The sequence below is a fragment of the Streptomyces sp. DH10 genome, from assembly GCF_029813805.1.
Classification (GTDB): Bacteria; Actinomycetota; Actinomycetes; order Streptomycetales; family Streptomycetaceae; genus Streptomyces; species Streptomyces coeruleofuscus.
In genome coordinates this window covers 283947-341617 of record NZ_JARVKU010000004.1, presented here as the reverse complement: position 1 = coordinate 341617, position 57671 = coordinate 283947, and the positions used below count along the sequence as shown (strand labels likewise).

Below are 57671 nucleotides of genomic sequence, written 5' to 3'. Positions count from 1 at the left end.
GTCGTCCGGCCGCACTCCCTGTCACCCGTCACGGCAACAGGTGCCCGGTCCGCCCTCCACTCAGGCAATCGGAGGACTACGCTCGACGTCTGTACGTCGTTCGGGCGACTTGGGGAGGTAACGGGATGACGGAGGTACGGCCCACGGCCGGCGCCTCGGCTTCCCTGTGGGAGCGCGACGAGGAAGTCGCCGCCGTCGCGCGGGCGGTCGACCGCCTCTGCGCGGACCGCTCCTCGGCCGGCGGACTGCTGGTCTTCCGCGGCGAGGCAGGACTCGGCAAGACCGCGCTGCTGGCCGAAACCCGCCGCATCGCCGAAGCGCGCGACTGCACGGTCTGGTCGGCACGCGGCGGCGAGACCCTCAAGTCCGTCCCCTTCAACGTCGTACGGCAGTTACTGCAACCGGCACTGGTGTCGATGCTGCCGGAGGAGGCACGCGAGTACCTCGGCGACTGGTACGACATCGCCGGCCCCGCCCTCGGCATAGCGGACCCCGGCGACCGGCAGGCCGACCCGCAGGGCGTGTGCGACGGCCTGGTCGCCGCCGTGCGCCGGCTCTCCCGCCGGGAGTGGCCGCTGGTGCTGCTCATCGACGACGCCCACTGGGCCGACCAGGAGACCCTGCACTGGCTCGCCGCGCTGGCCGAACGCCGCGACGAGGTGTGCGTCCTGATTGTGGTCACCCGCCGCCCGGGCGAGGTCTCCGGCACGAGCGCCTGGCTCCTCGACACCGTCGCCGCCGCCGCGGACGGCCCCGTCACGCCCCTGAGCGCCCTCACCCCCGACGCCACGGCCGGGCTCACCCGCGCCACCCTGGGCGAGCACGCCGACGCCGCGTTCTGCCGCGAGGTCTGGGCCGTCACCGCCGGCAACCCCTACGACACCGTCGAACTCCTCGCCAAGGTGCGGGACAGCGAACTCGAACCGGTCGAGGCCCGGGCCGGGGAACTGCGCGAGCTGAACCGCTCGGCCCGCGGCGGCGGCCTCGTCGCCCGCCTGGAGGAACTCGGCATCGACGCCACCAGGTTCGCCTGGGCCGCCGCCATCCTGGGCACCGGCATCTCCATCGACCTGGTGGCCAAGCTCGCCACCCTGAAGCACGACGACGCCGTCCGCTGCGGCGAACTGCTGCGCGGCGCCCGCATCCTCACCACTCCCGACCCCGCGACCGGCCGCACCGCCGAAGGCGACCTGGAGTTCGTCCACCCGCTGATCGCCACCGCCGTCTACAACTCGATCCCGGACGCCCTGCGCACGGCCATGCACGGCATCGCCGCCCGCCTCGTCACCGACGAGGGACACGGGGCCGCGGTCGCCGCCCGCCACCTCCTGGAGGTCCACCCGGACGACGACGAGGAACTCGTCGAGCAGCTGCGCGAGGCCGCCCGCGAACACCTCGCGGTCGGCGCCCCCGATGCCGCCCGGCGCTGCCTGGAACGCGCGCTGGAGGAACCGCCCCGGCCCGACATCCACGCACACGTCCTGTACGAACTGGGCTGCGCCACACTCCTGACCGTGCCCGCCAGGACGATAGGCCATCTGCGGACCGCGCTCGGCATGCCCGGCCTCGTCGGCGACGACCGGGTGGGCGCCGTCATCCGCCTGTCCCAGGCACTGGTCCACAACGACCAGCTGCAGGAGGCCGTCCGCATGGTCGAGTCGGAGACGGTCCGGCTGGAACCCGGACCGGCCCGGATGCGGCTGGAGGCGGTGCGGATCATGTGGGAGGGGATCCACGCCGGTGAGGTGTCCTCACCGGGCCGCTCCGAGCGCCTGGCCGAGCTGGCGCGGACCTGCACCGGCCGGGACAACTCCGAACGTGCGCTGCTCATCCTACGCGGATTCGACGCCCTGATGCACGGGGAGAACGCCGAGGAGATCGTCGAACTGTGCGACCGCGCCCTCGTCAACGGCCGCCTGGCCCCCGGACTCGGGTGGACCGGCAGCGAGTGGGGGATCGAACTGCTGCTGATGCTGGCCAACGCCTACGCCTTCACCGACCGCATCGACCGTGCCGAAAGCCTCTTCAACGAGGCCGTGCGCACCTACGAGATCGCCGGCTGGACCGGCGGGCACCTCGCCCTGGCGCACGCCTACGTCGGCGTCGCGCACCGCAGGCGCGGCCGTCTCGAGGACGCGGAGCAGTCCCTGCGCGAGGCGCTGCCCCTCGCCGAGCGGGTCGGTCGAGGACTGCCCCTGTACTGGACCGTGACCTGCAATCTCGTCGACACGCTGCTCGCCCGCGGTCATGTCGACGAGGCCTGGGACGTCGCCGAACGGTACGGCTTCGCCCCGCCCTACCCGTCGACCATAGTGCTGCCGGATCCGCGGGCGGTGCGCGGCCGGCTGCTGCTCGCCGTCGGCCGCCTCAAGGACGGCGTCAACGAACTGGAGGCCGCCGAGAAGGCGGCGGCGGCGCGCGGGCACCACAACCCCGTGCTCGTCCCCTGGGCGGCCGACCTCGCCCGGGCCCTGGCCACCGAGGACCCGGCCCGTGCCGCCCGGCTCGCCGTGGACGTCCGCCGCCAGGCCGAGCGCTTCGGCACGGACACCGCCATAGGGGAGGCCCTGCGCTGCGCCGCCGCCCTGGAGACCGGCCAGCGCGCGGTCCGCCTCGCCGCCCAGGCCGTCGCCTACCTGGAGTCCTCGCCCTGTCAGTACGAGCACGCGGCGGCCCGCATCGAGTACGGCATCGCCGCCCGCTCGGCGACCGACCTCCGACGCGGCCTGGACCTGGCGGTCTCCTGCGGCGCCGACGGACTGGCCGAGCGGGCGCGGACGGCGCTGAAGGCGGACGCCGGACCCGGGTAGTTCAGGCGGCGAGCAACTGGTCGGTCACCGCGGCGAGCCGCTTGCGCACCCCGGGGTCGTACGCCGCCGCATGGGCCCGCGCCGGTCTCGTCCCGTCGAAGTACCGGCCGCTGCCCAGGTCGCGCGTGGCCAGGGCCAGCACACCGGCCGCCCCGTCGGCGACCGTGCTCCACGGCGTGACGTCCGCCTCGCGGACCATCGCCGTGTCCATGTAGGTCGCCGGGTGCAGCACGTTCACCGAGACGCCGGTGGCGTCCAGTTCCCCGGCGAGCGCGAAGGTGTGCGCGGCGAGCGCGAACTTGCTGCGGCAGTACGCCGACACGCCGTCGTAGCCGCGGGTGAACTCGGGGTCCTCGAAGACGAGGGGTTCCTGACCGGCCGAACCGACGTTGACGATCCGCGCCGGCGCGTTCGCCCGCAGCACCGGCAGCAGGGCCCGGGTCAACACGACCGGCGCCAGATAGTTCACCGCCAGCCGCAACTCGTGCCCGTCGGCGCTCACCTCCCGGCCGGCACCGGGCGTCCCGAACCCCACGCCCGCGTTGTTGACCAGCACGTCCAGCTCGGGATGCGCGTCGGCGACGTGCCCGGCCAGCTCGCGCACCCGCGCCAGCGAGGCCAGGTCGGCGACGAACGCCTCGGCGTCCCCCTCGGCACGCAGTTCCCCGGCCAGCCGCTCGGTGCGGTCCGCGTCCCGGCCGTGGACGAGGACGACATGCCCGGAGCGGACGAGCTCGAAGGCGACGTACCGGCCGAGCCCCGAGGTGGCGCCGGTGATCAGGATGGTGGACATGCCCCCACCGTAGGCACGCCGGGCGGGCCGGAGCGAGCTGCCGTCGAGCCTACGACCAGCAGCATCACCCTGCCGCGCCGTCCTCCTCCGCCAGCACCCGCTGGGCCGTCGCGAACGCCGAGTTCGCCGCCGGCACCCCGCAGTACACCGCCGTCTGGAGCAGCACCGCGCCGATCTCCTCCGGCGTGAGCCCGTTGCGGCGGGCCGCCCGGACGTGCATGGCCAGTTCGTCGTAGTGGCCGTGCGCCACCAGGGCGGTGAGGGTGATCATGCTGCGTTCGCGGCGCGACAGTGTCGGGTCGGTCCAGATCTCGCCCCAGGCGTAGCGCGAGATGAAGTCCTGGAAGCGTGCCGTGAAGGGGGCCTGCCGGGCCTGCGCCCGGTCGACGTGCGCGTCGCCCAGGACCTCGCGCCGCACCTCCATACCGCGCCCGGCGGGCCCGCCGAAGTGCGCGCGCAACGCGGTCAGCACCGCCTCCGGACACTGCGCGGGCGCCAGGTGCGAGGCGCCCGGGATCTCCACGAGCGCCGCACCCGGCACGGCGTCGGCGATCTCCCGCAGATGCGCGGGCGGTGTCGCCGGATCGTCCCGTCCGGCCACCAGCAGGGTCGGCACGGCGATCTCGGGCAGCCGGTCCCGCAGGTCGAACGCGGCGAGCGCGTCACAGCAGGCGGCGTACGCGTCCGGGTCGGCGCGACGGTGGTCGTCCACCAGCTCCGGCACGGTGAAACCGGACGTGAACCAGCGCGCGTCCGCGCTCTCCGCCAGCCCGGCCAGCCCCTCCCGCCGCACCAGCGCGGCCCGCTCCTCCCAGGGCTTCGACCCGTTGAAGTGCGCGGAGGAACAGATCACGGCCAGGGACGACAGCCGCTGCGGACGGTGCACGGCGAGGTGCAGCCCCACGGCCCCGCCCAGCGACACCCCCGCGTACGCGAACCGCTCGATCCCGAGCGAGTCGGCGAGCGCCAGCACCAGGTCGGCGAGGTCACCGACCGTCGCGCCCGCGCTGATGAGACCGGCGGCCGAGCCGCCGTGTCCCGGCAGGTCCCAGCGGACCACCCGATGGACGGCCGACAGCTCGGGGGCCACCTTGTCCCACAGGGCGTTCGACGTGCCGAGGGAGGGCCCGAGCAGCAGCGGGGGTGCGGAAGCGGGTCCTTCGGCACGGTGGTCGAGGAGTGTCAACGTCGCTCCAGAGCACGGTCGGTGAGGGCTCCGGCGGAGCCGGTGTAGTGGGTGGGGTCGAGGTCGGCGTCCGCCAGCTCCGGTGCCTGATCCAGCGGACGCCCCTCGGAGGCCAGCCGGGTCAGGAGTTCCTTGGCGCGGGCACGGCCCAGCACCGGGGCCAGCTCGGCGGAGAGCCGCTCGGAGATGATCAACCCATCGGTGAGCTCCAGGTGTTCGCGCATCACCTCGGGCCTGACCCGCAGTCCCCCCGCCAGCTCGACGGCGTCCCGGGCGGCCCCGCCGACCAGCCGCAGCAGGTCGCGCAGTGGCTCCCACTCCGCGTGCCAGGCGCCGGCCGGCCGCTCGTCCTCCGCCGCCATCGACCCGTACAGCGTGGCCGCGAGCTGCGGTGCCCGTCGCGCGGCGGAGGCGATGAGGGTGGACCGTACGGGATTGGACTTGTGTGGCATGGCGGACGAACCCCCGCCACCGCTCTCCGCGACCTCGGCGATCTCGGTGCGCGACAGGGTGAGGACGTCCACGGCGAGTTTGCCGAGGGCGCCCGCCGTGAAGGCGAGGCAGCCGGCGAGATCGGCGACGGGCGTCCGCAGGGTGTGCCAGGGCAGCTCGGGTGCCCGGAGGCCGAGTTCACGGGCGTAGGCCACCGGCAGCGCGGCCGGATCGCTCGCGCCGTACGCCCCGAAGGCCGCCAACGTGCCCGCCGCGCCACCGAGTTGGGCGGGCAGCGAGTCCCTCACGGCCTTCACCCGGTCCCGCGCGTCGAGGACGAGCGCCCGCCATCCGGCCGCCTTCAGCCCGAACGTCGTCGGTACGGCGTGCTGGGTGAGCGTCCGCCCCGGCAGCGCGGTGTCACGGTGCTCGGCGGCCAGCCGCGCCAGCGCCCGTTCCGTGCGGCCGAGATCGGCGACGACCAGGTCCAGGGTGCGCACCGCGACCAGCATCGTCGCCGTGTCCATGATGTCCTGGCTGGTCGCGCCCCGGTGGACGTAGGGGCCGTACTCCTCGCCGACGGCCTTCGTCAGCTCCGCGACCAGGGGGATGACGGGATTGCCGCCCGCGCGGGCCCCCTCGGCGAGGGACCGGACGTCGAAGGCGCCGGCGCCGGCCGCCTCGGTCACCGCCGTCGCCGCCTCGGCGGGGGCCAGCCCCAGCGCCGCCTGGGCCCGGGTCAGCGCGGCCTCCGCGTCGAGCAGCGCCCGCAGATAGGCGTGGTCGCTCGTGGCGGACGCCGCCGCCGAGTCGGCCCACCCGGGGGCGAGCAGGCCGGTGTCACCTTGAGCAGCTGTCACTGGAACTCCAGGAAGACCGTCTCGCCTTCGCCCTGAAGGCGGATGTCGAAACGGTACGTGCCGCCGGCCTCCGCCACGGCGATCAGCGTGTCGCGCCGCCCGTCCTCCAGCGCGGACAGCAGCGGGTCTGCGGCGAGCACCGCCTCGTCGCCCGGCAGGTAGATGCGGGTGTACAGGTGCACGAGAAGCCCCCGCGCGAAGACGCACACGCTGATGTACGGCGCGCTCCGCCCGCGCGCACCGGGCCGCAGCGTGCGCGCGTACCAGTGGCCGTTCGCGTCGGTCTGGATCCGTCCCCAGCCCGTGAACTCCACGCCGTTGCGCCCGAGGAAGCCGCCCGACGCCGGGTCGCGGCGCATCGACCCGTCCGCCGTCGGCACGTTGCCGTCCGGGTCCGCGCCCCACAGCTCGATCAGGGCGTCCGGCAGCGGAACGCCCGCGCCGTCGGTGACGTACCCGTGCACGGTGACCGTGTCCGGATGCCCCAGGGGCGCGATGTCCTCGCCGCCGCGGAACGGCAGGGCGTGGCCGTAGAACGGGCCGACGGTGTGCGACGGAGTGGGCAGCACGTTCTCCGGCCTGCTGGTGTCGATCTTCGTCATGGCAGGTCAGCGCCCTTCTTCGATCCAGGTGGCGTTCGGGCCGTCCAGCACGATGTCCCAGTGGTAGCCCATCGAGAACTCCGGCACCGACAGGGCGTGGTCGTACGTCGCGACCAGCCGCTGCCGGGCCGCGTCGTCGGTCACCGACTGGATGATCGGGTCGTAGGGGAACAGCGGGTCGCTCGGGAAGTACATCTGCGTCACGAGCCGCTGGGTGAACGCCGTGCCGAAGAGCGAGAAGTGGATGTGCGCCGGCCGCCAGGCGTTGAGGTGCTGGCGCCACGGGTACGGGCCCGGCTGGACGGTGGTGAAGCGGTAGCGGCCCTCGTCGTCGGTGAGCGTGCGGCCCACACCCGTGAAGTTCGGGTCCAGCGGGGCGTCGTGCTGCTCGCGCTGGTGGGCGTAGCGGCCCGCCGAGTTGGCCTGCCAGATCTCCACGAGCTGGCCGCGGACGGGGCGGCCGTCGCGGTCGAGCAGCCGTCCGGAGACGGTGATGCGCTCGCCGATCGGCTCGCCGTGGTGCTGCCGGGTGAGGTCGTTGTCGATCTCGGTGATGTCCCGCTCCCCGAAGGCCGGCGAGGCCAGCTCCACCAGCTCCGGGTCCTTGCTGACGTCGATCGTGACCGGCGGCTGCTTCGGGTGGCGGAGCACCGAGGAGCGGTACGGGGCGTAGTCGCGACGCGGCTGGTGCTCGACGGGCCCGCCGTCGGCGAGCCGCTTCTCGTACGCGGCACGCTCGGCCGCGATCTCCTGGTCGATGTCGTGCTGGGTGAGAGTCATCGTGATCCTGCGTTTCGTCAACGTTCGAGGACGAGGGCGAGGCCTTGGCCCACCCCGATACAAAGCGTGGCGACACCGACACCGCCGCCACGCCGGGCCAGCTGATGGGCGACCGTGCCGGCGAGCCGGGCCCCCGACGCACCGAGCGGATGCCCCAGCGCGATCGCCCCACCCTGCGGATTGAGGATCGCGGGATCGAACTCGGGCCACTCGGCCACACACCCCAGCACCTGCGCGGCGAACGCCTCGTTCAGCTCCAGCACGGACAGGTTGTCGAAGCCCTTGCCGGCCTTGGCCAAAGCCCGGTTGACCGCCTCCACGGGCGCCAGCCCGAAGTAGTGCGGGTCGATCGCGGAGACGCCGGTGGCGGACACCCGGGCCAGTGGCTCGCGCCCCGTAGCCCTCAACCCCTCCTCATCCACCAGCAGCAGCGCCGCCGCACCGTCGTTCAACGGCGACGCGTTGCCCGCCGTCACCGTCCCGCCCTCCTTGCGGAACGACGGCTTCAGCTTGGCCATCGCCGCCAGTGAGGCATCCGGACGGACACTCTCGTCGGCGGCGAAGACGACCGGGTCGCCCTTGCGCTGCGGAATCGCCACAGGTGCCAGCTCGGCGTCGAACAGACCGGCCCGCTGAGCCTGTGCGGCCTTCTCGTGACTGCGCAACGCGAACTCGTCCTGCTGATCGCGGCCGATCTTGTGCTTGTCGGCGATGAGTTCCGCGCTCTCGCCCAGCGGGATCGTCCACTGGGGCTCCATGCGCGGGTTGACCATGCGCCAGCCGAGGGTGGTGGAGTACAGCTCGGTGTGCCCGGCCGGGAAGGGCCTGTCGCTCTTCGGCAGCACGTACGGCGCCCGGGTCATCGACTCGACCCCGCCGGCCAGCGCGATCGAGGCGTCGCCGAGCGCGATGGCACGGGCCGCCTGGATCACGGCCTCCAGGCCGGAAGCGCACAGCCGGTTGACGGTCACGCCCGGCACGGAGGTGGGCAGGCCCGCGAGCAGGGCGGCCATCCGGCCGACGTTGCGGTTCTCCTCACCGGCGCCGTTGGCGTTGCCGAAGTACACGTCCTCGATCCGCGCCGGATCCAACTCCGGTGTGCGGGCGAGGAGTTCGCGGATGGCGTGCGCGGCCAGGTCGTCCGGGCGCACGCCGGCCAGTGCGCCGTTGTAGCGGCCGATCGGCGTGCGGACCGCGTCGACGATGTAGACGTCCTTCATTTCACGCCCTCCGGCACGGTCAGTTCGGCGTCGGTCCTGGCGACGATCTCGGCGGCGGTCACGCCGGGAGCGGTCTCCACCAGGACGAGCCCGTCGTCGGTGACGTCCAGGACGCCGAGGTCGGTGATGACCCGGTTCACGCACCCCTTGCCGGTCAGCGGCAGGGCGCACTCGGTGAGGATCTTCGGGGAGCCGTCCTTGGCGGTGTGCGTCATGACGACGATGACCGTACGGGCGCCGTGGACCAGGTCCATCGCCCCGCCGATCCCGGTGATCAGCTTGCCGGGGACCGCCCAGTTGGCCAGGTCGCCCCGCGCGGACACCTGCATGGCACCGAGCACGGCCACGTCGATGTGCCCGCCCCGGATCATCGAGAACGACAGCGCCGAGTCGAAGAAGGACGCGCCCGGCAGGACCGTCACCGTCTCCTTCCCGGCGTTGATCAGATCCGGGTCGACCTGGTCCTCGGTGGGGTAGGGGCCCGTGCCCAGGATGCCGTTCTCCGATTCGAGGACGACCTCGACATCCTCGGGGAGGTAGTTGGGGATCAGGGTGGGCAGGCCGATGCCCAGATTGACGTACTGGCCGTCCCGCAGCTCCAGCGCCGCCCGCGCGGCCATCTCCTCGCGACTCCAGGCCATCAGGACCTCACCGTCCGCTGCTCGATCTTCTTGTCGGCCGCCTGCTCGGCGGTGAGCGCGAGCACCCGCTGTACGAAGATCCCCGGCAGGTGCACCGCGTCCGGGTCGATCTCGCCCGGCTCCACCAGCTCCTCCACCTCGGCGATCGTGACCTGCCCGGCCATCGCGGCCAGCGGGTTGAAGTTCCGGGCGGACTTGCCGAAGACCAGGTTGCCGTGCCGGTCGCCCTTCGCGGCCCGGACCAGCGCGAAGTCGGTCCGGATGCCCCGCTCCAGCACGTACTCGGTCCCGTCGAACTCCCGGACCTCCTTCGCCGGCGAGGCCACCGCGACACCCCCGGAGCCGTCGTAGCGCCACGGCAGCCCGCCCTCGGCGACCTGCGTGCCCACCCCGGCCGGGGTGTAGAAGGCGGGGATCCCGGCGCCGCCGGCCCGCAGCCGCTCGGCCAGCGTGCCCTGCGGGATCAGCTCGACCTCCAGCTCACCGGCCAGGTACTGCCGGGCGAACTCCTTGTTGGCGCCGATGTAGGAACCCGTCACCCGGGCGATCCGGCCGGCGGCCAGCAGGACCGCCAGGCCCGACTCCATCGCCCCGCAGTTGTTGGAGACCACCGACAGCCCGGCCACTCCGCGCTCGTACAGCGCCCCGATCAGCACGTTCGGCACACCGCTCAGCCCGAAACCGCCCACCGCGAGCGACGCGCCGTCCGGGACGTCGGCCACCGCCTCCAGGGCTGTGGCGACCACCTTGTCCATCCGAGAAGCCCCATCTCTTCCGAGCGTCCCGACCCAGATTTAGTCAGGGCACTGAGTATTTCCTCGAAGCTCCCCTCACGCTGCCACCGGGACGGCAGGGCGTCAAGACCTGGGAGTTTCGGCCGCCGTCGCCTCGCGTGGACGGCAGACAGTCCAGAAGCGGCCGGGTATTGTTCAGTGCACCAACGAAAACAAGCGAGGGGTGCACATGGCGGCGGCGGACCTCACCACCCACCCCGGGCACCTGGCCCGGCGGCTCCAGCAGGCGCACTACCTGCTGTGGAACACGATGGTCTCCGAGGAGATCACCTCCCCCCAGTACGCCGTCCTCAACACACTCGTCGCCGAGCCCGGGCTGGACCAGCGCACGGTGGGGGAGCGGGTCGGCCTGGACCGGTCGACCATCGCCGAGGTGATCAGCCGGCTCGGCCGGCGCGGACTCCTCGACAAGGTCCGCGACCCGGAGGACGGCCGCCGTTTCCTGCTGCGCCTCACGGAGGAGGGCGTGCGTACCCACCGCAAGCTGACGGTGCGCACCGCCCGGATGAACCAGGTGTTCCTCGCCCCGCTCACCGCCGAGGAGCGGACGGTGTTCTTCGACCTCATCCGGCGGGTCGCGGACGCGGCCGAGGGGCTGCGCAACCCGGGGGAGTCCCTGGTGGCGCCCGGCTGACCGGAGCGGCCCGCCGGTCAGGACGCCTTGGCGTACACCACCCACACCTGGCCCCTCGCGAAGTTCACCGGTGTGCCGTCGCCGGTGGTGAACGCCGTGCCGTCCGCGGCGTCCGCGCGCTCCCAGTTCACGTCGTGGGCCCGCCCGTCGCGCAGCACCTTGGCCTTCCCGGAGCCCACCGTCTCGGTGTACGGCGTGTTGTTGCCGAGGAAGTCATGGAAGCCGGATTCGCGCACCTTCACGTACTGCACGACGACCGTCGCGGCCGCCACCCGCTTCCCGTCGGCTGTCGTGGCGGGCGCGCCGTCCATGCCGACCAGCCAGCCGTTCCGGGAGTCCGACCAGGTGAAGGTGAAACGGGCCGCCGGGTAGCGCACCGTCTGCGAGGCCGTCGCCGTGCCGCCGGCCGGGGCGGAGCCGTAGCGGAAGCCGGTGGTCAGGGCGGACTGTCCCGGTTCTTCGGGCACGAGCCGCTCGGGTCGCAGGAAGAGGTTGTGCGGGGCGGGCTTGCCGGAGCCGCGGAAGTAGGCCTCGGGGGCGCTGCCCGGCGTCTGCGCCCGCAGCGGTGCCCCGTCGATCAGCGGCAGGAGCTTCTTCTGCGCGCCGGAGAAGGCGAGGACGGGCTGGTCGAACTGGCGCAGCAGCTCCAGATCCGACTCGCGTGCGCTGCGCACCGGTCCCACCGTCTTCGGCAACTGCGTCGCGTACACCGCCATCAGCCGGCTCAGCCCGCCCTCGACCTGCTCCGCGTACACCACGTCCGCGGCGTCGAGGCCGGTGTGAGGCCGGGCCGCGGTGGCGTTGTCGAGCTTGACGGCGAGCACGGAGGAGCCGGTAGCCGAGGGCGATGTGCCCCGCTCCGACTCGCGGGCGGAGCCCCGTCCGTCGTCGCCGGGGCCGCTGCCGCCGGTGCAGCCCGCCGCCAGGGCGGCCGTCACCGTGGCGGCCAGCAGCGCCGTCGTCGTCGCCGCGCGCCGACCGCGCGCCCCTCGTTCCCTGCCCACCGTCGCCACCGGCCTCATGTCATCGATTTGCCTTGATTGTGCACTTATATGTCCACAGGTGGCTATACCCGATCGTTTTTGACGGAGGGTCTCCGCTTCGTCCGCCGATCGGCTCAAGGTTGCAGGGCGAGGCGCACGGGTACTCGGGTGTCGCCGAACCACCGACGCGCACGCTGACGGAGGGAGCGCGAGGCGATGAGGGCAGTGACCTGGCAGGGCAAGCGGGACGTACGCGTGGAGAACGTGCCCGATCCGGGGATCCAGGAACCGACGGACGCGGTCATCCGCGTCACCTCCACCGGGCTGTGCGGCTCCGACCTGCACCTGTACGAGGTGCTCACGCCGTTCATGACCCCCGGGGACATCCTCGGCCACGAGCCCATCGGCATCGTCGAGGAGGTCGGCGCCGGCGTCCCGGACCTCCAGGTGGGGGACCGGGTCGTGGTGCCGTTCCAGATCGCCTGCGGCAACTGCTGGATGTGCCTCACCGGCCTGCCCACCCAGTGCGAGACCACCCAGGTCCACGGCGAGGGCATGGGCGCCGCCCTGTTCGGTTACACCCGCCTGTACGGCGCGGTGCCGGGCGCCCAGGCCGAGTACCTGCGCGTCCCGCAGGCGCAGTACGGCCCGATCAAGGTGCCGGAAGGCCCGCCCGACGACCGTTTCGTCTACCTCTCCGACGTCCTGCCCACCGCCTGGCAGGCGGTCGCCTACGCCGACGTCCCGCAGGGCGGCAGCATCGCCGTGCTCGGCCTCGGCCCCATCGGCGACATGGCCTGCCGGGTGGCCCAGGTCAAGGGTGCCGGGCGGGTGTTCGGCGTGGACCTGGTCCCGGAGCGGCTGGACCGGGCGCGCTCGCGCGGCGTGGAGACGTACGACCTCAGGTCCTTCGACAGCGAGAAGGAACTCGTCGAGGCCATCCGCGACGAGACCGACGGCCGCGGCCCCGACGCCGTGATCGACGCGGTCGGCACCGAGGCCCACGGCAGCGCGGCGGCCAAGCTCGCCCAGCAGGCCACGGCGATCATGCCCCGCAAACTGAGCGGCCCGCTCGCCGAACGCTTCAGCATCGACCGCCTCGCCGCCCTCTACACCGCCATCGACCTGGTCCGGCGCGGCGGCACCATCTCGCTGTCCGGCGTCTACGGCGGCATGGCGGACCCGCTGCCGATGCTCACCCTGTTCGACAAGCAGATACAGATGCGGATGGGCCAGGCCAACGTCCGCCGCTGGAGCGACGACATCATCCCGTACCTGACCGACGAGGACCCGCTCGGCGTCGAGGACTTCGCCACCCACCGCGTGCCGCTGTCGGAGGCCCCGCACGCGTACGAGATGTTCCAGCGCAAGCAGGACGGCGCGGTCAAGGTGCTGATGCAGCCCTGACGCCCCGCGCCGCCTCCTCGCGTGCGCGCAGGTCTCCGTGGAGACGGGCGGACACCGCGCACACCAGCGGCATGATCACCGGGGGCAGCAGGAGCAGGGCCACGGCTGTCGGAAGGATCTTCACCAGCACACCGGTGATCCACACGTTGTCGTCGCTGAGCCCCAGCATGCCGAGACCGGCGAGGTGGGCGAGGGGAGCGGCCGCGTAGCGGGCCGCCCCGAAGACGAGCACGGCGGCCGCGGTGACCAGCGTGCCCACGCCCAGGGTGTGCCACCGTGCGTGGCGGGTCAGCACCCAGGAGCGGTGCAACGCCGTGAACGGGGAGCGGCGCTCCAGCACCGTCTCGGCAGTGGCCACCGAGAGGCGGAAGTACAGCAGCGGGCCGAGGCACCCGATCGCGATCGGCAGCACCCAGCCCACGAGCGTGTACTGCGGGGTCGCGGTCTCGTGCGGGGGAGTGGGCTCGACACCGGGCACCTCGCCGCTGTCGACGAGGCCCCACAGCATCAGGGCCGCCACCTCGATGGCGCACACGGCCAGTCCGGTCAGCGCGTTGACCACGAGGGCGGCGGGCAAGCGCGGACGGGTGCGCCGCCACACCTCGCGGGTGGTCAGCGGTCCGCCGTCGCGCGTCGCGTGGGAGTCGACGACGGCGTACGCGGTGTGCAGGACGGAGACGACGAGCAGGGCCAGGAAGAGCAGCAGCAGCGACACCACGGCACCGGCCCGCACCAACGGGGGCATGCCGCCGTCGGCGTACGCCACGTAGGAGTCCTCGTTGGCGATGTTGGCGTCCGCGTAGTCGCGGACGCCCTCGAAGGTGTCCCAGGTCGCCGCGAACCCGCCGGCCAGGATCGCGCAGCCGGCCACGGCTGTCAGGACGGACACGTGGAGGGTGAGGCCGTACAGCGCGCGGCGGTGGCCTCGGACGACGCCGAGCGCCCCGATGCCGACGGCCGCCCGGTCGGTCGACCTGTTTCCGTCGGGTGCCATCGGCCGGCCTGACCTCCATGCGGTTCTGGGGTGACGTGGGCCAAGACGCCGGAAGAGGCTCGTGGGGTTCCCGGGGGCCTGGATCCGCCGATAGACCGTGATGCCCCCTAGACGCCGAAGATCTCCGCCAGGTCATAGCGGACCGGCTCCTGAAGCTGCGCGTACGTGCAGCTCTCCGCGGTCCGGTCCGGGCGCCAGCGGCGGAAGCGGGCGGTGTGGCGGAAGCGCTGTCCGTTCTCCATGTGGTCGTACGCCACCTCGGCCACCCGCTCCGGCCGCAGTGGTACCCACGACAGGTCCTTCTTGGCCGACCAGCGGCTGGGTGCGCCGGGCAGCCGTGCCGTCTCGTGTGCAGCCTCCTCGGACCAGGCCGCCCACGGATGCCCCTGGACATCGTCCATGCGCAGCGGCTCCAGCTCCTCCACCAGCTCGGCGCGCCGCTTCATCGGGAACGCGGCGGACACGCCCACGTGCTGGAGGGTGCCCCGGTCGTCGTACAGGCCGAGCAGCAGCGAGCCCACCACGGGGCCGCTCTTGTGCAGGCGGTAGCCGGCGACGACCACGTCGGCCGTACGCTCGTGCTTGATCTTGAACATGGCGCGCTCGTCCGGCCGGTAGCGCACGGTCAGCGGCTTGGCGATGACCCCGTCCAGGCCCGCCCCCTCGTACTGCTCGAACCAGCTGCGCGCCACCTCGATGTCGGTGGTCGCCGGAGCCAGGTGCACCGGCGCCGTCACTCCCGACAGCTCCCGTTCCAGCAGTTCCCGCCGGTCGGTCAGCGGGACGTCCATCACCGACTCGTCTCCCAGCGCCAGCAGATCGAAGGCGACGAACGAGGCCGGTGTCCGCTCGGCCAGCATCCGCACGCGCGAGTCCGCCGGGTGGATCCGCTCCGTCAGCGCGTCGAAGTCCAGATGCCCCTCCCGCGCGATCACGATCTCCCCGTCCACCACCGAGCGCTTGGGCAACCGCTCCCGCACGGCCGTCACCAGCTCGGGAAAATACCTGGTCAGAGGCTTCCCGGTACGGCTGCCGAGCTCGACCTCGTCCCCGTCGCGGAAGACGATCGCCCGGAATCCGTCCCACTTCGCCTCGTACTGCATGCCCGCCGGGATCGCCGCCACGGACTTGGCGAGCATCGGCAGCACAGGGGGCATCACCGGCAGATCCATGGTCCGATTCTGCGCCTTTACAGCCTGGTACGCCCGATGTGCGAGGTGTGCGGGGTACGCCTACCGTGGCTCGCATGGGTGACGCGGTGCAACTGGAGGTCGGCGGCCGGACCGTACGGCTGTCCAGCCCGGACAAGGTCTTCTTCCCCGAGCGCGGTTTCACCAAGCTGGACCTCGCCCGCTACTACCTGGCCGTCGGCCCCGGCATCCTGCGCGCCCTGCGCGACCGGCCCACCACCCTGGAGCGCTATCCCGAGGGCGTCACCGGCGAGAACTTCTTCCAGAAGCGGGCCCCGAAGAACATGCCCGACTGGATCCCGACCGCGCACATCACCTTCCCCAGCGGCCGCAGCGCCGACGAGATGTGCCCCACCGAGGTCGGTGCCGTGGTGTGGGCCGCCCAGTTCGGCACCCTCACCTTCCACCCCTGGCCGGTCCGCCGCGACGACGTCGACCGCCCGGACGAACTCCGCATCGACCTCGACCCGCAGCCCGGCACCGACTACGAGGACGCCGTCCGCGCCGCTCACGAACTACGGGCCGTACTCGACGAGTTCGGCGGACTGCGCGGCTTCCCCAAGACCTCCGGCGGCCGCGGCCTGCACGTCTTCGTGCCCATCGAACCCCGCTGGACCTTCACCCAGGTCCGGCGCGCCGCCATCGCCGTCGGCCGGGAGATGGAGCGGCGGATGCCGGAGCAGGTCACCATCAAGTGGTGGAAGGAGGAGCGGGGCAAGCGCATCTTCATCGACTACAACCAGACGGCACGCGACCGCACGATCGCCTCCGCCTACTCCGTACGGCCCCGCCCGCACGCCCCCGTCTCCGCGCCCCTGCGCTGGGACGAGGTGGGAGTCGCGCACCCCCAGGACTTCGACCTCGCGACCATGCCCGCGCGCTTCGCCGAACTCGGCGACGTGCACGCGGACATGGACGACCACCGCTACTCCCTGGAGGCCCTGCTCGACCTCGCCCGCCGAGACGAACACGACCACGGGCTGGGAGACCTGCCGTACCCGCCCGAGTATCCCAAGATGCCGGGGGAACCGAGGCGGGTACAGCCGAGCAGGGCCAGGAAGACGCCCGGCGGGCCTACAACTCCTTGATCCGGATGTCGCGGTACGAGACCACGTCCGTCGTGCCGTGCACCTGGAGCCCGATGTAGCCGGAGGCGAACCGCCGCCCGTCCGTGCCCGGGTCGTCCGAGCGGGGCGGGGTGAACTGCTGGCCGCCGGTGTTGTCGAACTCGTTGATCAGCACGCCGTTGCGGAACACCGAGTAGTGCTGGCCCTCCACGCGGATCTCGTAGTCGTTCCAGGTGCCCTTCTGCGTCACGCCCGCGCCGGCCAGGCCCACGCGGTCGAAACCGTAGACCGACCCCGTCTTGTACATGTCGCCGTCGGGCCGGTCGAGCACCTGCACCTCGTGCCCGTACTTGATGGCGACCCACTCGGGCCGGGACTCCTCCGGGTGGTCGTGGACCCACGGGAAGCGCACGAAGACGCCCGAGTTGGCGTTGCCCGTGCCGGGAGCGTCGTCACGCCACTGGAGCTTCAGCGAGAAGTCGCCGTACTTGCGCTGCGGGAACCACAGCATGCCCATGCCCGGTGTGGTCGTGCTGGAGGTGATCGTCCCGTCCGGGTTCAGCCCGAACGAACCGCCGCCCACCTGCTGCCACTTGGCCAGGGACTCCGCGCTGCCGTCGAAGATGGCCCGGTAGCCCTCGGTCTGCCCCGGCTTGCCGATGCCGGACTGGCGCGCGGCCTTGCGGATGGCGTTGTACTCCCGCTGGTCGATGACCCCTTCCTTCAGCAGGCGGTCGAGGACGGACGTCACGTGCTTGAGGAACAGCGCGTGGGACGTCCACTCCTTCTCGTCCTCGATCAGCTCGCCGATCCGGCAGCGGTTGTCGGTGACGCGGTTGCGCACCCCGGAGTCGACCGTGCCGACGATCACCGTCAACCGCTCGTCGTACTCGGGACAGTCGGGCGCCGGGACCTGGCCGGAGACGACCGTGAAGGTCACCGTCAGGGCCGCCGAGGTGTTGCCCGCCTTGTCGGTCGCGCGGTACGCCACGGTGTGCGCGCCCGCCCGGTCGACCACGACCGGAGCCGTGTACGCCAGGTACGGCCCGCCGTCCAGCGAGTACTCGATCCTCTCGACGCCCGAGCCGTGCGCGTCGGTCGCCGTGACGGTCACCCGGGCGCTGTTGACGTAGGTCCCGTCGGAGTTCTTCGTGCCCTCCACGGTCACACCCGTCACCGGCGGGGTGGTGTCCTGCGGCGGCGCCGCCACGACCGTGAACCGCACGCTCTTCTCGGCCGCCACGTTGCCCGCCTTGTCGGTGGCGCGGTAGCGGACGGTGTGCGCGCCCACCTCGTGCACCATCACGGGCGCGGTGTACGGCTGCCAGGCGCCGGAACCGACCGCGTACTCGATCGTGTTGACCCCGGAGCCCGTGTCGGACGCGGAGACGGTGACCGTCGCCATGTCGATGTACGCCCCGTCGGTGTCGCGCTCGCCGCTCACCGTCGCCGAGGTCTCCGGCGCGGTCGTGTCGTCCGACTGCGGCGCCACGACCGTGAACTCGGCGCTCTTCTCGGCGGAGACGTTCCCCGCCTTGTCGAAGGCGCGGTAGCGGACCTTGTGGGCGCCGACCTGGTCGACGACGACCGGCGCGGTGTACGGCTGCCAGGCGCCCGCGTCGCCGATCGCGTACTCGATCCTCTCGACGCCGGAGCCGCCCTCGTCGGTGGCGTGGATCGCCACGCTCGCCGAACCGACGTACGCGCCCTGCGTATTCTGCGTGCCGCTCACGTGCGCCGACGCCTCTGGCGCGGTGGTGTCCTCGCCGGTGCCCTCGGTCACCACCAGGATGCCCTGCATCTGGCCGTGGCCGGGGATGGTGCAGTGGTAGAAGTACCGGCCGGGCGTGAGCGTGACCTGGGCGGTGTGCTTGCCGCCCTGGGCGTCGTTCGGATTGGCCAGGATGTTGAGCTGCACGTCGTTGTTGAACTCGGGGTCACTGGTCACGAACGTCAGCGTGTGCGGCATGCCCGTGGTGTTGCCGGTGGCCACGCTGTTCTCGAACACGATCGTCGCGCTGCCCGCGACCGCCGTCTTCGGCGCCGAGAGGTACTTGTCGATGTCGTTGCCGGCCGTCCAGGTGAGGACCTGTTCGGCGGCCGGCGCCTGCGTCTGCCCGGCGGCGGGCATGGCCTGCACGCCGAGCATCACGAGCAGGGCGGCCAGCAGGGCGGCCCAGATTCTTCGTTGCCGGATCACTCGGTCCCCCTCGCCAGCTGACCGGCGGCCGGGGTCGGCCCGCCGCCCTTGTAGGTGACCCGCCACAGGGCCGACTTGGAGTCCGAGGTGAAGAAGCCGCGGCCGTAGTCGAGGACGTACAGCGCACCGTCCGGACCGAACTTCCAGTCCATGAGGTTCTTGATGCCGTCGTTGCCGATCGGCACGATCTTCTTCAGCGACTCCGAGTGCACCGGCAGACCGCCGTCGCCTTGCGTCTTCGGGTCCATGAGCACCGCGTTGCGCGGCTGGTCGGCGTCGTAGAAGTCACCGACGAACCACTTGCCGTCCCAGTACGCCGGCCACTTGACGGCACTGTCCGACGCGACCGTGTCGTACCGGTAGACCGGCCCGTTCATCGCGGCCTGCCCGCCGCCCTTCAGCCAGGGCAGCCGGTACGTGGCCTCCTCCGGCTTGTACGACGGGACGCCGTTCGCGTCCCGCGGGTAGTCCGGCGCGCCGCCCTGCGGCGAGTACCAGATGTTGTTGCCGGTGACCGGCGGCAGATTGACCAGACCGTCGTTGTTCGGCGACTCGTTCTTCGGGTGGTCGCAGTCGTACCAGCCGAGCGGCTGGGACGGGTCCGGCAGATTGCGGTCCCGGTAGGGCTGCTTGTTGCCCATGCAGTACGGCCAGCCCCGGTTGCTCGCCTTGGTGATGGCGGCGAACGTGTCGTACTTGGCCGGACCCCAGGTCGTCGAGGGGGCGCTCGCGTCCGGGCCGACCCAGCCCGCGTAGAGCACGTCGGTCGACTTGTCGACGAAGATACGGGCGGGGTTCCTGACCCCCATCACATAGATCTCGCCGCGCGTCTTGCCGCCGCCCTCGTCGGTCTCCTTCCCGGTGAAGAGGTTGCCCTCGGGGAGCGTGTACGTCCCGTCCGGCTCCGGGTGGATGCGCAGGATCTTGCCGTTGAGGTTGTTGGTGTTGCCGGCCGTGCGGCGCGCGTCCGCGAAGGAGACGCCCTTGTAGTTCGGCTGCGGGTTGTTGCCGGAGTAACCGCCGCTGAACCCGCTGGAGTTGTTGTCCCCGGTGGCGATGTACAGGTTGCCCTTGGAGTCCCAGGCCATCCCACCGCCCGAGTGGCAGCAACTGTGGATCTGCACCGGCCACTTCAGCAGCACCTTCTCGCTGCCCAGGTCCAGCTTGTTCGTCGCCTGGTCGAGGGTGAAGCGGGAGACCCGCCGCTCGGCCATCCGCGTCTCGCGGTTGATCTGGGAGTGCGGCGTGTAGTGCAGGTACACCCAGCCGTTCTGCTCGAACCTCGGGTCCAGCTCGATCCCGAGCAGCCCCTCCTCGACCTTGACCAGTTCGTCGCCGCCGCCCTTGTTGCCGAAGACGGTGAGCGCTCCGGCGAGCGTGACCTGCTTGGTCTTCGGGTCGTAGACGTGGATCTCGCCCTTGCCCTTGCCGATGTCGGGGTTGTTCCAGTCGGTGACCACGGGCTGCGAGGAGTCGGCGCCGCCCCGGCCGATGTAGAACACCCGGCCGTCGGGCGCGGTCACCAGCCCGTGCGGCTCGCCGATCTGGTCGTTCCGCCCCGGCTGGTTGGGCTTGGTCAGCCGCTCCGCCGCGTAGTTGGCGTTGATGGTCGCCTTGCAGTCGGCCTGCTCCAGCCGGGTCGTCCACATCAGCGCGCCGCGCAGATGGGCACGGAAGTCGGCCTCGTCATACGACGACACCGTGCCGCCCATGCCGGTGTAGAAGGAGCGTCCGCCGTCATAGTCACGGCACCAACTCACCGGATGGTCCCAGCCGTTGGCACCCGCCCCTGGCTGATAGGTCGACTCCCGGACCCGGGCCACCGTATGGACGTCGCCCGAGGGGTTCTTCACCCAGTTCAGCCACTTGTCGGGGCGCTTCCACTGCACCGGAAGGTCCTTGGTGGCCGGATGCCTGCGGTCGCCGACCTCCACGGTCGCCCGCTGGGCGGACGCCGGGTTCGACGCGGCCGGTCGGGCACCCACCAGTCCGGTGAACCAGTCCGAGTACGGCTCAGCGCGCGCCGCGTCATGGATGCCGACGAACCCGCCGCCGGCCTCCATGTAGGCCTCCAGGCCCGCCTCCTGCTCCGCGTCGAGGACGTCGCCCCCGCCGGTCAGGAACACGACCGCGTTGAAGCGGCCGAGTTTCGTCTCGTCGGTGAACACCGAGGCGTCGTCGGTGGCCTGGACCTTGAAACGGCGGTTCGCCGGTCCCGACAGCCCGATGTCCTCGATGGCCTCGATCCCGGCGTTCACCACCGGCGACTCGTCCCCGGCCGCCGCGGAACCGTGGAAGATCAGCACCCGTACATTCGCGCCGCCCGGCGGCGACTTGATCGACATCGTTGTCAGCGGGGGGTCTGGGTACGGGCCCGCGTTGGCGGGCCCCGCCAGCAGTCCGGCGGTCACGACCCCGGCGGCCACGGAGGCCGCCCAGACACGTCTTCCCTTGCTCAACCCTCGTAAGTGCATGGGCACCTCCACGGTCACAGCAACACCGCCAAGGAAGCTAAACCCCTTTGCCCGGCTCGCCAATACCTATGACCGTGATGGCCCCAACTTTGTCTTGAGTGTGGATAAACGGGAGTGCGGCCGGTACCGTCTCACGGGTTCATCACAGGTACGTCTCCGTAAAGGCCTTACCAGGGTGGGGAGTTCCGCATGGACAGACGCAGCTTCAACCGGCGGGTCCTGCTGGGGAGCGCGGCCGTCGCGACATCGTTGTCCGTGGCGCCGGAGGCCGTCAGCGCGGCCGGACCGGCGAAGACGGCACCGGCCGGGGGCGAGGTGAGACGCATCAAGCTGTACGCGGAGAAGCTCGCCGACGGGCAGATGGGCTACGGCCTGGAGAAGGGCAAGGCGACCGTCCCCGGCCCGCTGATCGAGCTCAACGAGGGCGACACGCTGCACATCGAGTTCGAGAACACCATGGACGTGGCGGTGAGCCTGCACGTCCACGGCCTGGACTACGAGATCACCAGCGACGGCACCAAGCTGAACCACAGTCATGTCGAGCCGGGCGGGACCCGCACCTACACCTGGCGCACCCACGCCCCCGGCCGCCGCAAGGACGGCACCTGGCGGGCGGGCAGCGCGGGTTACTGGCATTACCACGACCACGTCGTCGGCACGGACCACGGCACCCAGGGGCTCCAGAAGGGTCTCTACGGCCCGGTCATCGTCCGCCGCAAGGGCGACGTCCTGCCCGACCGGACGCACACGGTCGTCTTCAACGACATGCTCATCAACAACAGGCCGCCGCACTCCGGGCCCGACTTCGAGGCCACGGTGGGGGATCGCGTCGAGTTCGTCGTGATCACGCACGGCGAGTTCTACCACACCTTCCACATGCACGGTCACCGCTGGGCGGACAACCGCACGGGCATGCTGACCGGCCCCGACGACCCCAGCCAGGTCATCGACAACAAGATCACGGGACCGGCCGACTCGTTCGGCTTCCAGGTCATCGCGGGGGAGGGGGTCGGCGCCGGCGCCTGGATGTACCACTGCCATGTGCAGAGCCACTCCGACATGGGGATGGTCGGACTGTTCCTGGTGAAGAAGCCGGACGGGACGATTCCCGGCTACGACCCGCACGAGCATGGGGAGAAGCCGCCGGGGGGTGGCCACGACCACTGACGGGCGCGTGGGCCCGGAGGCTTTCCGGTCAGCTGGAGAGCGCTCTCACCACACTCCGCCACCGGGGCTATCCTGATCCGCAGCCGCAGGTGAGGAGCCCCGAAGTGACCGACACAGCGCCGCGTCCCACCCTGGAGGCCGTGGCCGCCCGGGCCGGTGTCTCGCGGGCGACCGTCTCACGCGTGGTCAACGGCGGTGACGGGGTCAGGGACATCCTCGTCGAGCGGGTCCGCAAGGCGGTGGAGGAGCTCGGCTACGTACCCAACCAGGCGGCCCGCAGCCTGGTCACCCGGCGGCACGACGCGATCGCGGTCGTCGTCGCCGAACCGGAGACCCGCGTGTTCGCCGACCCGTTCTTCGCGCACCAGCTGCGCGGCATCAGCAAGGAACTCACGGCCCACGACAACCAGCTCGTGCTGCTGCTCACGGAGGGCCGGGACGACCACGCCCGGGTCGGCCGTTACCTCGCCGGCGGGCATGTCGACGGCGCCCTCGTCTTCTCCCTGCACCTCGATGACCCGCTGCCGGAGCTGATCCAGCGGGCGGGCGTCCCCACCGTCTTCGGCGGGCGGCCCGGCTGGAGCGGAGACCGGCGCGGCGTGGTCTACGTCGACAGCGACAACCGCGGCGGCGCCCGCGACGCCGTCCGCCACCTGGCCGGCCTCGGCCGCACCCGCATCGCGCACATCACCGGCGCCCTCGACCAGACGTCGGCCGTCGACCGGCTCGACGGCTACCGGGACGTCATGGTGGACGCCGACCCGCGGCTGATCGCCGAGGCCGACTTCACCCCGGCCGGCGGCGAGCGGGCGATGCGCGAGCTCCTCGGCCGCTGCCCGGATCTCGACGCGGTGTTCGCCGCCAACGACCTCACGGCCTCGGGGGCGCTGCGCGTCCTGCGCGAGGCCGGACGGCGTGTCCCCGACGACGTCGCGCTGATCGGCTTCGACGACATGCTGCCCGTCGCGGAACAGACCGACCCGCCCCTCACCACGGTCCGTCAGGACATCGAGGAGATGGGCCGCCTGATGGCCCGCCTGCTGCTGCGGGGGCTCGACCGGGGCACTCCGCGCGAGGGCGTGGGCGGCACGCCCTCCAGTGTGGTCCTGCCGACGACGCTGGTGCGGCGGGCGTCGGCGTAGTCCGGTGGGTGTCCGCGTAGTCCGGTGGGCGCCCGGGTGATGCGGTGGGTGTCCGCGTACTCCGGTGGGGGCCCACGTGATCCGGCGGGTGTCCGGGTAGCCCGGCGGTGGGCATCCGCGTGATCCGGTGGGCACCCGCGTGATGCGGCGGGTGTCCGCGTAGTCCGGGGGCGCCCGGGTGATCCGGCGGGTGTCCGCGTACTCCGGTGGGGGCCCGCGTGATCCGGCGGACGGGCCTCAGCCCGGCTGGGGCCCGCTGCGGATCACCGCGAAACGCGCCCCGTACGGATCCGTGAGCTTGGCGACGCGGCCCACGTCCGGCAGGTCCGTGGCGGGCATGCGGACCGTGCCGCCCAGTTCCCGGGCCCGGGCGACGGTGGCGTCCGCGTCGGTGACCTCGAAGTACGGCAGCCAGTGCGCCTCCTCCTCGGCCGGGTCGTCGGCCAGCGGGACGACGCCTCCGAACATGGCGTCCTCGCCCTCTCCGGCCGGGGCGAAGGTGGTGTAGGTGCCGCCGGAGAAGTCGACGCCGAAGGTCTCCAGGCCGAGCACGGAGTGGTAGAAGGCGGCAGCGGCCGGGACGTCCGCCGTGTACAGCTCCAGCCAGCACAGCGAGCCGGGCTCCCGGACGACGTCCAGGCCCGTGTTCCGGCCCGGCTGCCACAGGCCGAAGGGCACCCCGGCCTGGTCGGCGAGGATCGCCATGCGGCCTAGGTCCTGCACGTCCATGGGCTGCATCCGCACCGATCCGTGCGCCTGCCCGGCCGCCCGCGCCGTGGCGTCCGCGTCCGGGGCCTGGAAGTACACCGTCCAGGAGGGCGGGCCCTGCTCCGGGGTGGTCTGCATGCCACCCGCGGTGGTTCTGCCGCCCAGCTGGAAGAGGCCGTAGCCCCCCACCTCGGGGCCGCCGGGCCGGAACTCCCAGCCGAACAGGTCGCCGTAGAAGGAGGCGGCGCCGTCGATGTCGGGGGTGCCGAGATCGATCCAGTTCGGAGCGCCGGTCACATAACGGGTGGTGAGCATCGTCGCCCTCCTCGCACAGGGGCCCGTTCGTCCACTCTGCCGAGTCTCGCACCGCCCACTGACAAGCGCCGCCGGAGCGCCGCCGGGGCGTGATGCCGGGTTTCCGCGCGCCGCCGTGCGTCGGCCCGTCCGGCGGGCGACCATCAAGGTGGCCGGAGGCCCGTCAATGCGGTGTTGATCCCGCGTTGATCGAACGTTTTTCACCGTCCGGAACGCTTCTGGCCATGCACATCGACACCATGATCTCGCCCGAACTCGCCTGGCAGCAGGAGGCGTTGTGCGCACAGACCGGGGCGGACTTCTTCTTCCCCGAGCCCGGCAGCTCGGTGCGGGAGGCGAAGCGGATCTGCGGCATGTGCCCGATCCGTGACGCCTGCCTCGAGTACGCGATGGACCACGACGAGCGCTTTGGTGTCTGGGGCGGTCTGTCGGAGAAGGAGCGGCTGGAACTGCGGCGCACGTCGCGGTAGCCGTGTGCCGTGCCGTGCCGTGCCGTGCCGGGCCGTGCCGTGCCGCGCCGTGCCGGGCCGCGCCGCGGCCGCGTGGAAGTCCGCAAACCTCGCGCGTCGCGCGTGTGGCGGCCCGCCGGGGGCCCGGGCGCCGACACACCGGGGCCCCGGCCGCTCGTGGCGGTCGGGGCCCCGCAGTCGTGGAACCGGATGCGCCGGCTCGGGCGTCAGGCGCCGGCTGCCCGGGCCGCCATGCGGGCCTTGCGCGCGGCCAGCTTCTCGTCGAACTTCGTCGCCTCGCTGTCCAGGCCGTCCATGTACAGGCCGAGTTCCTCCTGCGCCTTCTTGCCCTCGGCGCCCAGGCCGTCGATCTCCATGACCTTCAGGAAGCGCAGCACGGGCTGGAGCACGTCGTCGTGGTGGATGCGCAGGTTGTAGACCTCGCCGATCGCCATCTGCGCGGCGGCGCGCTCGAAGCCGGGGATGCCGTGGCCGGGCATCCGGAAGTTCACGACCACGTCCCGCACGGCCTGCATGGTCAGGTCGGGGGCGAGCTCGAACGCCGACTTGAGGAGGTTGCGGTAGAAGACCATGTGCAGGTTCTCGTCGGTCGCGATGCGGGCCAGCATGCGGTCGCAGACCGGGTCGCCGGACTGGTGCCCGGTGTTGCGGTGCGAGATGCGGGTGGCCAGCTCCTGGAAGGCGACGTAGGCGATCGAGTGGAGCATCGAGTGCCGGTTGTCCGACTCGAAGCCCTCGCTCATGTGCGACATGCGGAACTGCTCCAGCTTGTCCGGGTCGACCGCGCGCGAGGTGAGCAGGTAGTCGCGCATCACGATGCCGTGCCGGCCCTCCTCGGCCGTCCAGCGGTGCACCCAGGTCCCCCAGGCGCCGTCGCGGCCGAACAGCGAGGCGATCTCGTGGTGGTAGCTGGGCAGGTTGTCCTCGGTCAGCAGGTTCACGACGAGCGCGATGCGGCCGATCTCGGTGACCTTGGACTGCTCCTTGTCCCAGGCCTCGCCGTCCTCGAAGAGGCCGGGGAAGTTGCGCCCGTCGCTCCAGGGCACGTACTCGTGCGGCATCCAGTCCTTGACGACCTGCAGATGCCGGTTGAGCTCCTTCTCGACCACTTCCTCCAGTGCGTACAGCAGCTGAGCGTCGGTCCAGGCGCCGGCGGGGCTACCGAGGTGGGGAGTGGTGATCGTCATGGACTCTCCAGGGGGACATGCGTACGAGCGGTGAGCGGTAACTTACGGAATCGTAGGCTACGTTTCCGTAGGTTACGTTGCCGTAAGTTAAGAGCGCTGTAAAGGCCGCTGATCAGCGGTGTCGCCCGAAGGCACAGAACCGCTCCCCGGACCCGCAGGTGAGGGGTCGCACGGGCGGCGTGCCCGTCCTCTCAGGCGTACAGCCCCCGCAGCCGTACCGAGAGGCATGTCACACATCCCTCGAGCTTCTCGAACTCGCTGATGTCCACGACGACCGGTTCGTAACCCAGGTCGGCGAACAGCTCCGCGGTCTTCGGCGCGCTCGCCGCCATCAGCAGTTTGGCTCCGCCGAGCAGCACGACGTGCGACCCGGCCTCCTCCGGCACCGGCAGGAAGCGCGCGAACAGCGACGGCGCGTCCATCCTCGGGATGTGCCCGATGACCGTTCCGTCCGGCAGCGCCGTGACCGCGGACTTCAGGTGCAGCACCTTGCTCACCGGTACGGCGACGACCCGCGCGCCCAGTGGCTCGAACGCGGCCCGCAACTGCTGGACGCCGGCGGCGTTGGTGCGCCCGCCCCGGCCCACGTACACGGTGTCGCCGATCTTCAGTACGTCGCCGCCCTCCAGCGTGCCCGGCTCCCAGATCCAGTTCACCGAGCAGCCCAGACCGGCCACGGCCTCCTCGACCCCGGCGGTCTCGTCACGCCGGGACTCGGCACCCGGGCGGGCGATCAGCGCGACGTTCTTGTACATCACGACCGTGTCTTCGACGAACACCGAGTCCGGGCAGTCGTCGACCGGGTCCACCTCGATGGTCTCCCAGCCGTGCGTGCGCAGGGCCTGCACGTACGCCTCCCACTGCTCGACCGCGAGGTCGGTGTCGACCCTCTCGCGTTCGATGTGTGTCACCAGTCCTTCGGCGAGACGCGGGCTGGGGCGGCGGACGAGGGCCTTCTTGCTGGGCACGAGCGTGACTCCGTATCGGATGGGACGTGTCTGGACAGCGCCGACGGAGCCTCCGGGATCGGCCGGAACCCATCGGGCGTCAGCCGACCATCATGCAGGGCGAACCCGGGGGGCGACACCCCCGGGGCGGGGCGGGCAGCCCCGTGCCTCGCCAGGCAGCAGGGTGCCAGCCGGCCTCCCGGCCCGACCGGCTGGCACCCCGCCCCGCCCCGGCGTCTTGGCGGCCATCCGGCCGGGTTCCGCAGGGCCCGGCCGTCGCCGCCCCGGACTCACCCCACCGGCTCGGCGCCCTCCGGGGCGCTTCGCTGTGCTGGTGTCGTCGTGGCGTCGGCATGATCGGGGTCCGGGCGGAGGCATTCGATCAGGTAGTCGCCGGTGTCGGGGGCGCGGACCACTCCGTGCGTCTCACTGCGGAAGCCGGGGAAGCGGCGGTCGAAGGACTCCAGCGCGGTCAGGTACCGCAGCAGGGGGCCGTCCGCGGCGCCGACGCTCTCGCCCGGCATGAGGACGGGGATGCCGGGCGGTGTGACGGTGACCATGGCGGCGGCGACCCGGCCGGGCGCGTCGGTCAGACGGATCCGTTCCGTGCCGCGCGGATCAGGCGCTGGTAACACAGCTGGGGCCTCGCCAGCTGCCCGGCGGCCGCGCCCCCGTCCTCCGGACGCTCCGTCACCGCCACCAGAACCGTGCTGTCGGCCGTGTCTCCCCCCTCCCGGCGGCCCCGCGCCACCCCCGCGCCCCAGTCCTCCCGGGCCCGCACGCGTGATCGGCCGGCGGAGCGCCAAACCACCCCATCGGTCCACGGCGCGGACCGCACTTTGCCGTGTCAACGCCCGCGGCCCCGGCATCCCGTCGGAGTTACTGATCAACGGTCTTGCAGGTGATTCACCTGGTCGCGGCCCACGCCGATCTTCCGAGGCGTCGTTCGCAGTGGCAGCACGGCCCGGGCGGCCCGCGCCTCGCCGTCGTCAGCGACACGGCGCTCCCGGACGTCCCGCTCACCGGGGAGCTCACACCGGCGTGGTGACGGCCGATGCCGCCACGGCCCGCCGCAGGTGCTCCCCGGTGAACGAGCCCGGCGCGTCCAGGAGCTGTCGAGGCGTCCCCTCGAAGACGATCTCGCCACCGTCCCTGCCGCCGTCCGGGCCGAGGTCGATCACCCAGTCGGCCCGGGCGATCACGTCCAGGTTGTGCTCCACGACGACGACCGTGTTGCCCGTGTCGACCAGCCGGTCCAGCAGGGCGACGAGCCCCTCCACGTCCGCCATGTGCAGCCCGGTCGTCGGCTCGTCGAGCACGTAGACCGCGCCCGTCCGGTGCAGCCGCGTGGCCAGCTTGATGCGCTGGCGCTCGCCGCCGGAGAGCGTGGAGAGGGGCTGGCCGAGCGTCAGATACGTCAGTCCGACGTCCCGCAGGGCGCGCAGCCGGCGCCTTACGCCCGGGTCGTCGAAGAAGCCGAGCGCCTGCTCGGCCGTCATCTCCAGGACGTCGGCGATGGAGCTGCCCCTGACGGTCAGCCGCAGCACCTCCTCCTTGAAGCGCCGCCCTTCGCAGTCGTGGCAGGTCGTCGTCACCGGGTCCATGAAGGCGAGGTCGGTGTAGATGATGCCCCGGCCCTCGCAGGTGCCACAGGCGCCGCTGGAGTTGAAGCTGAAGAAGCCCGCCTCGGCTCCCGTCTCGCGGGCGAAGACCTTCCGTACGGTGTCCATGATCCCCAGGTAGGTCGCCGGGGTGGACCGGCCGGAGATCCCGATCGACGACTGGTCGACGACCACGGCCTCGGGGTGCGCGGCGGTGAACTCCCCGACCAGAGTGCTCTTCCCCGACCCGGCCACCCCGGTCACGGCCGTGAGCACACCGGCCGGGAACCGCACGGTCACGTCGCGCAGGTTGTGCCGGTCGGCGCCCTTGACCCACAGCTCGCCGTCGGCCTGCCGCACCTGTTCCCTGACCGCGGTGCGGCGGCGCAGACAGCGCCCGGTGAGCGTGTCCGACGCGGCGAGTTCGCCGGGCGTGCCCTCGAACACCACGCGGCCGCCCCCGGTGCCGGCGCCGGGGCCCATGTCGACGACGTGGTCGGCCAGCGCGATGACGTCGGGGTCGTGTTCGACGACCAGCACGGTGTTGCCCTTGTCGCGCAGCCGCAGCAGCAGATCGCCGAGGCGGCCCACGTCGCGCGGGTGCAGGCCGACGCTAGGCTCGTCGAAGATGTACGTCATCCCGCTCAGGCTGGAGCCGAGGTGCCGCACCGTCTTCAGCCGCTGCCCCTCCCCGCCGCTGAGAGTCGCCGTCTCCCGGTCGAGGCTGAGGTAGCCGAGGCCGATCGCCTCGACGCGCTCCAGCGCGGCCACGGCCGCCCCCGCGATCGGCCCGGCCACCGGGTCGTCGATCTCCTTCAGTACGGCGATCAGGTCCGTGATCTGCATCCGTGTGCAGTCGGCGATGTTCCGCCCGCCGATCCGGGTGGCGAGCGCCGCCGCGTTGAGCCGGGCCCCGTGACAGACCGGACAGGTGCCCTCCACCAGGAACTCCCGGACCAGGTCGCGGGTCTTCTGGCTCATGGCCGACAGGTCCCGCTTCAGGTACAGCCGCTCGAAACGGTCGGCCAGCCCCTCGTAGTCGGTGGTCCACGTGCCGCCGCTGCCGTTGACGGTGACCTTGCTGCCGGGCCGTCCGCGCATCAGGAACTCGCGCTCGGCGGCGGTGAACCGCCCCACCGGCTTGTCCGGGTCCAGGTCGGCACTGTTCGTGTAGGCCTGGCCCTGCCAGGTGCCCGCGGCGAACGGCGGGAAGCGGACCGCCCCGCCCGCGAGGGAGCGTTCCGGATCCAGGATGCGGTCCCAGTCGGGCCGTACGGTCCGGCCGAGGCCGTCGCACTCGGGGCACATGCCCGACGGGTCGTTGAACGAGTACGCGGTCGCCGGCCCGGCGCTCGGGACGCCGTGCCGGGAGAACAGCACACGGATCACCGAGTAGATGTCCGTCATGGTGCCGACGGTCGACCGCGAGTGGCCGCCGACCTGCCGCTGGTCGACGACGATCGCGGGGGAGAGGTTCTCCATGCCGTCCGCGTACGGCCGCTCGTACTTGGGCAGCCGGTTGCGGACGAACCACGGGTACGTCTCGTTCAGCTGGCGCTGCGACTCCACCGCGATCGTGTCGAAGACGACGGACGACTTCCCCGACCCCGAAACGCCGGTGAACACGGTCAGCCGGCCTTTCGGGATGCGCAGGGTGACGTCCTTGAGGTTGTTCTCGCGGGCTCCGGTCAGGGTGATGACATCGTGTGTGAAGTCGGTCATGCCATCGACGCTAGGCGGGAAACCCGACAGCCTCTGGCGTGATTTCCTTCAGTTCTCCGTCCTCCAGCAGCAGCCAGCGCGTGATGCCGATCGACTCCAGGAACGGCAGGTCGTGACTGGCCACGATCAGCGCCCCCTCGTACGACTCCAGCGCCGTGGTGAGCTGCCGCACGCTCGCCATGTCGAGGTTGTTGGTCGGCTCGTCCAGCATGAGCAGCTGCGGCGCGGGCTCGGCCAGCATCAGCGCGGCCAGCGCCGCCCGGAAGCGTTCGCCGCCGGAGAGCGTCGCCGCCTTCTGGTCGGCCCGGGCGCCCCGGAACAGGAAGCGGGCCAGCCGCGCCCGGACCCGGTTGTTGGTGGCGCCCGGTGCGAACCGGGCCACGTTCTCGGCGACGGTCAGCTCCCCGTCGAGGACGTCGAGCCGCTGCGGCAGGAACCGCAGCGGGACGTGCGCCGTCACCTCGCCCGACTCGGGAGCGAGCTCCCCGGTGATCGTGCGCAGCAGCGTCGTCTTGCCCGCGCCGTTGCGCCCGATCAACGCGACCCGCTCGGGACCGCGCAGCTCGAAACCGCCGGCCACGCGGGCGCCGTACCGGAGCCCGAGATCCTGGAGGGTCAGGACCGTGCGCCCCGGCGGCACGGCCGTGTACGGCAGGTCGACGCGGATCTCGTCGTCGTCCCGCACGGCCTCCACCGCCTCGTCCAGCCGCTCCCTGGCCTCGGCGAGCTTCTCCTCGTGCATGATCCGGTGCTTGCCCGCGGACTCCTGCGCCGCGCGCTTGCGAGCCCCCATGACGATCTTCGGCTCGCGCTTCTGGTCCCACATCTTCTGCCCGTACCGCTTGCGCCGGGCCAGCTTGACCTGGGCGTCGGTCAGTTCGCGCTTCTGCTTGCGGAAGTCGGCCTCGGCGACGCGCACCATGCGCTCGGCCGCCTCCTGTTCGATCGCGAGGGCCTCCTCGTAGTCGGAGTAGTTGCCGCCGTACCACGTGATCCCGCCGGAGCGCAGGTCCGCGATCTGGTCGACGAGGTCCAGCAGTTCCCGGTCGTGGCTGACCACGACCATCACGCCCGGCCAGGACTCGACGGCCGCGTACAGCCGCCTGCGGGCGTACAGGTCGAGGTTGTTGGTGGGCTCGTCGAGCAGCAGCACGTCGGGCCGGCGCAGCAGCAGCGCGGCCAGCCGCAGCAGTACCGACTCGCCGCCCGACACCTCACCGATGGTGCGGTCCAACTCGACGTGTCCGAGGCCGAGTTCGCCGAGGGTCGCCAGGGCGCGCTCCTCCACGTCCCAGTCGTCGCCGACCGTCTCGAAGTGCGCCTCGGACACATCGCCCGCCTCGATGGCGTGCAGGGCTGCCCGCTTGTCGGCGATGCCGAGCGCCTCGTCGACGCGCAGGGTGGTGTCGAGCGTGACGTTCTGCGGGAGGTACCCGACCTCGCCGGCCACGCGGACGGTGCCGTCGGCCGGGGCGAGCTCACGGGCGATCAGCTTCAACAGGGTTGACTTGCCCGACCCGTTGACGCCGACCAGGCCGGTCCGGCCGGGACCGAAGGAGACGTCGAGGTCCTCGAAGACGGAGGTGCCGTCGGGCCAGGTGAAGGCGAGGGAGGTGACGGTGATGGAAGTAGGCATGCGGGCCTCTTTCGCGGTTGCTTGATGCGGTCAGGGGCAAACGCGTGTCGAGACACCTGCGACCAGGGAGGAGGCTCCAGGGGGCATGAGAAAAGCCCTGCACCGGAGGACGGCTCGAACGCCGAGGTCGCACGCAGCGCACCCATCGGATGTGGGTGACGCGGTGTCTCAGGACCTCAGACGAGCAACGTCCTTCTCCAATCGGCGGCAACAGGACGCTGTACAACGTACGAGGGGGCGTCGGGCCTGTCAACGCATTAACGTGTGTCCCGATCTTCCCTCCCCGAGGAGGCCCCGTGCCCAACGGCCCGCTTTCGCTGCCTGCCCGGCTCTGCCTGCTGGCCTGGCACCCCGCGTGGCCGGCGGACACCGGCACCGCCCACCTGCTCGGCCCGGTGCGGGCCGGTGCCCTGACCGAGCTGTCCCGGCGCGGCCTGCTCGTCGACGAGGACGGCATCGCCACGCCGGTCGACCTGGACTCCGGCACGGGTGACGCGGTCCTCGACGGGCTGCTGGAACTCGTCCGCGAGTCGTGCCCGCACCCCTGGCGGACCTGGGTGACGCTGCGCTCGCGGGTGACCCTCGACGCGGTGCGGGAGCAACTGGTGGCCGAGGGGTTTCTGCGGGCGGAGAAGAAGCGGGTCCTCGGGGTGTTCCCGTCCGTGGAGTACGCGCTGGAGCGCGTCGCGGCCGTGGAGGCGCTGCGGGAGGAGACGCGTCAGGTCCTGCGGGGGCCGCAGCCGGTCGCCGGGATCTGCGAGCGGGACGCGGCGCTCGTGACGCTGGCCGCCTCGGCGGAACTGCTCCCCGAAGAGGACGTCCGCGCCCACGAGCAGCGCGTGCGGGAGCTGGCGGCCCGTGCCGTGGCGTCGGTGCCCGGGCTCGGGGAGATCGTCCGCGGGATCCGCACGGAACTCGCCGCGACGGCGACAACTCCGCCCTGACCCGCGTCCACGTCCGATTCCTGAGGCTGGGACGCGGTGGGTGCCCCCCATGCGGCCGAGGCGGCAGGCGTGCGCTGTTCCTCAACGTCCGGACCGACGCCTTCACCAGCGGAGCCGGGGGAGTGGACCTCACCCGGGGGTCTTCGTCCCCGGGGCCGTCGACCCGGGGATCGCCAAGGACCTGGTGAGCGGCGTCGACGGGCCGCTGAACGTCATGGCCGGACCCGGCGCACCGACGGTCGCCGCACTGGCCGCCGCCCTGCTCCGCCGGGCCGCGCGGGAGCTGCTGGACACCGGGAAATCCCGGTCACTGGCGGACGGTCTCGACTACGGCGAGGTCAACGCCCTGCTGGAGCGGGCCCGTCAGCCCGCGCGCCGGCTCAGCACGCGTCCCGCATCAGCTCCGCCAGGCCGTGGTCCAGATCCAGCTGGAGATGCTCCAGCCCGACCGGCACCAGCTCGCTCGTGGCCTCCAGGAAGCGGCGCACCTCCCCGGAGCGGACGTGTACGACGGCGGTGCCCTCGGGAGCGTGGAACTCCAGCACCGTGCGGTCGTACCCGTACGGCCGCACCCGCACGTCGCCGTGGCCCTCGGCGTTCCGCAGGCCCGCGGCGAGCAGCTCGCGGGAGAAGGTCCAGCAGACCTCGACGCCCTCCAGCGTGGCCGGGGCGGGGAAGGTCATACGGACGGCGAACGGATCACGTCGGTCGTAGTGGAGCGTCGCGGGAATGCTCGGCATACGCGGCGCGGCGGCGACGAGGCGGGCCTCCACGGGCTGCTCGATGACGATGGACAACGCCTTGCTCCCTTGTGACGGCTGGACGGGACACTTCCGGGCGGATGAGGCCGGGCACTGGAAGAGACGACGGAATCAGCCAATCCGTGCACACGAAGTGCGAGTGACCTCTGTCACCGCGTTCATGCACCAGAGTGACGTGGCTCTCCCCGTGTTCCTCGCAGGGCACTTGTGGCGCCCTCCGGACCTCCCCGTGGCACGGGCGAGGCCATCTGGACGGCACCCCGGGGGTGGGCTAGCTTCGCCGGCCATGAGGCGCTTGGGGAGCACGCGACGGACGGGACGGACACGGAGCAGGGCGACCGGAGCGGTGGCGGGCGCTGCGGCGGTGATCGCACTCGCCGCCCTGACGGCCATACCGGCGCGGGCGCACGAACCGGAACGCCCGGTGCCGCACTGGGAACTCAAGGACACCGGCACCCCGGAGGCACGGTTCCGGGGCCTGGCCGCCGTCAGCCGGAACACCGCCTGGCTCGCCGGGACCGGCGGCACCGTCCTTCGCACCACCGACGGCGGCGCGACCTGGCGGAACGTCTCGCCCCCGGGCGCGGCGGAGTTGCAGTTCCGGGACGTCGAGGCGTTCGACGCGCGGCGGGCCGTGGTCCTGGCCATCGGCGAGGGCGAGGCGTCCCGCGTGTACCGCACCGACGACGGCGGGGCGACCTGGACGGAGTCCTTCCGCAACACCGACCCGAAGGCCTTCTACGACTGCCTCGCCTTCTTCGACCACCGTCACGGCCTCGCGATGAGCGACCCGGTGGACGGGAAGTTCCGCATCCTGTCGACCCGCGACGGCGGCCGCACCTGGGCGGTGCTGCCGGACGAGGGCATGCCGGCGGCGCAGGAGGGCGAGGCCGGATTCGCCGCGAGCGGCCAGTGCCTGGTGACCTCCGGGCCGAAGGACGTCTGGCTCGCCACCGGCGGGGCCGCTCACGCGCGCGTGCTGCACTCCGCCGACCGGGGGCGGAACTGGACGGCCACCGACACACCGCTCCCGGCGGGCGACCCGGCCCGGGGCGTCTTCGCGCTGGCCTTCCGCGACCGCACCCACGGTCTCGCCGTCGGCGGCGACTTCACCCCCGGCCGGCCCTCACCGAACGCCGCCGCGCGCACCGGCGACGGCGGCCGCACCTGGCGCCTGGCCGCAGCGCCCCCGCCCGCCTACCGCTCCGGCGTCGCCTGGCTCCCGCACAGCCGCACCGCCGCCCTCGCCGTCGGCCCCACCGGCACCGACCTCACCACGGACGGCGGCCGCACCTGGCGCACGGTCGACACCGGTTCCTACGACACCGTCGACTGCACCCTCGACCAAGGATGCTGGGCGGCCGGCGAGAAGGGGCGGGTTGCCCGCCTGGAGCATTGAGCGCGCGCTATGCCCTGATTGTTGGCAATGTGGGTACCCGTTCACTGAAGCTGAAAGGAAGTGAGCGGTCATGCCACGCGGTTCGAGCTCCAAGCGGGAGCGCCAGTACGAGCACATCAAGAAGAGTGCGCAGGACCGGGGCGAGAGCACCGGCCGCGCCAAGGAGATCGCCTCGCGGACGGTGAACAAGGAACGCGCCCGCTCCGGCGAGTCGAAGACGGCCAGCCGCACCTCCACCAAGGACATGTCGTCCGGCAAGCGCGGCGGTCAGCGCTCCGGCCAGGGCTCCCAGGGGCCCACTTACGACCAGCTGTACCAGGAGGCCAAGCGCCGCGGCGTCGAAGGCCGTTCCAGCATGAACAAGAGCCAGCTCCAGCGCGCGCTGGGCAAGTGAGTCGCACACCCCCAGGCCGGCGGGCCCCCCCGGGTCCCGCCGGCCTTCGCGCGGCCCACGGGCTCAGCAGCTCGTAGGGTCGGCAGCCCTTAGGCTCGGGGGCACCATGACGACCGTACGCATCCCCGAAGACTGGCCCGCCACCGAGGAACAGGCCCGCGCAGTCCAGGACGAACTCCGCGAGCGCGTGATCCTCGACGAACCGGGGCCGCCGCCCGGGACGGGCCATGTGACAGGGGTCGACGTCGCCTACGACGACGAACGGGACGTCGTGGCCGCGGCCGCGGTCGTCCTGGACGCGTCGAGTCTCGACGTCGTCGCCGAGGCCACGGCCGTGGGCCGGGTCTCCTTCCCCTACGTACCCGGGCTGCTCGCCTTCCGCGAGATCCCCACGGTCCTCGCCGCCCTCGACGCCCTGCCGTGCCCGCCCGGCCTGGTGGTCTGCGACGGCTACGGCCTCGCCCATCCCCGCCGCTTCGGCCTCGCCGGCCACCTCGGCGTCCTCACCGGCCTGCCCACGATCGGCGTCGCCAAGAACCCCTTCACCTTCACCTACGACGACCCGGACACCCGCCGCGGCAGCACCGCGGCGCTGCTCGCCGGCTCCGAGGAGGTCGGCCGCGCCCTGCGCACGCGCGACGGCGTCAAGCCGGTCTTCGTCTCCGTCGGGCACCGCGTGACCCTGGCGAACGCCTGCGCCCACACGCTCGCGCTGACCCCCGAGTACCGCTTGCCGGAGACCACGCGCAGGGCGGACGCGCTCTGCCGGAAGGCGCTGCGGGAGACCTACTCGGCCTGATCGGCGACACTCCAGCGGCCCACCTCGCGGTACTCCGAGTCGTAGATGACCGACCCGTCCCCGGGCCGGAGCGCGAAGTGGCGCAGATTGCCGCCCCAGTACCTGAGGATCCGGCCCAGCTCGCCCGCCGGGTCCTCGGTCAACGCCGCGTCGTCCATGGTGACTTCGAGAAGGAACTTCATGCCTTCAATGGTTTCATTGAACTCCTTTTTGGCACTTTTCGAGCTGTCACCAGGAGCTGAAGGCGGAAAGTCTCAAACCGGGGGAGGGGCCGGGGGACGGGCTCGCCCACGGCGGGGCGGCGGATCTGAGTACCGGCTCTGAGTACCTGTACGGATACCCGGCCCCCGCCCCCGTCGGCAGGCTGGGGCCATGACAACGCACCGCGCCCCCAAGCCCGTTACCGGCCCGACCCAGACCGTCGAGCGGGCCGTCACCATAGGGCTGATCCTCGCCGTGCTGGCGGGGCTCGGCTGGATCGCCGGGATGATCTACACCATCGCCGAGTGGCCGCTCTAGGCCGGAACCCCCGGGGTCCCTTCAGCGGGTCGACACGACGCGGAAGCGGATGCCCGCCGCGCGCAGCCGGCCGATCAGCGCGTCGCCCATCGCCACCGCCGTGGTGACCTGACCCGACGTCTTCGGAAGATCGTCGAAGGCCAGGCACAGCGCCGACTCGGCGAGCATCTTCGCCGTCTCGTCGTAGCCGGGATCGCCGCCCGAGACCTCCGTGTACACACGCCGGCCGCCGCCCTCGCCGACGAAGCGCACGGAGAACCAGCTCTTCGCTCGCTTCTGTGGGCTCGGCCCGTCCCCCGGCTTCAGCCGGTCCGACAACCAGCGCCGCGCGGGCGGCACCTGAGCCACCGCGACCAGCGCCCCGACCGTCGCGACCCCGCCCACAGCGACCGGCAGATGCCGGACGGCCGCGTACTGCCGGTAGCGGAAGTCGGGTCCGTACCGGTCCAGCGCCGACGCGGAGCGCCGTACGATCTGCGGGTCGATCGTCGGCATCGGCAGCGCCCACGCGCCGACCTCCTTGGCGAACCGCGGCCCGCCCAGCGGCGCCGACGCCCGCCGGCCCACCAGCCGCGGCTCGTGCCGCCGCCGGTCCCGCGCGGCCGCCGCCATCTCCCGCTGCCGCGCGAACTGGTTGAGAGCGGAGGCGAAGGTCCCGCCCGAGAACGCCGCGTCGGCGGTCACGAAGCCCTCCACGGTCAGGGGCACGTCCTCCGGCAGTTGCCCCACGGTGAAGTACACGCCGAGGTCGTGCGGGATCGAGTCGAACCCGGCGGCGTGCACCAGCCGTGCCCCGGTCTCACGCGCGCGTGCGTCGTGCCGCACGTACATCAGGTCCACGAACTCGGGCTCGCCGCAGAGGTCGAGGTAGTCGGTCCCGGTGTCCGCGCACGCGGCGACGAGTTCCTCGCCGTACGTGATGTACGGGCCGACCGTCGTGGCCACCACGCGCGCGTGCTCGGTGAGCGCGCGCACCGAGGCCGGGTCGGAGACGTCCGCCCGCAGCACCCCGACCTCCGCGCCGCCGGGCAGCCGCTCCCGCAGCCGCTCCAGTTTCTCCGCGTTGCGGCCCGCGATCGCCCACCGCAGCCCCTCGGGCGCATGGGCCGCGAGGTACTCCGCGGTGAGCGCTCCGGCGAAACTCGTCGCTCCGAAGAGCACGATGTCGTACGGACGGTCCGTCCTGTTCAGCCTGCTCATGACACCCCTCGGTCGTGCAGCCCGTGCCGCTGTCGGTGGCCGAGGCTAGCGTGAGGAGTGCGGAGCCCGACGACGAGCCCGGAGGACGACGATGGCCGTGCCCAGGAATGCCCTGAAGAAGTGGGAGAAAGTGCGCGCGTTCGCACTGGGACTGCCGGGCGCCGCCGAGGAGTTCCCCTGGGGCGAGTCCGTCGCGAAGGTCAACAAGAAGGTGTTCGTCTTCCTCGGTGTCGAGGACGGCAGTTACCCCCTGGGTGTGACGGTGAAGCTCAAGGACGAGACGGCGCACGCGCACGCGCTGGCGTGTCCCGGAGCCGAGCCCGCCGGCTACGGCCTGGGCAAGGCGGGCTGGGTGAGCATCCCCCTGGAGCAGCAGGACGCCCCGGCCGCGGAGGTGCTCTGCGACTGGGTGGAGGAGAGCTACCGGGTGATCGCGCCGAAGCGGCTGATAGCGGAGCTGGACGGGAGCTGACCCGTCGGGCAGATTGCTAAGCGCTTGCTCGTTCGGGTCTTGTGCGGAGTGAAACCCGTTCTTAGCATCACTGGTGTTACATCAGTTGTGTCACAGCACTGGGGGCTGGATGACCACGGCAAGGACGCCCGGGCACGGCCCGCTCACCGGCGTGCGCGTCGTCGAGCTGGCCGGCATCGGACCCGGTCCGTTCGCCGCCATGCTCCTGGCCGACCTCGGCGCCGACGTCGTGCGCGTGGACCGCCCGGGCGGCCCCGGCCTCGCGATCGACCCGGCGTACGACGTCACCAACCGCAACAAGCGCTCGGTGGTCGTCGACCTGAAGGCACCGGACGGCCCGGACCAGGTGCTCGGGCTGGCCGCCCGCGCCGACATCCTGGTCGAGGGCTACCGACCCGGCGTCGCCGAGCGCCTCGGCGTGGGTCCCGAGCCCTGCCACGCCCGCAACCCGGCCCTCGTCTACGGGCGGATGACCGGCTGGGGCCAGGCCGGCCCGCTCGCCGACCGCGCCGGGCACGACATCGCGTACATCGCTCCCACCGGCACCCTGGGCATGATCGGCCGGCCGGACGAGCCGCCGCCGGTCCCGGCCAACCTGCTCGGCGACTACGCGGGCGGTTCCCTCTACCTCGTCGTCGGCGTCCTCGCCGCCCTGCACCACGCGCGCGCCACCGGCACCGGCCAGGTCGTCGACGCCGCCATCGTCGACGGCACCGCCCACCTCGCCACGATGATCCACGGCATGCTCGCCGCCGGAGGCTGGCAGGACCGCCGCGGCGCCAACCTCCTGGACGGCGGGTGCCCGTACTACGGGACGTACGAGACGGCCGACGGCCGGTACATGGCCGTGGGCGCCCTGGAGCCTCAGTTCTACGAGGAGTTCCTCGCCCTCCTCGGCATCGCGGACCAGGCCGCGGCCCGCAAGGACGTCACCCGCTGGGGTGAGCTGCGCGAACAGGTCGCCGCCCGCTTCAAGACCCGTACCAGGGACGAGTGGACGGCCGTGTTCGACGGCACCGACGCGTGCGTGGCGCCCGTGCTGTCGCTGCGCGAGGCCCCGCACCACCCGCACCTGGCCGCCCGCGGCACCTTCACCGACCACGGCGGCATCACCCAGCCCGCCCCGGCCCCCCGCTTCTCCGCGACCCCGACCTCCGTCCGCACCGGCCCGGCCCGGCCGGGCGCCGACACGGCCGACGTCGCCCGGGACTGGGACGTCCCCGGGCTTGTGCCGTCGTCCCGCAACCCTCAGCGAAAGGCCTCCTCGTGAGCACCGAAGCGTATGTGTACGACGCGATCCGCACTCCGCGCGGGCGCGGCAAGGCAGGCGGCGCCCTGCACGGCACCAAGCCCATCGACCTGGTCGTCGGACTCATCCACGAGATCCGCGCCCGCTTCCCGGACCTCGACCCGGCCGCCGTCGACGACATCGTGCTCGGCGTGGTCGGACCGGTCGGCGACCAGGGCTCCGACATCGCCCGGATCGCCGCCATCGCAGCGGGGCTGCCCGACACCGTGGCCGGTGTGCAGGAGAACCGCTTCTGCGCCTCGGGGCTGGAGGCCGTCAACCTGGCCGCAGCCAAGGTCCGTTCCGGCTGGGAGGACCTCGTCCTCGCGGGCGGCGTCGAGTCGATGTCCCGGGTGCCGATGGCCTCCGACGGCGGCGCCTGGTTCAACGACCCGATGACCAACCTCCAGGTCAACTTCGTGCCGCAGGGCATCGGCGCCGACCTGATCGCCACCATCGAGGGCTTCTCGCGGCGCGACGTCGACGAGTACGCGGCGCTCTCCCAGGAGCGGGCGGCCACCGCCTGGAAGGAGGGCCGCTTCGACAAGTCCGTCGTCCCGGTGAAGGACCGCAGCGGCCTCGTCGTCCTCGACCACGACGAGCACATGCGCCCCGGCACCACCGCCGACTCCCTCGCGAAGCTGAAGCCGTCCTTCGCGGACATCGGCGAACTCGGCGGCTTCGACGCGGTCGCACTCCAGCAGTACCACTGGGTGGAGAAGATCGACCACGTCCACCACGCGGGCAACTCCTCCGGCATCGTCGACGGCGCCTCGCTCGTCGCGATCGGCTCCAGGGAGGTCGGCGAGCGCTACGGCCTCACGCCCCGCGCGCGGATCGTCTCCGCCGCCGTGTCCGGCTCCGAGCCGACCATCATGCTCACCGGGCCCGCCCCCGCCACCCGCAAGGCCCTCGCCAAGGCCGGTCTGACCATCGACGACATCGACCTCGTCGAGATCAACGAGGCGTTCGCGGCGGTCGTGCTGCGCTTCGTGCGGGACATGGGCCTGTCCCTGGACAAGGTCAACGTCAACGGCGGCGCGATCGCGCTCGGCCACCCCCTCGGCGCGACCGGCGCGATGATCCTCGGCACCCTCGTCGACGAACTCGAGCGCCAGGACAAGCGCTACGGCCTCGCCACGCTGTGCGTCGGCGGCGGCATGGGCGTCGCCACGATCGTCGAGCGCATCTGACCCCCTCCCGACGGATCACACGGAGCACCTCCACATGAGCACTGAATCCACCACCATCCGCTGGGAACAGGACCGTACCGGCCTCGTCACCCTGGTCATCGACGACCCGGACCAGTCCGCGAACACCATGAACCAGGCGTTCCGCGACTCGCTCGCCGCCGTCACCGACCGCCTGGAGGCCGAGAAGGACACCATCCGGGGCGTCATCATCACCTCGGCCAAGAAGACCTTCTTCGCCGGCGGCGACCTGCGCGACCTGATCCGGGTCACTCCGGAGACGGCCCAGGAGCTGTTCGACGGCGGCATGGCGATCAAACGGAACCTGCGCCGCATCGAAACCCTCGGCAAGCCGGTCGTCGCCGCCCTCAACGGCGCGGCTCTCGGCGGCGGTTACGAGATCGCCCTGGCCTGCCACCACCGCGTCGCCCTCGACGCGCCCGGCTCGAAGATCGGCTGCCCCGAGGTCACCCTCGGCCTGCTGCCCGGAGGCGGCGGCGTCGTCCGCACCGTCCGTCTGCTCGGCATCGCCGACGCGCTGCTGAAGGTCCTCCTCCAGGGCACCCAGTACAACCCGCGCCGCGCCCTGGAGAACGGCCTCGTCGACGAGGTGGCCGACACCCAGGAGGACATGCTGGCCAAGGCCCGCGCCTTCATCGACGCCAACCCCGAGTCGCAGCAGCCCTGGGACAAGCCGGGGTACAAGATCCCGGGCGGCACCCCGGCCAACCCCAAGTTCGCGGCGAACCTGCCCGCCTTCCCGGCCACCCTGCGCAAGCAGACGAACGGCGCCCCCTACCCGGCGCCGCGCAACATCCTCGCCGCCGCCGTCGAGGGATCCCAGGTCGACTTCGAGACCGCCCAGGTCATCGAGGCCCGCTACTTCGTGGAACTGGCCGCGGGCCAGACCTCGAAGAACATGATCCAGGCCTTCTTCTTCGACCTCCAGGCCGTCAACTCCGGCGCCAACCGCCCCAAGGGCATCGAGCCCCGCCAGGTACGCAAGGTCGCCGTCCTCGGCGCCGGGATGATGGGCGCTGGCATCGCCTACTCCTGCGCCCGCGCCGGCATCGACGTCGTCCTGAAGGACGTCTCCCTCGAGGCGGCCCTCAAGGGCAAGGGCTACTCCGAGAAGCTGTGCGCCAAGGCCGTCGCCAAGGGCCGTACGACCCAGGAGAAGGCCGACGCGCTGCTCGCCCGCATCACCCCCACCGCCGAGGCGCGGGACCTGGCCGGCTGCGACGCCGTCATCGAGGCCGTCTTCGAGGACACGTCCCTCAAGCACAAGGTGTTCCAGGAGATCCAGCACGTCGTGGCGCCCGACGCGCTGCTGTGCTCCAACACCTCCACCCTGCCCATCACCGCGCTCGCCGAAGGCGTCGAGCGCCAGGCCGACTTCATCGGCCTGCACTTCTTCTCGCCGGTCGACAAGATGCCGCTCGTCGAGATCATCAAGGGCGAGCGCACGGGACAGCAGGCCCTGGCACGCGCCTTCGACCTGGTCCGGCAGATCAACAAGACCCCGATCGTCGTCAACGACTCGCGCGGCTTCTTCACCTCCCGTGTCATCGGGCACTTCATCAACGAGGGCGTCGCCATGGTCGGCGAGGGCGTGGAGCCCGCCTCGGTCGAACAGGCCGCCGCGCAAGCCGGCTACCCGGCCAAGGTGCTGTCCCTGATGGACGAGCTGACGCTGACCCTGCCCCGCAAGATCCGGGCCGAGACGAAGCGGGCGGTCGAGGAGGCGGGCGGCACCTGGACGCCCCACCCCGCCGAGGCCGTCATCGACCGCATGGTCGACGAGTTCGGCCGCACGGGCCGCAGCGGCGGCGCCGGCTTCTACGACTACGGGGACGACGGCCAGCGCACCGGACTCTGGCCGGGTCTGCGCGAGCACTTCACCAAGCCCGGGTACCGGATCCCGTTCGAGGACATGCGGGAGCGCATGCTCTTCTCCGAGGCGCTGGACACCGTCCGGCTGCTGGAGGAAGGCGTGCTGACCTCCGTCGCCGACGCCAACATCGGCTCCATCTTCGGCATCGGCTTCCCGGGCTGGACGGGCGGCGTGCTCCAGTACATCAACGGCTACGAGGGCGGTCTGCCCGGGTTCGTGGCACGCGCGCGTGAACTCGCCGAGCGCTACGGCGACCGCTTCACCCCGCCCGCGCTGCTCGTGGACAAGGCGGAGAAGGGGGAGCGGTTCAGCGACTCAGCCCGCGCCTGACTCCCGTGACGGCTCGGTGAGCCACTCTCCCAGCTCTTCCTTCAACGACCGCTGAAAAGCGGTGAGGAGCGCCTGCACCACCAGAGGCTGCATGTGAGCCGACAGGGACCGCACGTCCCGCGCGTCACGCTCCGCCACCTCGCCGCGGAAGAGCTGGGAGAGTTCACGGGCCGCGGCGTGCGAGTGTTCGATGAGAACCTTGCGCGCCGCGAAGATCGCCTCCTGGGAGAGCGGCACGTCCAGCAGCCCGACGCCCAGCCGGAGCAGACCGAGATCGGCCTCGTAGCCGCCGTCCGCCGGCCGCAGCACGCCCATCGCGACCAGCCGCTCGACGTCCTCGTCGCCGAGCGGCCGCCCGGCCCGCCGCTCCAGTTCGTCCCGCGTGACCGTCTCGACGGTGTCCGGCGCCCAGGAGGCCACCACCGCGCGGTGCACGGCGAGGTCGCGCGGGCTGAGGTCCGGCGGCAACCGGCGCAGATAGCGCTCGATGCCCGCCAGCGTCATGCCCTGGTGCTGCAACTCCTCGATCAGCGCCAGCCGGGCCAGGTGCTCCCGCCCGTAGTGCCCCACGCGCCGGGGACCGAGCACCGGCGGCGGGAGCAGTCCCTTCGTGCCGTAGAAACGGACCGTGCGCACCGTGACACCGGCCCGGGCGGCCAGTTCGTCGATCGTGAGGGTCGGCTCCTCGGCGTCGGTCGTCATGTGCAGCAGTATCGCTGTCTCACCAGTGCTGTGAAACCTCCTCCGCATTCCCTCGTGACCCTGAAGTGAACGTCGGGTGGCGGCTGTGCCGCTCCCTGATGGATCTTGTGAGGAGTCACGCTCTGTGACGCCGGTCACCGTATGCGAGCGGATCGGTGTGGGAAGGTGCTGGCTTGGTCTGTGCCGCGTCACAAGGGTGGTACGGGCCACTGCACTGTACGGACCCCGGGCCCACGACGTCCGGGCGCACCAGAGAGTGGAACCACCCGTGAGCAAGGACGCCGTGAACACGGCTGCGGCCACGCCGCGTACCGATGCGGCCCAGGTGCCCGCGGACGCGGGCGACGCCGGCTACAGCAAGGACCTCAAGGCCCGCCACGTCAACATGATCGCCATCGGCGGGGCCATCGGCACCGGCCTCTTCCTCGGCGCCGGCGGTCGCCTCCACAACGCGGGCCCGGCCCTGGCGATCGCCTACCTGGTCTGCGGCATCTTCGCCTTCTTCGTGGTCAGGGCCCTCGGCGAGCTCGTGCTCTACCGCCCCTCCTCGGGCTCCTTCGTGTCGTACGCGCGCGAGTTCCTCGGTGAGAAGGGCGCCTACGTCGCCGGCTGGATGTACTTCCTGAACTGGTCGACCACCGGCATCGCCGACATCACCGCGATCGCGCTCTACACGCACTACTGGAGCCTGTTCACCGACGTCCCGCAGTGGGTGCTGGCGCTGATCGCCCTCGCCGTGGTGCTGGCCGTGAACCTGATCTCGGTGAAGATCTTCGGCGAGATGGAGTTCTGGTTCTCGATCATCAAGGTCGCGACGCTGGTCGGCTTCATGCTCATCGGCATCTTCCTGCTCGCCACCCAGCACGAGGTGGGCGGCCAGACGCCCGGCCTGAGCGTCATCACCGACAACGGCGGCGTCTTCCCGCACGGCATGATGCCCGTCGTCCTCGTCATGCAGGGCGTGATCTTCGCGTACGCCGCGCTGGAGCTGGTCGGTGTCGCCGCGGGCGAGACCGCCGAGCCGGAGAAGGTCGTCCCGCGCGCGGTGAACTCGATCATGTGGCGCGTGGGCCTCTTCTACGTCGGCTCGGTCGTCCTGCTGGCCCTGCTGCTGCCCGGCTCGGTCTACTCGGCCGACCAGAGCCCCTTCGTCACCGTCCTGTCGAAGATCGGCGTCCCGGCCGCGGGCGACGTGATGAACCTGGTGGTCCTCACGGCCGCGATGTCCTCGCTGAACTCGGGCCTGTACTCGACGGGCCGCATCCTGCGCTCCATGGCGATGGCCGGCTCGGCGCCGAAGTTCACCGCCCGCATGAACCGCAGCCAGGTCCCCTACGGCGGCATCCTGCTGACCTGCGCGGTGTGCGTGCTCGGCGTCGGCCTGAACTTCCTCGTGCCGGCCCAGGCCTTCGAGATCGTGCTGAACGTCGCCTCGCTCGGCATCATCAGCACCTGGGTGATCATCATGATCTGCCACCTGGTCTTCGTCCGCCGCGCCAAGGACGGCCTGCTCGACCGCCCCTCCTTCCGCCTCCCCGGCAGCCCGGTCACGGAGATCACCACGATCGCCTTCCTGCTGGCCTGCCTCGGCATGATGTGGAACGACCCGGAGGTCGGCCGCAAGACGCTGCTGCTCGTCCCGCTGATCGCGGCCGCGCTGGTCGCGGGCTGGTTCGGCATCCGCCGCCGGGTGTCGCAGACGGCCGACCAGGAGCTGTCGCAGTTCACGAAGTAGCGGGCCGGAGCCACTGTCAGTGGCAGGGCCTACGGTGGCGTCATGTCGGGGATCACGTATGTCCGGGGTGACGCCACCGTTCCGTCGGTGAAGGGCGTCAAGGTCATCGCCCATGTCTGCAACGACATAGGGGGCTGGGGCAAGGGATTCGTCCTGGCGATATCGCGGCGCTGGCCCGAGCCGGAGGCGGCGTACCGGGCCTGGCACCGAGGCCGCGCGGGGAACGACTTCGGGCTCGGCGCCGCACAGTTCGTGCAGGTCGAGCGGCACGTGTGGGTGGCCAACATGATCGGCCAGCGCGGCACCAAGACCGGCAGCAAGGGCGTCCCCGTCCGCTACGAGGCGATCGACAGGGCACTGGAGGCCCTGGCCGCGAAGGCCGGTGAACTGGGCGCGACGGTCCACATGCCCCGCATCGGCTGCGGCCTCGCCGGCGGCAAGTGGTCCCGGGTCGAGCCGCTGATCGAGGAGCGGCTGGTACGGCGGGGCATACCGGTGACGGTGTACGACCACGGCGACTGACCGGCCCAGGCCCCGGCCCCGGCTCAGCCCTGGCCGTCCCTGTCGAACGCCCGCACCAGACAGTCGCCGAGGCGCCGCGCGATCGCCCCGTCGGGATCCAGACGGGGGTTGAAGATCGCGACGGTGAGACCGAGGGCACCGCCGCCGGACAGGGCCGTGCGCAGGACGGTCTCCAGCTCCTGCCAGGTCAGCCCGTCCGGGAGCCGGTAGTCGACGGCGGGCATCACGGCATCGTCCAACACGTCGACGTCGAGGTGGATCCAGTACCCGGCGCCCGCGCCGTCGCCGGTCAGCAGCCCGACCGCGCGCCGGGCCGCCTCGCCCGCACCCAGGGCGCGCACGGTGTCCAGCTCCAGCGCGTGCAGCGCGGACGGCAGCGGCTGCATCCCGTACGCCGCCGACTCCTCCGCGTCCCGGAAGCCCAGCGCGACGACGTCCTCGTCCCGCACCAGCGGGCCCCGGCCCTCCAGGTCGGCCAGCACGCGCGGGCCGCGCCCGGTGGCGAGGGCGAGTTCCATGGACGCCACCTCACCGGCCGGTTCCGCCGACGGCTGGTAGAAGTCGGTGTGCCCGTCGAGGAACAGCAGACCGTGCCGGCCCCGGCGGCGCAGCGCGAGCAGATTGCCGAGCAGCACGCTGCAATCGCCGCCCAGCACGAGGGGGAAGCGGCCATCGCCGAGGACAGCGCCGACGGTGTCGGCGAGCGCGGTGGAGTACGCGGCGATGCCGCCGGGGTTCAGGACGCCGGTGTCCGGGTCGCGCTGCGGGTCGTACGGGGGTGGCTGGACGCGCCCCGCGCGCACCGCGCCCAGCGCTTCGGCGAGCCCGGCGCCGAGGAGTGCGTCCGGCAGTTCCTCGACTCCGGTCGGGCGCAGCCCCAGTACGGACGGTGCCTCGACGATCGCCACGTTCCGCACGGCCGGCTCCTTGGTCAGCAGTCTCCACCGTAGACCGAGGGACGGCGTTCAGCAGGCCAGGCGCCTGCACGAGTGGGCGGGCGTTGCGCAGCTCGGCGCGACGAGGTGCCGCTGCGCCCACCCGTGCCAGCCCCAACCGGCGCGACTGCCCGCAGCTAGGACCCGTGCTCCGCACCCGCGTGCTCGTGTACCCCGTTCGTCGCCGCGATCTTCTTCCACGACCTCGGCTGCGGCACAGCCTCCGCCCCCTTCGCCACCGCCGCGGCCCGGGCCGCCGGCACCCCCGGCTTCGACGGCTGATACAGCCACGTGTCGAACAGGGCGGACAGCGGCTTGCCCGACACCTCCTCGGCGTACCGCTGGAAGTCGGCGACCGACGCGTTGCCGTGGGCGTACTTCTGCGGCCAGCCCTCGAGGATCGCGAAGAACGACTCGTCGCCGATCTCGTTGCGCAGCGCCTGCACGGCCAGCGCGCCCCGGTCGTACACCGCGATGTTGAACTGGTTCTCCGGGCCCGGGTCCCCGGGCTTCACCGTCCAGAACGGGTCGTCGGCGGGATGCGAGGCGTACACGTAGTCGGCGAGTTCCTGCGCCGTGCCCTCGCCCTCGTGCTCGGACCACAGCCACTGCGCGTACCGCGCGAAGCCCTCGTTGATCCAGATGTCCTTCCAGCGCTTGAGCGACACGTCGTCGCCGTACCACTGGTGCGCCAGCTCGTGGACGACGAGGGAGACGTTGGACCCGTTCGCGAACTGCCGCGGGCTGTAGAACGGCCGGGTCTGGGTCTCCAGCGCGTACCCGGTGGTGGTGTTCGGCACATAGCCGCCGAGCGCGTTGTAGGGGTACGGCCCGAAGTAGCCCGTCAGCCAGTCGGCGATCTCCCCGGTCCGTTCGAGGCTCGCCCGCGCCGCGCCGGCGTGGCCGCCCAGGTCCTTGCTGTAGGCGTTGAGGACCGGAATGCCGCTCTCGGTCGTGCCGGTCGTGATGTCGAACTTCCCGACCGCGAGCGTGGCGAGGTACGTGGCCTGAGGCTTGTCGGAGCGCCAGTTCCAGCGGGTCCAGCCGAGACGCGAACTCGTGGACTGGAGGGTGCCGTTGGAGATGGCCTGCGTGCCGTCCGGGACCAGCACGGACACGTCGTAGGTGGCCTTGTCGAGCGGGTGGTCGTTGCTCGGGAACCACCACGCCGCCGCCTCGGGCTCGTTCGCCGCGACGCCCCCGTCCGGGGTGCGGTGCCAGCTGGTGAAGCCGTACGCCTTCTCCGACGACGGCACGCCGCGGTAACGCACGACGACCGTGACGGGCGTGCCCTTGGCCAGCGGGGTCTTCGGCGTGATCTCCAGCTCGTGCTCGCCCGACGTCCGGAACGACGCCTTCGCGCCGTTGACGCGCACCTCGCCGACGTCCAGAAGGAAGTCCAGGTTGAAGCTGGACAGGTCCTGAGTGGTGCGGGCCACGAGGGTCGCCGTGCCCTCGAGCTCGTCCGTGGCCGGCTGGTACTTCAGCCTCAGGTCGTAGTGGGAGACGTCGTACCCGCCGTTGCCGGAGGCCGGGTAGTAGGGGTCACCGATACCCGGTGCGCCGGGGGAGTGGGGTGCGGCCGATGCCGGGATCGCCAGCAGGAGGACAGCCGCGGCCAGGGCTCCCGGCGCGATGATTCTGCGGTGCACGCAAGACTCCAAGTCGTAGGGTCCCGAGGTCTGTTCGGAGCTTAATGACTCCCTGTGCCTCTGATCATGTCCATGGCCCCTGTTGTCACACGATCGCCATTCGGCCGACATGAGACATCCGACCCCGGGGACCATCCGGGACACGCCGGTCCGTCAGCTGCCCTCTTCTGAACAGGAGTTCACCGATGTAGCGTCCGCCGCATGCCGAAACGCACGCGCTTCACGACCTGGAGACCGCTCGCGACGGCGGCCACGGCCGCCCTGGTGGCCACGCTGCTCACCCCGGCCGCGGCGGACGCCGCCCCGCGCGAGAGCCGACCCGTCCACTCGTACGACAACGCCATCCGCGAGGCCGTCTGGGTGGACACCGGACTCGACGGCGACCGCGACGGCAAGGCCGACCGGGTAGCCGTGGACATCGTCCGCCCCCGCGAACCCGCCCGGCAGGGCCGCAAGGTCCCCGTCATCATGGACGCCAGCCCGTACTACTCCTGCTGCGGGCGCGGCAACGAGAGCCAGAAGAAGACGTACGACGCGAACGGCGACGTCAACCAGATGCCGCTGTACTACGACAACTACTTCGTGCCCCGCGGCTACGCCTTCGTCGGCGTCGACCTGGCCGGAACCAATCGCTCCAACGGGTGCGTCGACGTCGGCGGCCGCTCCGACGTCCAGTCAGCGAAGGCCGTCGTCGACTGGCTCAACGGCCGTGCCAAGGCCTACACGACCCGCACCGGCACCACCCGCGCCAAAGCGGCCTGGACCAACGGCAAGACCGGCATGATCGGCAAGAGCTGGGACGGCACCATCGCCAACGGCGTCGCCGCGACCGGCGTCGAGGGCCTGAAGACCATCGTCCCGATCAGCGCCATCTCCTCCTGGTACGACTACTACTTTCAGCAGGGCGCCCCGCTTTACGACTCCGGCCCCGAATGGCTGTCCGACTACGTCAACAGCCCCGGCGTCCGCGCCAAGTGCGCCGCCGTGCAGCGCAAGCTCGTCGACGGGGCCCCGCGCACCGGCGACTGGACCCCGCTGTGGACCGAGCGCGACTACGTCAGGGCGGCGCGGAAGGTCAAGGCCAGCGTCTTCCTCGTGCACGGCATGCAGGACCTCAACGTGCGGATGAAGCACGTCGGCCAGTGGTGGGACGCCCTGGCGAAGAACGGCGTCGAGCGCAAGATCTGGCTCTCCCGGACCGGCCACGTCGACCCCTTCGACTTCCGCCGCGCCACCTGGGTCGACACCCTCCACCGCTGGTTCGACCACGAACTCATGGGCTACGACAACGGCATCGACCGCGAGCCCATGGCCGACATCGAACGCGCGCCCGACCAGTGGACCACCTCGAAGACCTGGCCGCCGAACGGCACCCGGGCCACCACCCTGCGCCCCGACCGAGGCGCCCAGGCGGGCGTCGGCACCCTCGGCCTGCGCCGCGGCCACGGCACCACGGCCTTCACCGACAACCCGGAGCTGAGCGAGACCGACTGGGCCGCGCGGATCGACAAGCCGACACGGGAGAAGGCAGGTTTCGTCACCAGGCCGCTCACCCGCGGACTGCGCCTGTCCGGCTCCTCCGAGGTCACCGTCACCGCGACGCCCTCCACCCCGACGGCCCACCTCTCCGCCGTCCTCGTGGACATCGGCCCCGCCACCATCCGCGACTACGCCGACGCGGGCGAGGGCATCACCACCCTCACCGGCCGCACCTGCTGGGGCGCGAGCACCGCGGGCGACAGCTCCTGCTTCAAGGAGACGAAGGCGAAGACCGCGGACGTCGACTACACGATCGTCAGCCGCGGCTGGGCCGACCTCGGCAACCACGCCTCCGACCTGACGGGCGCCCCGCTCACCCCGGGCAAGCGGTACACGATCACCCTCGACCTGGCGGCGACCGACCACGTCGTCCCCAAGGGCCACCGCCTGGCGCTGATCGTCGCGGGCACCGACAAGGGCCTCATCGACCCTCCCGCGGACAAGCCCAAGCTGACCGTCGACCTGTCCCGCACCTCGGCGCGCGTCCCGTTCGTCGGCGGAGCCACCGCCTTCGCCCGCGCCACCACGGGCGCCGCCTCCGCCCTACCCGGCGCCACCCTCCTGGACGGCGTACGGGATCCGCTCACCGCTCACCGCATCCCGGGGGGAAGCCAGTGACCCGCGACACCGCAGTCAGGAGCGCGCCCCGCGACACCGCGGCCGGGCCCGTGGCCCGCAAGGCGGCGGGCAGGACCGCGACGCGCGTCCGTGCCCTGACGCTGACCGCCGCGGCCGTCGCCGCTTGCCTGGTCGCCGTCCCGGCCCGGGCCACCACCGATTCCCCGCCCCGCACCGGCTTCGAGCAGACGAACGGCGCCCGCTGGACCACCCAGCCCGAGGAGCAGGACTTCCTCAAGGCCGTGGAGCGGTCGAGCAGCCGCGTCTCGATGACCCGCTTCGGGACGACGAAGCAGGGCCGCCCGCTCCAGCTGGTCCGGATCGGCACCCACCCGACGCCCAACAAGGTGCTGCTCGTGTGCACCCAGCACGGCGACGAACCCGCAGGCCGCGAGGCCTGCCTGACCACGGTCCGCGACCTCGCGTACGCCCGCGACAGCAGCACCCGGCGCTTCCTCGACCGCACCACGGTCCTCGTCGTGCCCACCGCCAACCCCGACGGCCGGGCCGCCGACACCCGGGGCAACAGCGACGGCGTGGACATCAACCGCGACCACCTGGCGCTCCGGACCGCCGAAGGCCGGGCGCTGGCCAAGCTCATCCGCGACCAGCGTCCCGACCTCGTCTACGACCTGCACGAGTACGGCGCCACACCCCCGTACTACGACGAGGACCTCTTCGACCTGTGGCCGCGCAACCTCAACACCCATGAGGCGGTCCACGACGAGGCGAAGACCCTCTCCGAGAAGTACGTCCGCCCCGCGGCGCGGCGGGCCGGGCACTCGGCCGGCACCTACGGCATCTGGACCGACCCCGAGACCGGCGAGCCGGTCAAGCAGGTCGCCGGAGACGGCCAGGAGCGCATTTTGCGCAATATGTCCGGCATCAAGCACGGCATCGGTCTGCTCATCGAGAGTCGCGTCGACCCGCTCACCGATGCCGAGAAGGCGGACGAGGCGCTGAACAACCGCCGCCGGGTCACCTCTCAACTGGACGCGCTGGACGGGCTGTTCGGATACGCCGAGCAGCGCCGCGGCGCGGTCGAGGCGGCGACGGGCCGGGCCCGGCTCGCGGGATACGCCACCACCGGCCCCGTCTACGCAGGCGGCGCCGACAACGACGCGCCCGAACCGGCCGAGGTGATCCAGGACCCGCCCTGCGGCTACCGGCTCACGGCCGCCCAGTACGCCGAGGTGGGAGACGAACTCGCGCTGCACGGCGTGCGCGTACGCCGGGACGCGGAGGGCGTGCTCGTACCCCTGCGCCAGTCCCTGCGGGCGCTCGTGCCGCTGCTGCTCGACGAGCGCGGAACGTACCACCTGACGGCAGGGAAACCGGAAACGCAATGTTGAGGGGGGTGAAATTGCGCCACACGTGGTAGGGGCGTTACGGAGGACTTACGTTCCTCCTACGTCCCAATGAAAGGTGCCGCCTGTGACGCACGACCGACCAAGTGAAAGCGACCACCAAGCAGGGGCCGCGCTTCCGGGTTCGGAAGCGGGCCTCCCCGGTCAGGAACGTCCAAAAACCGACCGAATTGTCTTCGGCGTCACGGCCGTGCTCACTCTCGCCTTCGTGGTCTGGGGAGCCGCGGCGACCGATTCGCTCGAAGACGTCTCCACCAGCATGCTCGGCGGGCTGATGCACAACGGCGGCTGGGCGTTCATGCTCGCCGCCTCCGCCTTCGTCGTCTTCGCCCTCTGGCTCGCGGCCAGCCGCTACGGCCGTATCCACCTCGGGGCCGAGGGCGAGGAGCCCGAATTCCGCACGGTCTCCTGGGTCGCGATGATGTTCAGCGCCGGCATGGGCATCGGCCTGATGTTCTACGGCGTGAGCGAGCCGTTGTCGCACTACTCGACGGCCCCGCCGGGCACCAACCCGGCCGACTCCGGTGATCGCATGGAAACGGCCATGGCCACCACCCTGTTCCACTGGACGCTCCACCCCTGGGCGATCTACGCCGTGGTGGGCCTCGCCATCGCCTACAGCACCTTCCGCAGGCGGCGCCGCCAGACCATCAGCGCCGTCTTCACGCCGTTGATCGGCAAGAAGCACGCGAACGGCGCCGTCGGCCGCGTCATCGACATCCTCGCGATCGTCGCGACCGTCTTCGGTTCCGCCGCGTCCCTGGGGCTCGGCGCGCTTCAGATCGGCTCCGGTGTGCAGGAGCTGAACTGGATGGACAAGGTGAGCACCGGGCTGCTCGTCACGATCATCGCGGTGCTGACCCTGGCCTTCGTCGCATCCGCGGTCTCGGGTGTGGAGCGCGGCATCCAGTGGCTGTCCAACACCAACATGGTGCTGGCGCTGGTGCTCGCCCTGTTCGTGTTCGTGGCGGGTCCGACCATCATCGTCCTCGACCTGCTGCCCACGTCCGTCTTCGCCTACCTCGGCGACCTGCCCCAGCTGGCCGGCCGGACGGAGGCCAGCGGCGGGGAGGGTGTCGCGGACTGGCTGAGCAGCTGGACCGTCTTCTACTGGGCGTGGTGGATCTCCTGGACGCCGTTCGTGGGCATGTTCATCGCCCGCATCAGCCGGGGCCGCACGATCCGGCAGTTCGTCGGCGGTGTCATCCTCGTGCCCAGCACGGTCAGCCTCGTCTGGTTCGCGGTCTTCGGCGGCTCGGCGATGAAGATGCAGGAACAGGGCAGGCTCGGCAAGGAGCAGACCCCGGAGGGCCAGCTCTTCGACGTGCTCCAGCAGTTCCCCATCGCCACCGCCACGAGCCTGCTCGTGATGGTCCTCGTCGGCATCTTCTTCGTGTCGGGCGCCGACGCGGCGTCGATCGTCATGGGCACCCTGTCGCAGAAGGGCGCGCTCGAACCGGGCCGTATGGTCGTGGTCTTCTGGGGCGTCGTCACCGGTGCGGTGGCCGCGATCATGCTCATGGTCGGCAGCGGCCAGGGCGACGCGCTGACGGGCTTGCAGAACCTCACGATCCTCGCGGCGGCCCCGTTCGTCGTCGTGATGGTCGGCATGTGCGTGTCCCTCATGCGCGATCTGCGCCGCGATCCGGTGATGGTGCGCGAGCAGATGGGCTCCGAGGCGGTGGAACTGGCCGTCATCGAAGGCCACAAGAAGTACGACGGCGACTTCGAGTTCCGCGTCGGCCCGGGCCGCGGCCCGGACGTCGAGGGCGACCCCATCGGCAAGCACTGACCCGATCGCTCCAGCCGCCTGACCCTGACGCCCTCGGCCGCCATCGGCCGGGGGCGTCTCGGTTCCAGCAGCCCGGGGCCGGCGGTCCTAGCCGACCAGCCGGGCAGCCTCCTCCGCGCACCCCCAGGCCACCGTCACGCCCGCGCCGCCGTGACCGTAGTTGTGGATCAGCGCACGGCCGTCCGGGAGGGTGTCGCGCTCCAGGCGGACGGCCGGGCGGGTCGGACGCAGCCCTACTCGGTGTTCCAGTACCCGCGCCCCGGCGATCTCCGGGCGCAGGGCCGCGCAGCGGCGGATGATCGCCTCGGCCGTCGCCGGGTCGGGTTCCAGCGACCACGCGTCCTCCTCCGCCGTACCGCCGAGGACGAGCCCGCCCGGCTGCGGAAACATGTACGCGTGCTCCCCGGCCGCGTCGGTGGAGACCAGCCAGGTGTCGATCCCGGGGTTCTCCACGACCACCAGCTGGCCGCGCACGGGCCGCACGGACGGATCCGGCACCAGCTCCCGCGCGGCGAGCCCCGTGCAGTTGATCACGACCGGCGCGTCGGCCTCGGCCAGACCGGACACCGTACGGGCCTCGACCACACCGCCCGCCGCCGCCAACCGCTCCCGCAGCCACGGCAGATGGACCGGCATGTCGATGAGCGGCAACCGCGCCCGGACCCCCGACCCCGCGTACTCGCCGGCCGTGGCCGCCCGCAGCTCCGGCATCCGCTCCGCCAGCGCCCCGTCGACCTCGTCGAGACGCGTCTCGCCCAGTACCCCTTCGACCATGCGTACGCCGCTCGCCCCGGGCCGCTCGGCCAGCTCCTCGTACACCTCGAGCGACCGCAACGCCCACACCCGCGCCAGCGCGACCGGCTCGATCCGGTACGGCCAGCACAGCGCACCCGCGACCGATGAGGTGGTCGCCTCGACGGGGTCCCGCGTCCACACCCGTACCCGCCGGCCCCGCTCGGCGAGAGCCACCGCCGTCGTCAGCCCGACCACCCCGCCACCGACCACCACGATCTCGCCGCCACGCTCACCAGTCATGCCCGGACCGTAGCGGAATGTGTCATGCCGTGCTCACATCACGCGCAGTGTGGGGATACTCACAGCATGTGTGCCGAGTACACGACCTTCGGCCTGGCACCCGCGATGCGGGCCGGCGGCGTCCTCACAGACGGTGGTTACCAGGTCCACCGGGACTTCGTGGACTTCATCGTCGACGGACGCCCGCTGCTGTTCCGGCTCTCCGACCTCGACGCGGTCTCCCCGCTCGCCTCCGACGTACCACCCTCGATCTTCACCGCGCAGGTCCGCAGCCTGCTCTTGGAGAGCCCGGCACCGCTGCCCGGCGGCCGCTACGTCGTCTACGGCTGCCCCGAGTGCGAGGACCTGGCCTGCGGCGCCGTCACCGCGGTCATCCGCCGGGACGGCGAGGACTTCATCTGGCGGGACTTCGCCTGGCAGACCGACGAACACGCCGATCTGGAGCTCAACGGCTACCACGGCATCGGCCCGTTCCGCTTCCGCGGCGCCGAATACCGCGTCGCGCTGAGCGCCCTGCTGAACGGCTCCGCCCCGGACACCCGCCGCCGCGTCCTGCTGATCGGCGCCCGCGTCGCCGTCCTGGCCAAGCTCGCCGCGGCGCTGCGCACCATCGGCGTCGGCGCCGACATCGCCCACGACACCGACCACGTGCCCGCCGACGAACTGCGCGGCTACGGCGCCGTCGCCTTCGGCCGCGGGACCGACGAGCGGGAACGTGCCGCCGTCCGCCACGCCTTCGAACGCGCCGAGGTCCCCGTCGCGTACGTCGACGGCCTCGCCCCGATCGTCCCCCTCCTCGTCGCCCAGATCGAACACGCCCTGGACCGCAGCCCGCTGGACCGGCGCCGCCTCACCGGCCTGACCGTCACCGACGGCGAGGCCGACGTCGAGGTCACCTCCGCCTGCCGGGTCACCCTCACCGCGTACCGCCTCGACCGGCTCTCCCGCACCCACACCCACGAGATCTTCGACGGCGTCCTGGAACCGGGCCGCCACCGCGTCGCCCTCGACACCAAGGCGGTGAAGGGGCAGTCCTTCCTGGTGGCGCGCACCGCCACCAGCGTGCTGGTGACGGCCGTGACCCCCTGAAACCCAGCCGCGGACCGCCCGGGACGGCCGTTAGGATCGCGGTCTGATGACTGCCACCCTCGTCGCCAAGAACCTCGCCGCCGGCCACGGCGACCGCTCCCTGTTCACCGGGCTCGACCTCGTCGTCGCGCCCGGCGACGTGATCGGCCTGGTCGGAGCCAACGGCGCCGGCAAGTCCACCCTGCTCAGGATGCTCGCCGGACTCACCGCCCCCGAGCAGGGCGAGCTGCGCCTGTCCCCGCCGACCGCCACCGTCGGCCACCTGCCGCAGGAGCCGGACCGCCGCCCCGGCGAGACCGTACGGGCGTTCCTGGCCCGCCGCACCGGCGTGGCCGAGGCCCAGCGCACCATGGACGAGGCGACCCAGGCCCTGGTCGACGGGGCCCCCGGCGCCGACGACGCCTACGCCACGAGCCTGGAGCGCTGGCTCGGACTCGGCGGCGCCGACCTCGACGAACGCGCCGAGGAGGTCGCCGACTCCCTGGGCCTCGCGGTCGACCTCGACCAGCTGATGACGTCACTGTCCGGCGGCCAGGCCGCCCGCGCCGGCCTCGCCTCCCTGCTCCTGTCCCGCTACGACGTCTTCCTCCTCGACGAGCCCACCAACGACCTCGACCTCGACGGCCTGGAGCGCCTCGAACGCTTCGTGAGCGGCCTGCGCGCCGGGACGGTGGTCGTCAGCCACGACCGCGAGTTCCTCACCCGCACCGTCACCAAGGTCCTCGAACTCGACCTCGCCCAGCGGCAGATCAACCTCTACGGCGGTGGCTACGAGGCCTACCTGGAGGAGCGGGAGGTCGCCCGCAGGCACGCCCGCGACGAGTTCGAGGAGTACGCCGACAAGAAGTCGGCGCTCCAGGACCGCGCGCAGACGCAGCGCTCCTGGATGGACAAGGGCGTGAAGAACGCGCGCCGCAAGGCGGGCAACGACAACGACAAGATCGGCCGCAAGTTCCGCAGCGAGGCCAGTGAGAAACAGGCCGCGAAGGCCCGGCAGACCCAGCGCATGATCGAGCGGCTGGACGTCGTCGAGGAGCCCCGCAAGGAGTGGGAGCTGCGCATGGAGATCGCGTCGGCCCCGCGCTCGGGCGCCGTCGTGGCGACCCTGCGGGACGCGGAGGTGCGTCGCGGCGGCTTCGTGCTCGGCCCGGTGTCCCTCCAGATCGACTGGGCGGACCGGGTGGCGGTGACGGGAGCGAACGGCGCCGGCAAGTCCACCCTGCTCGCCGCCCTGCTCGGGCGTGTCCCGCTCGACGCCGGGCACGCGGCGCTCGGCTCGGGCGTCCTGCTCGGCGAGGTCGACCAGGCCCGCAAACTGTTCCACGGCCAGGAGCCCCTGATGGACGCCTTCCGCGCGGCCGTCCCGGACACCGAACCGGCCGAGGTCCGCACCCTCCTGGCCAAGTTCGGCCTCAAGTCGGACCACGTCCTGCGCCCCGCGGCGACCCTCTCCCCGGGCGAGCGCACCAGAGCCGCCCTGGCGCTGCTCCAGGGCCGGGGCGTCAACCTCCTGGTCCTCGACGAGCCGACCAA

General features: G+C 71.8%; 49 protein-coding genes and 1 pseudogene (1 of these 50 only partly in view). 24 read left to right on the top strand and 26 right to left on the bottom strand.

What is annotated here, in order from left to right; translation table 11 throughout:
- Positions 1-125 precede the first annotated feature (125 nt).
- Positions 126-2810: an ATP-binding protein gene (locus tag QC385_RS11010; RefSeq protein ID WP_279541078.1), complete on the top strand. Its 2685-nt coding sequence runs from the start codon at positions 126-128 to the stop codon at positions 2808-2810.
- Between the two features lies 1 nt (position 2811).
- On the opposite strand, the gene QC385_RS11005 is transcribed toward QC385_RS11010, so the two are convergent.
- The 8 genes from QC385_RS11005 to QC385_RS10970 form a co-directional block, all read right to left on the bottom strand.
- Complete coding sequence (locus QC385_RS11005) at positions 2812-3603, bottom strand: SDR family NAD(P)-dependent oxidoreductase (RefSeq protein WP_279541077.1); 792 nt, start codon at positions 3601-3603, stop codon at positions 2812-2814.
- Positions 3604-3667: 64 nt separating this feature from the next.
- Complete coding sequence (gene pcaDC / locus QC385_RS11000; RefSeq protein WP_279541076.1) at positions 3668-4789, bottom strand: bifunctional 3-oxoadipate enol-lactonase/4-carboxymuconolactone decarboxylase PcaDC; 1122 nt, start codon at positions 4787-4789, stop codon at positions 3668-3670.
- Positions 4786-6081: a 3-carboxy-cis,cis-muconate cycloisomerase gene (gene pcaB, locus QC385_RS10995; protein WP_279541075.1), complete on the bottom strand. Its 1296-nt coding sequence runs from the start codon at positions 6079-6081 to the stop codon at positions 4786-4788. The genes pcaDC and pcaB overlap by 4 nt, the downstream gene beginning before the upstream one ends.
- Entirely contained in the window at positions 6078-6683 is a 606-nt protein-coding gene (pcaG, locus tag QC385_RS10990; protein ID WP_279541074.1) for a protocatechuate 3,4-dioxygenase subunit alpha, read from the bottom strand. Before pcaG ends, pcaB begins: the two co-directional genes overlap by 4 nt.
- Positions 6684-6689: 6 nt before the next feature.
- Positions 6690-7463 (bottom strand): protocatechuate 3,4-dioxygenase subunit beta, encoded by a 774-nt coding sequence (pcaH, locus tag QC385_RS10985; protein WP_279541073.1) that lies wholly within the window; start codon positions 7461-7463, stop codon positions 6690-6692.
- A 17-nt stretch (positions 7464-7480) separates the two neighbouring features.
- Positions 7481-8683 (bottom strand): thiolase family protein, encoded by a 1203-nt coding sequence (locus QC385_RS10980; RefSeq protein WP_279541072.1) that lies wholly within the window; start codon positions 8681-8683, stop codon positions 7481-7483.
- On the bottom strand, positions 8680-9324 hold the full coding sequence (locus QC385_RS10975; RefSeq protein WP_279541071.1) for a CoA transferase subunit B: 645 nt from the start codon (positions 9322-9324) through the stop codon (positions 8680-8682). Before QC385_RS10975 ends, QC385_RS10980 begins: the two co-directional genes overlap by 4 nt.
- A complete protein-coding gene (locus tag QC385_RS10970; protein ID WP_279541070.1) occupies positions 9324-10079 on the bottom strand; it encodes a CoA transferase subunit A in 756 nt (251 codons plus the stop codon). Before QC385_RS10970 ends, QC385_RS10975 begins: the two co-directional genes overlap by 1 nt.
- A gap of 208 nt (positions 10080-10287) precedes the next feature.
- Here QC385_RS10970 and QC385_RS10965 point away from each other — a divergent pair, with 208 nt between their 5' ends.
- On the top strand, positions 10288-10752 hold the full coding sequence (locus tag QC385_RS10965) for a MarR family winged helix-turn-helix transcriptional regulator (RefSeq protein ID WP_086846700.1): 465 nt from the start codon (positions 10288-10290) through the stop codon (positions 10750-10752).
- A 17-nt stretch (positions 10753-10769) separates the two neighbouring features.
- Here the strand turns inward: QC385_RS10965 and QC385_RS10960 are convergent, their stop codons facing one another.
- Positions 10770-11774, bottom strand: coding sequence for a DUF3048 domain-containing protein (locus tag QC385_RS10960; RefSeq protein ID WP_279541069.1), 1005 nt, complete (start codon positions 11772-11774; stop codon positions 10770-10772).
- 177 nt (positions 11775-11951) lie between these two features.
- Between QC385_RS10960 and QC385_RS10955 the strand changes: the two genes are divergently transcribed.
- Positions 11952-13142 (top strand): zinc-dependent alcohol dehydrogenase, encoded by a 1191-nt coding sequence (locus tag QC385_RS10955; protein ID WP_279541068.1) that lies wholly within the window; start codon positions 11952-11954, stop codon positions 13140-13142.
- On the opposite strand, the gene QC385_RS10950 is transcribed toward QC385_RS10955, so the two are convergent.
- Together QC385_RS10950 and QC385_RS10945 are read right to left on the bottom strand one after the other, a co-directional pair.
- Entirely contained in the window at positions 13120-14136 is a 1017-nt protein-coding gene (locus QC385_RS10950) for a hypothetical protein (protein ID WP_279541067.1), read from the bottom strand. The genes QC385_RS10955 and QC385_RS10950 overlap by 23 nt on opposite strands.
- A gap of 107 nt (positions 14137-14243) precedes the next feature.
- Positions 14244-15308: an ATP-dependent DNA ligase gene (locus QC385_RS10945; RefSeq protein WP_279541066.1), complete on the bottom strand. Its 1065-nt coding sequence runs from the start codon at positions 15306-15308 to the stop codon at positions 14244-14246.
- Positions 15309-15382: 74 nt separating this feature from the next.
- Here QC385_RS10945 and ligD point away from each other — a divergent pair, with 74 nt between their 5' ends.
- A complete protein-coding gene (ligD, locus tag QC385_RS10940) occupies positions 15383-16414 on the top strand; it encodes a non-homologous end-joining DNA ligase (RefSeq protein WP_279541065.1) in 1032 nt (343 codons plus the stop codon).
- On the opposite strand, the gene QC385_RS10935 is transcribed toward ligD, so the two are convergent.
- Together QC385_RS10935 and QC385_RS10930 are read right to left on the bottom strand one after the other, a co-directional pair.
- The gene (locus QC385_RS10935) at positions 16401-18542 is read right to left on the bottom strand and encodes an OmpL47-type beta-barrel domain-containing protein (protein WP_279541246.1); all 2142 of its coding nucleotides are present in this window, start codon (positions 18540-18542) and stop codon (positions 16401-16403) included. The genes ligD and QC385_RS10935 overlap by 14 nt on opposite strands.
- Before the next feature lie 47 nt (positions 18543-18589).
- Positions 18590-21067, bottom strand: coding sequence for a ThuA domain-containing protein (locus tag QC385_RS10930; RefSeq protein ID WP_279541064.1), 2478 nt, complete (start codon positions 21065-21067; stop codon positions 18590-18592).
- A gap of 189 nt (positions 21068-21256) precedes the next feature.
- On the opposite strand from QC385_RS10930, the gene QC385_RS10925 reads away from it, so the two are divergent.
- Positions 21257-22234, top strand: a complete 978-nt coding sequence (locus QC385_RS10925) for a multicopper oxidase domain-containing protein (protein ID WP_279541063.1) — start codon at positions 21257-21259, stop codon at positions 22232-22234.
- A gap of 104 nt (positions 22235-22338) precedes the next feature.
- Entirely contained in the window at positions 22339-23376 is a 1038-nt protein-coding gene (locus QC385_RS10920; protein ID WP_279541062.1) for a LacI family DNA-binding transcriptional regulator, read from the top strand.
- Positions 23377-23613: 237 nt separating this feature from the next.
- Here QC385_RS10920 and QC385_RS10915 read toward each other — a convergent pair whose 3' ends face one another.
- The gene (locus QC385_RS10915; protein ID WP_279541061.1) at positions 23614-24399 is read right to left on the bottom strand and encodes a VOC family protein; all 786 of its coding nucleotides are present in this window, start codon (positions 24397-24399) and stop codon (positions 23614-23616) included.
- Positions 24400-24623: 224 nt separating this feature from the next.
- On the opposite strand from QC385_RS10915, the gene QC385_RS10910 reads away from it, so the two are divergent.
- Positions 24624-24869: a WhiB family transcriptional regulator gene (locus QC385_RS10910; protein WP_279541060.1), complete on the top strand. Its 246-nt coding sequence runs from the start codon at positions 24624-24626 to the stop codon at positions 24867-24869.
- A gap of 206 nt (positions 24870-25075) precedes the next feature.
- Here the strand turns inward: QC385_RS10910 and QC385_RS10905 are convergent, their stop codons facing one another.
- From QC385_RS10905 to QC385_RS10895, 3 genes and pseudogenes are all read right to left on the bottom strand, one after another.
- Positions 25076-26056, bottom strand: coding sequence for an acyl-ACP desaturase (locus QC385_RS10905; RefSeq protein WP_279541059.1), 981 nt, complete (start codon positions 26054-26056; stop codon positions 25076-25078).
- A gap of 191 nt (positions 26057-26247) precedes the next feature.
- Complete coding sequence (gene ddaH / locus QC385_RS10900) at positions 26248-27024, bottom strand: dimethylargininase (RefSeq protein WP_279541058.1); 777 nt, start codon at positions 27022-27024, stop codon at positions 26248-26250.
- Positions 27025-27293: 269 nt separating this feature from the next.
- A pseudogene (locus tag QC385_RS10895) lies at positions 27294-27655 on the bottom strand (arginine decarboxylase); the annotation flags it as partial.
- Between the two features lie 249 nt (positions 27656-27904).
- On the opposite strand from QC385_RS10895, the gene QC385_RS10890 reads away from it, so the two are divergent.
- Positions 27905-28051, top strand: coding sequence for a hypothetical protein (locus QC385_RS10890; protein ID WP_279541057.1), 147 nt, complete (start codon positions 27905-27907; stop codon positions 28049-28051).
- Here the strand turns inward: QC385_RS10890 and QC385_RS10885 are convergent.
- Together QC385_RS10885 and QC385_RS10880 are read right to left on the bottom strand one after the other, a co-directional pair.
- On the bottom strand, positions 28035-30326 hold the full coding sequence (locus QC385_RS10885; RefSeq protein ID WP_279541056.1) for an excinuclease ABC subunit UvrA: 2292 nt from the start codon (positions 30324-30326) through the stop codon (positions 28035-28037). The genes QC385_RS10890 and QC385_RS10885 overlap by 17 nt on opposite strands.
- Before the next feature lie 10 nt (positions 30327-30336).
- Entirely contained in the window at positions 30337-31962 is a 1626-nt protein-coding gene (locus QC385_RS10880) for an ABC-F family ATP-binding cassette domain-containing protein (protein WP_279541055.1), read from the bottom strand.
- A 296-nt stretch (positions 31963-32258) separates the two neighbouring features.
- On the opposite strand from QC385_RS10880, the gene QC385_RS10875 reads away from it, so the two are divergent.
- Positions 32259-32906, top strand: a complete 648-nt coding sequence (locus tag QC385_RS10875) for a GOLPH3/VPS74 family protein (protein WP_279541054.1) — start codon at positions 32259-32261, stop codon at positions 32904-32906.
- A gap of 380 nt (positions 32907-33286) precedes the next feature.
- Here the strand turns inward: QC385_RS10875 and QC385_RS10865 are convergent, their stop codons facing one another.
- Positions 33287-33703, bottom strand: coding sequence for an SsgA family sporulation/cell division regulator (locus QC385_RS10865; RefSeq protein WP_086852655.1), 417 nt, complete (start codon positions 33701-33703; stop codon positions 33287-33289).
- A 250-nt stretch (positions 33704-33953) separates the two neighbouring features.
- Between QC385_RS10865 and QC385_RS10860 the strand changes: the two genes are divergently transcribed.
- From QC385_RS10860 to QC385_RS10850, 3 genes are all read left to right on the top strand, one after another.
- Positions 33954-35066 carry a WD40/YVTN/BNR-like repeat-containing protein gene (locus QC385_RS10860; RefSeq protein WP_279541053.1) on the top strand — a complete coding sequence of 371 codons (1113 nt, stop codon included), beginning with the start codon at positions 33954-33956 and terminating at the stop codon, positions 35064-35066.
- A 70-nt stretch (positions 35067-35136) separates the two neighbouring features.
- Positions 35137-35460: a plasmid stabilization protein gene (locus tag QC385_RS10855; RefSeq protein WP_279541052.1), complete on the top strand. Its 324-nt coding sequence runs from the start codon at positions 35137-35139 to the stop codon at positions 35458-35460.
- A gap of 106 nt (positions 35461-35566) precedes the next feature.
- Entirely contained in the window at positions 35567-36259 is a 693-nt protein-coding gene (locus QC385_RS10850) for an endonuclease V (RefSeq protein ID WP_279541051.1), read from the top strand.
- On the opposite strand, the gene QC385_RS10845 is transcribed toward QC385_RS10850, so the two are convergent.
- Positions 36247-36441, bottom strand: a complete 195-nt coding sequence (locus QC385_RS10845) for a hypothetical protein (protein WP_279541050.1) — start codon at positions 36439-36441, stop codon at positions 36247-36249. The genes QC385_RS10850 and QC385_RS10845 overlap by 13 nt on opposite strands.
- Positions 36442-36631: 190 nt before the next feature.
- Between QC385_RS10845 and mmpA the strand changes: the two genes are divergently transcribed.
- On the top strand, positions 36632-36778 hold the full coding sequence (mmpA, locus tag QC385_RS10840) for a morphogenic membrane protein MmpA (RefSeq protein WP_279541049.1): 147 nt from the start codon (positions 36632-36634) through the stop codon (positions 36776-36778).
- Between the two features lie 21 nt (positions 36779-36799).
- Here the strand turns inward: mmpA and QC385_RS10835 are convergent, their stop codons facing one another.
- The gene (locus QC385_RS10835) at positions 36800-37978 is read right to left on the bottom strand and encodes a saccharopine dehydrogenase family protein (protein WP_279541048.1); all 1179 of its coding nucleotides are present in this window, start codon (positions 37976-37978) and stop codon (positions 36800-36802) included.
- A gap of 91 nt (positions 37979-38069) precedes the next feature.
- Between QC385_RS10835 and QC385_RS10830 the strand changes: the two genes are divergently transcribed.
- The 4 genes from QC385_RS10830 (at position 38070) to QC385_RS10815 (ending at position 43152) form a co-directional block, all read left to right on the top strand.
- A complete protein-coding gene (locus QC385_RS10830; RefSeq protein WP_279541047.1) occupies positions 38070-38450 on the top strand; it encodes an MmcQ/YjbR family DNA-binding protein in 381 nt (126 codons plus the stop codon).
- Between the two features lie 109 nt (positions 38451-38559).
- Positions 38560-39720: a CaiB/BaiF CoA transferase family protein gene (locus QC385_RS10825; protein ID WP_279541046.1), complete on the top strand. Its 1161-nt coding sequence runs from the start codon at positions 38560-38562 to the stop codon at positions 39718-39720.
- The gene (locus tag QC385_RS10820; RefSeq protein WP_279541045.1) at positions 39717-40931 is read left to right on the top strand and encodes an acetyl-CoA C-acetyltransferase; all 1215 of its coding nucleotides are present in this window, start codon (positions 39717-39719) and stop codon (positions 40929-40931) included. The genes QC385_RS10825 and QC385_RS10820 overlap by 4 nt, the downstream gene beginning before the upstream one ends.
- Positions 40932-40965: 34 nt before the next feature.
- A complete protein-coding gene (locus QC385_RS10815; RefSeq protein WP_279541044.1) occupies positions 40966-43152 on the top strand; it encodes a 3-hydroxyacyl-CoA dehydrogenase NAD-binding domain-containing protein in 2187 nt (728 codons plus the stop codon).
- Here the strand turns inward: QC385_RS10815 and QC385_RS10810 are convergent.
- Positions 43138-43854 carry a MerR family transcriptional regulator gene (locus tag QC385_RS10810; RefSeq protein WP_279541043.1) on the bottom strand — a complete coding sequence of 239 codons (717 nt, stop codon included), beginning with the start codon at positions 43852-43854 and terminating at the stop codon, positions 43138-43140. The genes QC385_RS10815 and QC385_RS10810 overlap by 15 nt on opposite strands.
- Positions 43855-44122: 268 nt before the next feature.
- On the opposite strand from QC385_RS10810, the gene QC385_RS10805 reads away from it, so the two are divergent.
- Both QC385_RS10805 and QC385_RS10800 read left to right on the top strand, forming a co-directional pair.
- On the top strand, positions 44123-45589 hold the full coding sequence (locus tag QC385_RS10805; RefSeq protein WP_279541042.1) for an amino acid permease: 1467 nt from the start codon (positions 44123-44125) through the stop codon (positions 45587-45589).
- A gap of 42 nt (positions 45590-45631) precedes the next feature.
- The gene (locus tag QC385_RS10800) at positions 45632-46111 is read left to right on the top strand and encodes a macro domain-containing protein (RefSeq protein WP_279541041.1); all 480 of its coding nucleotides are present in this window, start codon (positions 45632-45634) and stop codon (positions 46109-46111) included.
- Positions 46112-46134: 23 nt separating this feature from the next.
- On the opposite strand, the gene QC385_RS10795 is transcribed toward QC385_RS10800, so the two are convergent.
- Together QC385_RS10795 and QC385_RS10790 are read right to left on the bottom strand one after the other, a co-directional pair.
- A complete protein-coding gene (locus tag QC385_RS10795) occupies positions 46135-47028 on the bottom strand; it encodes an arginase family protein (protein WP_279541040.1) in 894 nt (297 codons plus the stop codon).
- A 155-nt stretch (positions 47029-47183) separates the two neighbouring features.
- The gene (locus QC385_RS10790; RefSeq protein WP_279541039.1) at positions 47184-48698 is read right to left on the bottom strand and encodes a M1 family metallopeptidase; all 1515 of its coding nucleotides are present in this window, start codon (positions 48696-48698) and stop codon (positions 47184-47186) included.
- Between the two features lie 201 nt (positions 48699-48899).
- Here QC385_RS10790 and QC385_RS10785 point away from each other — a divergent pair, with 201 nt between their 5' ends.
- The 3 genes from QC385_RS10785 to QC385_RS10775 all read left to right on the top strand — a co-directional run bounded on the left by QC385_RS10785 (position 48900) and on the right by QC385_RS10775 (position 54014).
- Positions 48900-50855, top strand: coding sequence for a Xaa-Pro dipeptidyl-peptidase (locus tag QC385_RS10785; protein ID WP_279541038.1), 1956 nt, complete (start codon positions 48900-48902; stop codon positions 50853-50855).
- Between the two features lie 50 nt (positions 50856-50905).
- Positions 50906-52207: a M14 family metallopeptidase gene (locus QC385_RS10780; protein WP_443032881.1), complete on the top strand. Its 1302-nt coding sequence runs from the start codon at positions 50906-50908 to the stop codon at positions 52205-52207.
- Positions 52208-52289: 82 nt separating this feature from the next.
- Positions 52290-54014 carry a BCCT family transporter gene (locus tag QC385_RS10775; protein ID WP_279541037.1) on the top strand — a complete coding sequence of 575 codons (1725 nt, stop codon included), beginning with the start codon at positions 52290-52292 and terminating at the stop codon, positions 54012-54014.
- Positions 54015-54101: 87 nt separating this feature from the next.
- Here QC385_RS10775 and QC385_RS10770 read toward each other — a convergent pair whose 3' ends face one another.
- Complete coding sequence (locus QC385_RS10770; protein ID WP_279541036.1) at positions 54102-55049, bottom strand: NAD(P)/FAD-dependent oxidoreductase; 948 nt, start codon at positions 55047-55049, stop codon at positions 54102-54104.
- 66 nt (positions 55050-55115) lie between these two features.
- On the opposite strand from QC385_RS10770, the gene QC385_RS10765 reads away from it, so the two are divergent.
- Together QC385_RS10765 and QC385_RS10760 are read left to right on the top strand one after the other, a co-directional pair.
- On the top strand, positions 55116-56138 hold the full coding sequence (locus tag QC385_RS10765; protein WP_279541035.1) for an oxidoreductase: 1023 nt from the start codon (positions 55116-55118) through the stop codon (positions 56136-56138).
- 46 nt (positions 56139-56184) lie between these two features.
- Positions 56185-57671, top strand: the 5' portion of a protein-coding gene (locus QC385_RS10760; RefSeq protein ID WP_279541034.1) for an ABC-F family ATP-binding cassette domain-containing protein. The gene runs 154 nt beyond the window's last position; 1487 of the gene's 1641 nt are visible here — the first part of the coding sequence; its start codon is at positions 56185-56187; its stop codon lies beyond the right edge, outside the window.

Coding starts and splice junctions, on each gene's coding strand:
- QC385_RS10850 (WP_279541051.1), top strand. CDS start 35,567: ATGACGACCGTACGCATCCCCGAAGACTGGCCCGCCACCGAGGAACAG.
- QC385_RS10815 (WP_279541044.1), top strand. CDS start 40,966: ATGAGCACTGAATCCACCACCATCCGCTGGGAACAGGACCGTACCGGC.
- pcaG (WP_279541074.1), bottom strand. CDS start 6,683: ATGACGAAGATCGACACCAGCAGGCCGGAGAACGTGCTGCCCACTCCG.
- QC385_RS10925 (WP_279541063.1), top strand. CDS start 21,257: ATGGACAGACGCAGCTTCAACCGGCGGGTCCTGCTGGGGAGCGCGGCC.
- QC385_RS10880 (WP_279541055.1), bottom strand. CDS start 31,962: ATGCCTACTTCCATCACCGTCACCTCCCTCGCCTTCACCTGGCCCGAC.
- QC385_RS10770 (WP_279541036.1), bottom strand. CDS start 55,049: ATGACTGGTGAGCGTGGCGGCGAGATCGTGGTGGTCGGTGGCGGGGTG.
- QC385_RS10955 (WP_279541068.1), top strand. CDS start 11,952: ATGAGGGCAGTGACCTGGCAGGGCAAGCGGGACGTACGCGTGGAGAAC.
- QC385_RS10935 (WP_279541246.1), bottom strand. CDS start 18,542: ATGCTCGGCGTGCAGGCCATGCCCGCCGCCGGGCAGACGCAGGCGCCG.
- QC385_RS10915 (WP_279541061.1), bottom strand. CDS start 24,399: ATGCTCACCACCCGTTATGTGACCGGCGCTCCGAACTGGATCGATCTC.
- QC385_RS10960 (WP_279541069.1), bottom strand. CDS start 11,774: ATGAGGCCGGTGGCGACGGTGGGCAGGGAACGAGGGGCGCGCGGTCGG.
- QC385_RS10830 (WP_279541047.1), top strand. CDS start 38,070: ATGGCCGTGCCCAGGAATGCCCTGAAGAAGTGGGAGAAAGTGCGCGCG.
- QC385_RS11005 (WP_279541077.1), bottom strand. CDS start 3,603: ATGTCCACCATCCTGATCACCGGCGCCACCTCGGGGCTCGGCCGGTAC.
- QC385_RS10975 (WP_279541071.1), bottom strand. CDS start 9,324: ATGGCCTGGAGTCGCGAGGAGATGGCCGCGCGGGCGGCGCTGGAGCTG.
- QC385_RS10945 (WP_279541066.1), bottom strand. CDS start 15,308: ATGGATCTGCCGGTGATGCCCCCTGTGCTGCCGATGCTCGCCAAGTCC.
- QC385_RS10965 (WP_086846700.1), top strand. CDS start 10,288: ATGGCGGCGGCGGACCTCACCACCCACCCCGGGCACCTGGCCCGGCGG.
- QC385_RS10855 (WP_279541052.1), top strand. CDS start 35,137: ATGCCACGCGGTTCGAGCTCCAAGCGGGAGCGCCAGTACGAGCACATC.
- QC385_RS10950 (WP_279541067.1), bottom strand. CDS start 14,136: ATGGCACCCGACGGAAACAGGTCGACCGACCGGGCGGCCGTCGGCATC.
- QC385_RS10845 (WP_279541050.1), bottom strand. CDS start 36,441: ATGAAGTTCCTTCTCGAAGTCACCATGGACGACGCGGCGTTGACCGAG.
- QC385_RS10825 (WP_279541046.1), top strand. CDS start 38,560: ATGACCACGGCAAGGACGCCCGGGCACGGCCCGCTCACCGGCGTGCGC.
- mmpA (WP_279541049.1), top strand. CDS start 36,632: ATGACAACGCACCGCGCCCCCAAGCCCGTTACCGGCCCGACCCAGACC.
- ligD (WP_279541065.1), top strand. CDS start 15,383: ATGGGTGACGCGGTGCAACTGGAGGTCGGCGGCCGGACCGTACGGCTG.
- pcaH (WP_279541073.1), bottom strand. CDS start 7,463: ATGACTCTCACCCAGCACGACATCGACCAGGAGATCGCGGCCGAGCGT.
- QC385_RS10970 (WP_279541070.1), bottom strand. CDS start 10,079: ATGGACAAGGTGGTCGCCACAGCCCTGGAGGCGGTGGCCGACGTCCCG.
- QC385_RS10885 (WP_279541056.1), bottom strand. CDS start 30,326: ATGACCGACTTCACACACGATGTCATCACCCTGACCGGAGCCCGCGAG.
- QC385_RS10980 (WP_279541072.1), bottom strand. CDS start 8,683: ATGAAGGACGTCTACATCGTCGACGCGGTCCGCACGCCGATCGGCCGC.
- QC385_RS10800 (WP_279541041.1), top strand. CDS start 45,632: ATGTCGGGGATCACGTATGTCCGGGGTGACGCCACCGTTCCGTCGGTG.
- QC385_RS10910 (WP_279541060.1), top strand. CDS start 24,624: ATGCACATCGACACCATGATCTCGCCCGAACTCGCCTGGCAGCAGGAG.
- QC385_RS10835 (WP_279541048.1), bottom strand. CDS start 37,978: ATGAGCAGGCTGAACAGGACGGACCGTCCGTACGACATCGTGCTCTTC.
- QC385_RS10905 (WP_279541059.1), bottom strand. CDS start 26,056: ATGACGATCACCACTCCCCACCTCGGTAGCCCCGCCGGCGCCTGGACC.
- QC385_RS10860 (WP_279541053.1), top strand. CDS start 33,954: ATGAGGCGCTTGGGGAGCACGCGACGGACGGGACGGACACGGAGCAGG.
- QC385_RS11010 (WP_279541078.1), top strand. CDS start 126: ATGACGGAGGTACGGCCCACGGCCGGCGCCTCGGCTTCCCTGTGGGAG.
- QC385_RS10810 (WP_279541043.1), bottom strand. CDS start 43,854: ATGACGACCGACGCCGAGGAGCCGACCCTCACGATCGACGAACTGGCC.
- QC385_RS10765 (WP_279541035.1), top strand. CDS start 55,116: ATGTGTGCCGAGTACACGACCTTCGGCCTGGCACCCGCGATGCGGGCC.
- QC385_RS10785 (WP_279541038.1), top strand. CDS start 48,900: ATGCCGAAACGCACGCGCTTCACGACCTGGAGACCGCTCGCGACGGCG.
- QC385_RS10930 (WP_279541064.1), bottom strand. CDS start 21,067: ATGCACTTACGAGGGTTGAGCAAGGGAAGACGTGTCTGGGCGGCCTCC.